Below are 57,671 nucleotides of genomic sequence, written 5' to 3'. Positions count from 1 at the left end.
TCTTGTCGAGGTAATCGTCGATCTCGCAATCGACGAGGTTCCGGAACTTGTCCGCGCGCGTCAGGTTGTCGACCGCGATGATGCGCGTCTCGCCGCGCTCGTTGAGCGCCTTGACGATGTTCGCGCCGATGAAACCGGCCGCGCCGGTGACGATGAGGGTCATGGTCGTCCTTCCTGCCAGAAATGAATACAACGCCGCGCGCGACCTGCCGCGCGCATGCGCTCAATGAAACAGTTCGTCGTAATCGACCGTGGCGGTGCCGAGCTTGCCGACCACGATCCCCGCCGCGCGGTTCGCGAGCACGACCGCGTCGACGAGCGGCACACCCGCGCCGAGCATCGTCGCGACCGTCGCGATCACCGTGTCGCCTGCGCCGGACACGTCGAACACCTCGCGCGCGAGCGCGGGCGCGTGCAGTTCGCCGGTGCCGGAGAACAGCGTCATGCCCTCCTCCGAGCGCGTGAGCAGCAGCGCGTCGATGTCAAGCGACGCGCGCAGCTTCGCGACCCGCTCGCGCAGGTCGTCTTCCGACTTCCAGTGCCCGACGACTTCGCGCAGCTCGGCACGGTTCGGCGTGATCAGCGACGCGCCGCGATAACGCTCCCAGTCGTCGCCCTTCGGGTCGACGAGCACCGGCTTGCCTGCCGCGCGTGCCTTCGCGATCATCGTCGTCACGTGCGTGAGGCCGCCCTTCGCGTAGTCCGACATCAGGATCACGTCGTGCTGCGGCAACAGCGCATCGAATCGTGCGAGGCCCGCGAGCAGCACCTCGTGCGTCGGCGTCGCCTCGAAGTCGACGCGCAGCAACTGCTGCTGGCGCGCGAGCACGCGCAGCTTGATCGTGGTCGGCAGCGCCGGGTCGCGTTCGAGATGCGGCGTCACGCCGCTGCTGCCGAGCAGCTCGACGATCCGCTCGCCCGGCTCGTCGCAGCCGACGACGCACAGCAGCCCCGCCCGGCCGCCGAGCGTCACCGCGTTGCGCGCGACGTTCGCCGCGCCGCCGAGCCGCTCTTCCTGGCGCTGCACGTGCACGACCGGCACCGGCGCTTCCGGCGAGATGCGATCGACGTTGCCGAACCAGTAGCGGTCGAGCATCACGTCGCCGACGACGAGCACGCGCGAGCGCGCGATCTGTTCGCGCGGCACCGGCCCCACTTCGCGAGGAGTGCTCATCGTACGGTCATCCACGGTTGACAGTCTGGGGATCGACGTAGGGACGTCCGATCGCGTAGTAATCGATGCCGATTTCCGCCATCGCGTCCGGCTCGTACAGGTTGCGGCCGTCGAAGATCACCGGCGCCTTCAGTTCCGCCTTCAGGCGCGTGAAATCGGGGCTCCTGAACTCCTTCCATTCGGTGACGATCACGAGCGCGTCCGCGCCCGTCACGGCCACGTCCTGCGTATCGACGAAGTTGAGGCGCGACAGCGCCTCGGAACCGGCGCCGAAATCCAGCGCGAACACGCGGCGCGCCTCGTCGATCGCGACCGGATCGTACGCGCGCACCGAGGCGCCGCGTTCCAGCAGCGCGGCGATCAGGCGGCGGCTCGGCGCCTCGCGCATGTCGTCGGTGTTCGGCTTGAACGCGAGACCCCAGACCGCGAATTCGCGGCCGGTCAGATCCGCGCCGAAGCGCTGCTCGATCTTGCCGATCAGCACGTTCTTCTGTTCGTGGTTGGCCGCCTCGACCGCCTCGAGGATGCGCAGCGGCTGGCCGTTCTCGCTCGCGGTGCGGATCAGCGCCTGCACGTCCTTCGGAAAGCACGAGCCACCGTAGCCGACGCCCGCATACAGGAAGTGATAGCCGATGCGCGGATCGGAGCCGATCCCGCGCCGCACGGCCTCGATGTCCGCACCGACCTTGTCGGCGAGATTCGACATCTCGTTCATGAACGAGATGCGAGTGGCGAGCATCGCGTTCGCCGCGTACTTCGCGAATTCCGCCGAACGCACGTCCATGTAGATCGTGCGCTCGTGATTGCGGTTGAACGGCGCGTACAGCTTCTTCATCTTCTCGCGCGCGATCGCGCCCGTCTCGTCGTCGTCGACGCCGATGATGATCCGGTCCGGACGCATGAAGTCCTCGACCGCCGCGCCTTCCTTCAGGAATTCCGGATTCGACACGACCGAGAAGCGGTGCGCGACGCTGCCCGCGAGGCCGCGTGCAGCCAGCGCCTCGTCGACGACGGCGCGCACGCGCTGCGCGGTGCCGACCGGCACGGTCGACTTGTCGACGATCACCTTGAAGCCGGTCATGTGGCGGCCGATGTTGCGCGCGGCCTCGAGCACGTACTGCAGGTCGGCCGAGCCGTCTTCGTCCGGCGGCGTACCGACCGCGATGAACTGGATCTCGCCGTGCGCGACGCTCGCCTCGATGTCGGTCGAGAAGCGCAGGCGCGCCGCCGCGCGGTTGCGCGCGATGATGTCCTGCAGGCCGGGTTCGTGAATCGGCATGCCGCCGTTGTTCAGGATGTCGATCTTGCGCTGATCGACGTCGAGGCAGAAAACGTCGTGGCCGATCTCCGCGAGGCACGCGCCCGTGACGAGACCGACGTACCCGGTGCCGATGATGGTGATTTTCATAGATGTTCCGGTGAAGGTTCCCGGTAATTGACTAACTTGGCCGCCGGGACGGGCCCGGCGGCAACCGCGTCGCGTTCGTCCCGCCTGCCGGAATCAACTCGGCATCGCGGGGTCGACGCGGCGCGGCGCATAGGTTTCCCACCCGCTGCATCCCGGGCATTGCCAGTAGAAGAGCCGTGCCCGGAAACCGCAATTCTGGCACGTATACCGTGGCAGATTTTTGGTGCGCTGCTTGATCAGCGCACGCATCATTTCAAGTTCCTTACGACGCGGTTCGTCGGCCGCCGCGATCTGCGCGTCGAGCAGGTGCAGCATGCCCGACAAGTTCGGCGACTTCTCCATCTGCGTGCGCGCGAGCGTGTGCGCCGCGTCCTGGCCGCGCAATCCGGCGATGTGCTGGTAGGCGATGTCGAGCAGGTCGTTGGACGAATAGCGGTCGACGTATTCGATCAGCAGCGCCGTGCCTTCGCTCGTCCTGTCGAGCGCAATGTACGACTTCATCAGCTTGTCGGCGACGAGCGGCAGATAGGCCGGATTCTGCGCTTCGACACGCTTCCAGTGGTCGATCGCAGCCGCGTGATCGCCCGCGGCCGCAGCGGCATCGCCGGACAGGATCGTCGCGCGCACATTCTGCGGATTGGCGACCAGCGCGAGCCGCAGTTGCTCCGCGGCAGCCGCTGCGTTCTTGCGCTGCAGCGCCTCCTGCGCGAGTTCGCAGTGGAACTGCGCGATCTCGGTGCCGAGCGGCTTCTCGCCCATCGTTTCGATGCGCTTCGCGGTGTCGATCGACTTGTTCCAGTCCTTTTCGATCTCGTAAATCGTCAGGAGTGCGCGTTGCGCGCCGAGCGCATAGTCGCCATCGGCGAGCATGTGGAACGTTTCTTCCGCGCGATCGAGCAGGCCGGCCTTCAGGAAATCCTGGCCGAGCTCATACAGCGCGTGGTCGCGTTCGCTGACAGGCAGGTCGGTGCGGCTCAGCAGGTTCTGGTGCACGCGGATCGCGCGGTCCGTCTCGCCGCGACGGCGGAACAGGTTGCCGAGCGCGAAGTGCAGTTCGACCGTTTCGGGGTCGAGCTTCGCAACCTCGATGAACGCGTCGATCGCCTTGTCGGGTTGTTCGTTCAGCAGAAAATTGAGACCGCGGAAATACGACCGCGGCAAGTTCGCGCTCTCCGACAGGAGATTCTTCAGGTCATAACGAGACGCCGCCCAGCCGAGCGCGAAAGCGACCGGAATCGCGAGCAACCACCAGAAATCCAGATCCATGCGAAATATCGAAGCGGAAACGAAAACCGCGCGGCGTGTCGCGCGGCGTCGGGTCGGTTAAATGACGGGCGGCATCGGCGGCTGGTCGATGACCGCCGGCGTTTCGCGTGCGGCGCGCAGATCGCGCTTCAGGCGTCCGTTTTCGATGCGCATGCGGAAGATCGCAGGCAGCGCGGACAGCAGACCGGCAATCAGACCGACACCGAAGAAGGCGAGACCGATCAGGATCAACGGAGCTTGCCACGTGTAGCCGGCGAGGAAATTCAGCGTCGCGGTTTGCGTATTGGCCAATGCGAGCACCAGCAACAGCACGAACACCAATACCCGGATCAGCCAGACGATAAACTTCATGAAGCCCTCTCTTTGATTGAGATTTCGCTGCAGCGTGCGACTCCCCTTCGCATCGCCGTATCGACCCGTATTGTAAAGGATGCGTTTCGGCGTCTGCGCAACCAATGCGGCACGTGCCGCCGCATGCGCGTCGCATCGCGCTCCCGAAAATAAAAAAAGCGCCCGCTAGGGGCGCTTTTCTTCAGCCGTTGCCGGATGAGTCCCGGGCGATCGAACGACGCTTACTGCTCGTCGTCCGGCTCGTCGGCCTTCAACGGTTCGCCGGCCCGGCCATCGACGCGTTCGCGCAATTCCTTGCCGGGCTTGAAGTGCGGCACGAACTTCTCGGGCACCTGCACTTTCTCCCCCGACTTCGGGTTGCGCCCGACGCGTGCCGGGCGACGATTGAGGCCGAAGCTGCCGAAACCCCGAATTTCGATGCGATGCCCTTTGGACAGTGCATCGGACATCGCATCGAGCATCGTCTTCACCGCGAAATCCGCATCCTTGAGGACAAGTTGCGGAAATCGCGATGCCAGCTGGGCGACCAACTCGGATTTGGTCATACTTCAGCAGACCTCGTAAGGCTTACTGGTTCTGGCCGTCGAGCTTGGCCTTCAGCAGTGCGCCGAGGTTGGTCGTACCGGTCGCGGCAGAGCTGGTGTCGGCTTGCAGGCCGCGGATCGCTTCCTGCTGCTCGGCCGAATCCTTCGCCTTGATCGACAGGTTGATGCCGCGCGACTTGCGATCGATGTTGATCACCATCGCGTTGACCTTGTCGCCTTCCTTCAGCACGTTGCGCGCATCTTCGACGCGATCCTGCGAGATTTCCGACGCACGCAGGTAGCCTTCGATGTCGCCCGTCAGCGTGATGACCGCGCCCTTCGCATCGACCGACTTCACGACGCCGTCGACGATCGAGCCCTTGTCGTTCATTGCAACGTAGTTGCTGAACGGGTCGCCTTCGAGCTGCTTGATGCCGAGCGAAATGCGCTCCTTCTCGACGTCGATGCCGAGCACGATTGCCTCGACTTCGTCGCCCTTCTTGTACTTGCGAACGGCTTCTTCGCCGGCTTCGCTCCACGACAGGTCCGACAGGTGGACCAGGCCGTCGATGCCGCCCGGCAGACCGATGAACACGCCGAAGTCGGTGATCGACTTGATTGCGCCCGTGATCTTGTCGCCCTTCTTGAAGTTGCGGCTGAAGTCATCCCACGGATTCGGCTTGCACTGCTTCATGCCGAGGCTGATACGACGACGGTCTTCGTCGATCTCGAGGACCATGACTTCGACTTCGTCGCCCAGCTGGACAACCTTCGACGGAGCAACGTTCTTGTTCGTCCAGTCCATTTCCGACACGTGGACCAGGCCTTCGATGCCCGATTCCACTTCGACGAATGCGCCGTAGTCGGTGATGTTCGTGACCTTGCCGAACAGGCGCGTGCCCGACGGGTAACGGCGCGAGATGCCTTCCCACGGATCGTCGCCCAGTTGCTTGATGCCCAGCGAGACGCGGTTCTTCTCTTGGTCGAACTTGAGGATCTTCGCGGTGACTTCCTGGCCAACCGACAGGACTTCGCTCGGGTGACGCACGCGGCGCCATGCGATGTCGGTGATGTGCAGCAGGCCGTCGATGCCGCCGAGGTCGACGAACGCGCCGTAGTCGGTGATGTTCTTGACCACGCCGTTGACGATCGCGCCTTCCTTCAGCGTCTCGAGCAGCTTCGCGCGCTCTTCGCCTTGCGTCGCTTCGATCACTGCACGACGCGACAGCACGACGTTGTTACGCTTGCGATCGAGCTTGATCACGCGGAACTCGAGCGTCTTGCCTTCGTACGGGGTCGTGTCCTTGACCGGACGCGTGTCGACCAGCGAACCCGGCAGGAACGCGCGGATGCCGTTGACCATCACGGTCATGCCGCCCTTCACCTTGCCGGTGATCGTGCCGGTGACGAGTTCGTTGTTGTCGAGAGCCTTTTCCAGCGACAGCCACGATGCAAGGCGCTTCGCCTTGTCGCGCGACAGGATCGTGTCGCCGTAGCCGTTTTCGAGTGCGTCGATCGCGACGGACACGAAATCGCCCGACTGCACCTCAACCTCGCCCTGATCGTTCAGGAATTCCTCGATCGGAATGTAAGCCTCGGACTTGAGGCCTGCATTGACGACCACGAAGTTGTGGTCGACGCGCACGACTTCGGCGGAGATCACTTCGCCGGCGCGCATGTCTTGGCGGGTCAGCGACTCTTCGAACAGAGCCGCAAAGGATTCGGTATTCGGGGTGGAGGTTTGCAGGTCGGACATAAAAATCTGATTGTGCATGGATCGCTGTGCCACGCCGACCGGAATGGTCGACTGAAAGAGCCAGATCGAAGTCCACACGGGGTTAAGGGTTCAAAACACGCTCCGCACTTGCGGCGCGGAGCACCTACTGCTGCCCTGCCTGTTCAGGCGGGCTGGCCGAGCGCCCGGTACCACACCAGCACCTGATCGACCGCCTGGTCGACCGAAAGCGCCGATGTATCGAGCAGCTTGGCATCTGCCGCGGGCTTCAGCGGCGCGGCCGCACGATTGCTGTCGCGCGCGTCGCGTTCACGAAGATCCCGGAGCAAGTTATCTATATTAGCAGAAAATCCTTTTTGCATCAATTGCTTATGCCGTCTGGCCGCGCGCGCCTCCACGCTGGCCGTCAGGAACACCTTGAGCCCGGCGTCCGGGAAGATCACCGTGCCCATGTCGCGGCCGTCCGCGACGAGTCCCGGCGTCTTGCGGAACGCGCGCTGGCGGGCGACGAGCGCCGTGCGCACGGGTGCGTGCACGGCAATTGCGGATGCGCGGTTGCCGACCGCCTCGGCACGGATGTCGTTCGAAACGTCCACGCCATCGAGCTGCGCACAGCCTTCGCGGAACGTGATGTGGAGGTCGTCGACCAGCTTCTCGAGCGCGTCGACGTCGTCTGCCGCGATGTCGTAGCGCATGCTCGCGAGCGCGGCGAGACGGTACAGCGCGCCGCTGTCGAGCAGGTGGAAGCCGAGGTTCGCGGCGACGAGCGCCGCAACGGTGCCCTTGCCGGAGGCGGTCGGGCCGTCGATCGTGATGACCGGCGTCTGGTGAAAGGGTCGGGTCGATTTCATCGAGTCAGTCGGGTCAGGCCTTGGCGAGCGCAGTGAAGCGGTCGAAATAGTCGGGGAACGTCTTGCCGACGCACTTCGGATCGTTGATGCGCACCGGCACGCCGCCCAGGCTCACGAGCGAGAAGCACATCGCCATCCGGTGATCGTCGTACGTGTCGATTGCCGCATTCGGCGTCAGCGCCGCGGGCGGCGTGACCACCAGATAGTCCGGCCCTTCGTCGACCGTCGCGCCGACCTTGCGCAGTTCGGTCGCCATCGCCGCGATGCGGTCGGTTTCCTTCACGCGCCAGCTCGCGATGTTGCGCAGCGTGCTCGGGCCGTCGGCAAACAGCGCCGCGACCGCGATCGTCATCGCCGCGTCGGGAATCAGGTTGAAATCCATGTCGACCGGCTCGAGCTTGCCGTGGTCGTGGCCGATCCCGCGCACTTCGATCCAGTCGTCGCCCATCGTCACGTTCGCGCCCATCTGCATCAGCGCGTTCGCGAAGCCGACGTCGCCCTGGATGCTCGCGCGCCCCACGCCCTCGACGCGCAGCGGGCCGCCGCCGAGCGCGCCGGCCGCGAGGAAATACGACGCCGACGATGCATCGCCTTCGACCATGATCTGCCCCGGCGAGCGGTAGCGGGTGCCGGCCGGCACGATGAAGCGCTGCCAGCCGTCGCGCTCGACGGTCACGCCGAAACGCGCCATCAGCTTGATCGTGATCTCGATGTAGGGCTTCGAGATCAGCTCGCCGTCGACCTCGACGACGATCCGGCCGTCGTTCGACTTCACGAGCGGCAGCGTCATCAGCAGCGCGGTCAGGAACTGGCTCGACACGTCGCCGCGCACCTTGATCGGCGCATCGACCAGGATTGACGCCGGCTTGATGCGCAGCGGCGGAAAGCCTTCGTTCAGTTCGTAATCGATCTGCGCACCGATCTGCCGCAGCCCGTCGACGAGGTCGCCGATCGGCCGTTCGTGCATGCGCGGCACGCCGTGCACGCGATAGTCGCCGCCGTTGACCGCGAGCGCCGCGGTCAGCGGCCGCACGGCCGTGCCCGCGTTGCCGAGGAACAGGTCGGCCGTCTTCGCGGTGAACGCGCCGCGCGTGCCCGTGACGACGCAGGTGTCGCCGTCGCGCGCGAGCTTCACGCCCAGCTTGCCGAGCGCATCGAGCATCACGCGCGTGTCGTCGGAATCGAGCAGGTTGGTAATCGTCGTTTCGCCTTCGGCGAGCGCCGCGAGCAGCAGCACGCGGTTCGAAATGCTCTTCGAGCCGGGCAGGCGCACGGTGCCCGACGCACTGGAGTACGGGCCGAGATCGAGATAGTCCATGGGAATCGTCCTGTTATTTCTTGACCGGTTCGGCAGCGGGCTTGCCGCCACGCTCCTGCCACGCGCTGCGCGCGGCGCGCGAGCGCGTGAATACTGCTTCGAGCGCCGCGCCGTCGCCGGCGTCGATCGCCGCGCGCAGCCGCGCGAGCACGCGCGTGTAGCCGTCGAGTTCGTCGAGCAGCGCCGCGCGGTTCGCAACGCACACGTCGCGCCACATTTCCGGGCTCGACGCCGCGATGCGCGTGAAATCGCGGAAGCCGCCCGCCGCGTACGAGAATTTCAGTTCGGCGTCGGCCTCGCCGAGGATCTGCTCGACGAGCGCGAACGACAGCACGTGCGGCAGGTGGCTCACCGATGCAAACACGCGATCGTGCTGCGCGTCGCTCATCGTGCGGACATCGGCGCCCGTCGCGCGCCACATCGCGTCGATCCGCGCAACCGATCCGGTTGCGTTCTCGGGCAGCGGACACAGCACGACGTTGCGGCCGACGTACAGATCCGGCAGCGCGGCCTCGACGCCGCTCGATTCACGACCGGCGATCGGATGTCCCGGCACGAACTGCACGATCCGCGCGCCGAGCGCTTCGCGCGCGGCCGCGACGACATCGGATTTGGTGCTGCCGGCATCGGTGACGATCGTCGCGTCGTCGAGCCACGGCGCGATGCGCGCGAGCAGCGGGCCCGTCTGCGCGACGGGCGCGGCCAGCAGCACGAGATCGGCGCCGGCCAGCGCGTCGCGCAGCTGCGCGTCGTCGTCGAGCGCCGCCGCGCGATCGATCACGCCGAGCGACAGCGCGCGCTCGACCGACGCGCGCGAACGGCCGACGCCGACGATCTCGCCCGCGCCGCCCGGCGCGCGTTCGCGCAGCGCGCGGGCCAGCGATCCGCCGATCAGGCCGACGCCGAAGATGACCAGTTTGTTGAATGCAAAGCCTGACACGACAAGAGCCAAGTTACGCGCGCGGACCGCAGCCCGGCGCACGGAATTCCAGATCCCGGGCAACGGGCCCGCATCCGGCGCGACCTGCGCCGGGTGCCGCCCGAACCCGCCTTCGGCAGCGCCGCTCGGCCTGCCCTGCCCGCTTCGCGCAATGCCCGCGCGGGCATGCGCCGCCGCGCGTCATCGCGCGCGCGGATACGAACCGAGTACCTTCAGGAACGCGGCCTTCTGGCCCAGCTCCGCGAGCGCGGCCGCGACCGGCGCGTCGTCCCGATGCCCTTCGATGTCGATGTAGAAGTAGTACTCCCACGTGCCGACACGCGCCGGGCGCGACTCGAAGCGCGTCATCGACACGCCGTGCCGCGCGAGCGGTTCGAGCAGCTTGAACACGGCGCCCGGCTCGTTCTTCACCGACACGATCAGCGACGTCTGGTCGTGGCCGCTCGGCCCCGCCGGCTGCTTGCCGACGATCACGAAGCGCGTGCGGTTGTGCGGATCGTCCTGGATCAGCGAGAACGCGATCTGCAGGCCGTAGTGCGCGGCCGCGCGGTCGCCCGCAATCGCCGCCACCGTCGGATCGGCCGCCGCGAGGCGCGCGGCCTCGGCATTGCTCGATACTGCCTGACGCTCGAGCTGCGGCGCGTTCGCCGCGAGCCACTGCTGGCATTGCGCGAGCGCCTGTGCGTGCGCGCACACGCGCTTCACGCCGGCGAGCGTGCCGTTCTGCGTGAGCAGGTTGTGGTGGATCGGCAGCGCGAGCTCGCCGCTGATCAGCAACTGCGTCTGCAGCAGCAGATCGAGCGTGCGCGACACCGCGCCTTCGGTCGAATTCTCGACCGGCGCGACGCCGAACGCCGTGGCGCCCGCCTCGACCGAGCGGAACACCTCGTCGATCGACGGGCACGGCAGCCCTTCGATCGACTGGCCGAAATACTCGAACATCGCCTGTTCGGTATACGTGCCGACCGGCCCGAGGAACGCGACGTGGATCGTCTGCTCGAGCGCGCGGCTCGCGGCCATGATCTCGCGCCAGATCGCGCTGATGTGCGCGCTCGCGAGCGGGCCCGCGCTCATGTCCTGCAGCCGGGCGATCACCTGCAGCTCGCGTTCCGGCCGGAACACCGGCGCGTTGAAATGCTTCTTGACCTCGCCCACCTCCAGCGCCACCGCGGCGCGCTGGTTCAGGAGCGCGATCAGCTGCGCGTCGATCGCATCGATGCGGTCGCGCAGCGGTTTCAGGCGGGAATTCAGTTCGTCGTCCATGCGTAATTGCCGTGCTGTTGACCAGCACCGCCGCCGTCAGGCGCGGTGCTGCTCGAAATCCTTCAGATACTCGACGAGCGCCTTCACGCCCTCGAGCGGCACCGCGTTGTAGATCGACGCCCGCATGCCGCCGACGGACTTGTGGCCCTTCAGCTGCAGCAGCCCGCGCGCCTTTGCGCCGGCAAGGAAGTCTTCATTGCGCGTTTCGTCGGCCAGGAAAAAGGGCACGTTCATCCGCGAACGCGCCGCCGGCTCGACCTTGTTCAGATAGAAGCTGCTTGCGTCGATCGTGTCGTACAGCAGCTTCGCTTTTTCGATGTTGCGGGCCTCGATCGCCTTCAGGCCACCCTGCCGCTTCAGCCACTGGAACACAAGGCCGGCGATGTAGATCGCGTACGTCGGCGGCGTGTTGAACAGCGAATTGTTCGCGGCGACCGTCTTCCAGTCGAATGCCGACGGACAGATCGACAGCGCGCGGTCGAGCAGGTCCTCGCGGACGATCACGAGCGTCACGCCCGCCATCCCGATATTCTTCTGCGCGCCGCCGAACATGACGCCGTACTTCGCGACGTCCATCGGGCGCGACAGGATGTGCGACGACACGTCCGCGACGAGCGGCACATCGCCGAGGTCGGGAATCTCGAACGTCTCGACGCCGTCGATCGTTTCGTTCGTGCACAGGTGCACGTAGGCCGGATCGTCCGACAGCTGCCATTCGGCGCGAGCCGGCGCGCGCGTGTAGCCGGCGTCGGTCTTGCCGGTTGCGGCGAGATGCGGCGTGCCGTACTTCTTCGCCTCGCTGAACGACTTCTGCGACCACGAGCCCGTCACGACGAAATCGGCCGTCTTGCGCGTTCCCAGCAGGTTCATCGGCACAATCGCGTTCTCCGCGATGCCGCCGCCCTGCAGGAACAGGATCCGGTGGCTCGCCGGCACGTCGAGCAGCTCGCGCAGGTCCGCGAGCGCCGCTTCGTGGATCGACATGAACTCCTTGCCGCGATGGCTCATCTCCATCACGCTCATGCCGCTGCCATGCCAGTCGAGCATCTCGTCGGCTGCTTGCCGCAGCACTTCTTCGGGCATTGCCGCGGGGCCGGCGGAGAAATTAAAGACGCGCATCGTGAAAACCTCTGGAGGGACGCGGCCGGCTCGCCGCCGGCAAGTCAATGGCAAATGAGTGGCAAATGAGCCGCGCCGGAAAAGGAATGGCCGCTTGCGCTCGCGCGCAAACGGCCATTATCGCACTGTCGTCAGGCTCCCGCCAAACCCGGCGCGGCCGGGGGGCGGGCTGCGACGGCTTACTTGGCGGGCTTGACTGCCGCGACTTCCTTGTCGGCCTGCGCGCGCGTCGCCTGGATCGCTTGCGGCATGTACTTCTGCATCAGGCCGTTGACCACGTCGCGGCCAACCTGATCCTGAACCTGGATGAACTTGCGGCCCGTCGGGCTCTTGTAGAACGTCGTCAGATCCTTGATTTCCGACGTGCTGTAGTACTTCGCGTACGCGTCGTACTGAGCCTGCATCGCGTCGCTGCTGAACGCCGGCGTCGTGAACACCTTGCCTGCGCCGTCGACCAGCTTCGGCACCGCGTTCTTCTGCAGCGTCGGAACGGCAGCCTGCTTCTGCTTGTCGTTCATCGTCTTGTTTTCCGACAGCGCGTCCGACAGGATCGCCGGAACCAGCTGCTTTGCCTGCATTTCGGCGCTGTTGCCGATTGCCGACACGAGCTTCGGCGCGTCGATCGCGTCGAGCAGATCCTTGATCGCCGCCTTCTTGTCGGCGTCGATCGGCGCAGCTGCCGCTGCGGGCGCCGGTGCGGAATTCGACAGCGCTTGCGCCATCGCGAACGTCGGCACCAGTGCGGCCAGCAGGACCAGTTGCTTGAATTGCTTTTGCATCATCACTCCCTTCTTGGAAATATGAATGGGTACTTCGCCGCACGCCGCGCATCTTCTCATGGCGCGCCTGCGTGCGGCCGCTCGAGAGTCACATCCTGATCAGGCTTCGCCGTCCGACGCCTCGTCGGCCTCGCCGTCGCCCTCTTCGGCTTCCGCGATCTGCTGCAGGCCGGAGAGCTTGGTACCCTCGTCGAGGCTGATGAGTGTAACACCTTGCGTAGCCCGTCCCATCTCGCGGATCTCGGACACGCGCGTGCGGATCAGCACGCCGGCGGTCGTGATCAGCATGATCTGGTCTTCGGCATCGACGAGCGTCGCGGCGACCACCTTGCCATTGCGCTCGGACGTCTGGATCGCGATCATGCCCTTCGTGCCGCGGCCGTGACGCGTGTACTCGGTGATCGGCGTGCGCTTGCCGTAGCCGTTCTCGGTCGCGGTGAGCACGGTCTGCTCCTCGCTGCCCGCGACCAGCAGCGCGATGACCTGCTGCCCGTCCTCGAGCTGCATGCCGCGCACGCCGCGCGCCTCGCGCCCCATCGGACGCACGTCGTTCTCGTCGAAGCGCACGGCCTTGCCGGCGTCGGAGAACAGCATCACGTCGTGCGCGCCGTCGGTGATCGACGCACCGATCAGGTAATCGCCTTCGTCGAGACCGACCGCGATGATGCCCTTCTTCATCGGACGGCTGAATGCCTCGAGCGGCGTCTTCTTCACGGTGCCGAGCGACGTCGCCATGAACACGAACTTGTCGGCCGAGAATTCCTTGACCGGCAGCACGACGTTGATCTTCTCGCCGTCCTGCAGCGGGAACATGTTGACGATCGGGCGGCCGCGCGAGTTGCGCGAGCCCTGCGGCACTTCGTAGACCTTGACCCAGTACACGCGGCCGCGGTTCGAGAAGCACAGCATGTAGTCGTGCGTGTTCGCGATGAAGAGCGTCTCGATCCAGTCGTCTTCCTTCATCTGCGTCGCCTGCTTGCCGCGGCCGCCGCGCTTCTGCGCGCGGTACTCGGACAGCGGCTGCGACTTCACGTAGCCGGAGTGCGACATCGTGACGACCATGTCCTGCGGCGTGATCAGGTCTTCGGTGTTCAGCTCTGTCGCGTTCAGCTCGATCTTCGAGCGGCGCGCGTCGCCGAACTCGGCCTTCACCGAGGTCAGCTCCTCGCGGATCATCGTCGTGATCCGCTCGGGGCGAGCCAGGATATCCAGCAGGTCTGCGATCTGCGCCATCACGTCGCGGTATTCGCCGATGATCTTGTCCTGCTCGAGGCCCGTCAGGCGCTGCAGGCGCATCTGCAGGATTTCCTGGGCCTGCGTGTCGGACAACTTGTACAGGCCGTCGCCCTGCATGCCGAACGCGGGGTTCAGCCCTTCCGGACGATACGCGTCACGGCCGCCCGCCGTGGCGTTCTCGGTCTCGGCGCGCGTCAGCATCTCGCGCACGAGCGACGAATCCCACGCCTTCGCCATCAGCTCCTGCTTCGCGATCGGCGGCGTCGGCGCGGCCTTGATGATCGCGATGAACTCGTCGATGTTCGCGAGCGCGACCGCGAGGCCTTCGAGCACGTGGCCGCGTTCGCGCGCCTTGCGCAGTTCGTAGATCGTCCGGCGCGTGAGCACTTCGCGGCGGTGCGCGAGGAAGCACTGAAGGATTTCCTTCAGGTTGAGCAGCTTCGGCTGGCCGTCGACGAGCGCGACCATGTTCATGCCGAACGTGTCCTGGAGCTGGGTCGCCTTGTACAGGTTGTTCAGCACCACTTCCGGCACTTCACCGCGCTTCAGCTCGATCACGACGCGCATGCCGCTCTTGTCGGACTCGTCGCGGATGTCGGAGATGCCCTCGAGCTTCTTCTCGTTGACGAGCTCGGCGATCCGCTCGAGCAGCGAGCGCTTGTTGACCTGGTACGGCAGCTCGTCGACGATGATCGCCATCCGCTGGCCGCGGTCGATCTCCTCGAAGTGCGTGGCCGCGCGCATCACGACGCGGCCGCGCCCGGTGCGGTAGCCGTCGCGAACGCCGGCGACGCCGTAGATGATGCCCGCCGTCGGGAAGTCCGGCGCCGGGATGATCTCGATCAGCTCGTCGATCGTCGCTTCCGGGTTGTGCAGCAGGTGCTGGCACGCGTCGACGACTTCGTTCAGGTTGTGCGGCGGGATGTTGGTCGCCATGCCGACCGCGATGCCCGACGAGCCGTTGATCAGCAGGTTCGGGATGCGCGACGGGAGGATCAGCGGCTGCATCTCGCTGCCGTCGTAGTTCGGGCCGAAATCGACGGTTTCCTTGTCGATGTCGGACAGCAACTCGTGACCGATCTTCGCCATGCGAATTTCGGTGTAACGCATCGCGGCGGCGTTGTCGCCGTCGATCGAGCCGAAGTTGCCTTGCCCGTCGACCAGCATGTAGCGCAGCGAGAAATCCTGCGCCATCCGCACGATCGTTTCGTAGACCGCGCTGTCGCCGTGAGGGTGGTATTTACCGATCACGTCGCCGACGATACGCGCCGACTTCTTGTAGGCCCGGTTCCAGTCGTTGTTCAGTTCGTGCATCGCGAACAGGACGCGCCGGTGCACGGGTTTCAGGCCATCGCGGACATCCGGGAGGGCACGTCCGACGATCACGCTCATCGCGTAATCGAGATACGAACGGCGCATTTCCTCCTCAAGGGAGGTGGGCAGGGTCTCTTTGGCGAATTGATCCATGTATCCGTATCTTTTCGGAGCGAAGACGGGAACGCCTTTCGCGTGAGCGCTGCATGCGCAACGCAACGCGAGATTCTAACATGCGCCCTTCTCAGGCCAATTCGCCTCCCCCTCTATATAAGAATGGCGAAAATCTGCGCAGCGGAGAAAAGGGCAGCACGCACCCCATGCACCCGTTTCGTGCCCGCATGTAAACGATCAGCACTCGACCGCGCAAATCCGCCGTCACACTCTTGACAATCTCTAAAAGTTGCGGCAGGCCGGTGTTGCGCATGCACCACAAACGCGGAGGTGATCTTGGGGTGGGGAGGATTTTTTTTCGTAGGAAGGGAACGATATGGCAAAATGCCAACGCACTGAAAGTTAGACGCTGCTCGAAGTCTACACAGAGCGGCGCCGCGTTTTTTGTGCCGCACCAATGTTATACTTCGAGCAATGTATGACTTGTCATCGTCAACAGGCTCGCAGTAAACCTGCGGTAATCTCAATTTCGAGAGGAGAAATATGAATAAACTTTCAAAGCTCGCGTTCATTGCAGCTACCGCAGTTATGGCTGCATCCGCTTCGGCACAGTCGGTGCCGGCGTCGCGACAAGCCGTGAACGACAATTGGGTGAATGGTACCGGCGAATACGTGTGGATGAACGGCACGAACGAGCTTTGCTGGCGCGATGCGTTCTGGACGCCGGCCACCGCCAACGCCAAGTGCGATGGCGCACTGGTCGCCCAGGCACCGGCACCGGCTCCGGTCGCACCGGCAGCTCCGGCAATCACGAGCCAGAAGATCACGTATCAGGCCGACGCACTGTTCGACTTTGACAAGGCAACGCTGAAGCCGCTGGGCAAGCAGAAGCTGGACGATCTGGCTTCGAAGATCGAAGGCATGAACACGGAAGTGGTCGTCGCAACGGGCTACACGGACCGCATCGGTTCGGACAAGTACAACGACCGCCTGTCGCTGCGCCGTGCGCAAGCCGTGAAGTCGTACCTGGTCAGCAAGGGTGTCCCGGCCAACAAGGTCTACACGGAAGGCAAGGGCAAGCGCAACCCGGTCACGACCGGCTGCAACCAGAAGAACCGCAAGCAACTGATCGCCTGCCTCGCACCGGATCGCCGCGTGGAAGTCGAAGTTGTCGGTACGCAAGAAGTGCAGAAGACGACCGTTCCGGCGCAGTAAGCCACGGTCTCCGACTGCTTCAAAGCCCCGCCTCGGCGGGGCTTTTTCATTGACGCCCGTCCGGGCGCTCGCTGGCCTCGCCGTCCGCCCGCTTATATACTCGGGGCTTGATGCAGCGAAGCACCGCCCTCCTTCCGTAGCCCGTTTGCCGACATGACCAACGCCGATCCGCACGAACTCCAGAAATTCAGCGACCTCGCCCATCGGTGGTGGGATCCGAATGCCGAATTCAAGCCGCTGCACGACCTGAACCCGGTCCGGCTCGGCTGGATCGACGCGCATGCGCATCTGGCCGGCAAGCGCGCGCTCGACATCGGCTGCGGCGGCGGCATCCTGTCCGAATCGATGGCGGGACTCGGCGCGCAGGTGAAGGGAATCGACCTGTCCACCGAAGCGCTCGGCGTCGCCGACCTGCACAGCCTCGAAAGCGGCGTGACGGTCGACTACGAGGCGATCGCAGCGGAAGCGCTCGCCGCCCGCGAACCCGGCACCTATGACGTGGTCACGTGCATGGAGATGCTCGAGCATGTGCCGTCGCCGGCCAAAGTCGTCGAGGCCTGCGCGACGCTCGTCAAGCCGGGCGGCTGGGTGTTCTTCTCGACGCTGAACCGCAACCTGAAGTCCTATCTGTTTGCCGTGATCGGCGCCGAGTACATCGCGCAGATGCTGCCGAAGGGGACGCACGATTACGCGCGCTTCATCCGTCCGTCGGAACTGGCGAGCTTCATTCGCGCGACCGACCTGCACATCGTCGAGATCAAGGGCATCACGTACCATCCGCTCGGCAAGCGCTTTGCGCTGTCGAACGATACCGACATCAACTATCTCGTCGCGTGCCGTCGCAGCGCGTGACCACGACCCGACCGGCATGACGACTCCCTTTTCACCCGCCCGGGCCACGCTCGACGAACCGCGCCTGCAAGGCTGCGATGCGGTGCTGTTCGATCTCGACGGCACGCTCGCCGACACGGCCCCCGATCTCGCGGCCGCCGTCAACAAGATGCAGCGCGTGCGCGGGCTGCCCGAGACGCCGCTCGACGTGCTGCGGCCGCTGGCGTCCGCCGGTGCGCGCGGCCTGCTCGGCGGCGCCTTCGGCATCGGCCCGGACGCGGCCGACTACGACGCGATGCGCGACGAGTTCCTGGTCAACTACGCTACCGACCTCTGCGTGCACACGGCGCTGTTTCCCGGCATCGACACGCTGCTCGACGAGCTCGACGCGCGCGGCGTGCGCTGGGGCATCGTCACGAACAAGGCGATGCGACTCACCGAACCGCTCGTCGGTTTGCTCGGCCTCGGCGCGCGCGCCGCGTGCGTCGTCGGGGGCGACACAACGCCGCACCCGAAGCCCCACCCCGCCCCGCTGCTGCATGCGGCCGGACGGCTGACGCTTGCGCCCGAGCGCATCGTGTATGTCGGCGACGACTTGCGCGACATTCAGGCCGGCAGCGCGGCTGGCATGGCGACGATCGCGGCCGCGTACGGCTATTGCGGCGACGGCGCCGCGCCGGCGGACTGGCAGGCACAGCATCTCGTCGCGACGACGCAGGAATTGCGCGAGCTGCTGCGCGATGTTGGGCTATAATGATTGATCTTATCCGCGGGGGCGACCTGGTTTCGACAGGGGTTGTGAAGCGGCTAGGGCATGTCGAGGACCCGTCACCTCGTTAATCAATGGGAAAAACGTAACTGCAAACGACGATACGTTCGCACTGGCAGCCTAAGGGCCGCCGTCCTCTGCCTAGTTCACTGACGGGCTAGCGTCGCAAGACCGGTAGCAATACCGCCAGAGGTCATATACGTCAGTTAAGCCTGGGCGGCGTCGCGACGCCAAGGTCGAAAATCTAGCGAATCGCCGTAGTGCAGCGTGTTCGTCCGCGTCGCTGCGGTTAAATCAAATGACAGAACTAAACATGTAGAACTGGTCGTGGAGCGCTTCTGGACGCGGGTTCGATTCCCGCCGCCTCCACCATATACGCGCTTCCTCGTCTGACGAGGAATGTGAAGAAACCCCGGTCGTCGCACGACGCCGGGGTTTTGTTTTTTCACGGTCGCTGCGGTTCGCCGATCGCTGCTGTCTGATGTAACGCCCCGCTCGACGTCGCACCACTTCCCGCCTTCATCCTGCCATCGCAGCAGGCGCTGCCGGACACGTAAATGACTGTAACAACCAACGTGTCGGAACGCGCGCTGGCCCACTATGCTTGATCTGACGGCGGACGTCTCGATCGCCGCTTTCCACTTCCACCGCACCGCTCGAATCCCGACAGGAGCCCGTCGATGCGATTGCCTGAATGGATGCTGTTCCTGCGTACCTGGCTGCGCAATCCGCGTCGCGTCGGCGCGCTCGCGCCGTCGAGTCCGGCGCTCGCCACACTGATGACCGCGCAGATCCCGCACGACAGCGCAGCCGTGATCGAACTCGGCGCAGGCACCGGCGTCTTCACCCGCGCGCTGCTGGCTCGCGGCGTGGACAGCAACCGGCTGGTGCTGGTCGAAGCCGATCCCGCTTTCGCCGGCGCGTTGCGACGCCAGTTCCCCACGTTGCGCGTGATGCAGATGGATGCAACCGAGCTGGGCATGACGGGCGGCTTCTTCGGCGCCGAGCAAGCGCACGCGATCGTAAGCGGACTGCCGCTCGTCGCAATGCCCGTCGAACAGGCGGTCGCGATCGTTCAAGGGGCGTTTGCGCACCATCTGGACGCCGGCGGCGCGTTCTATCAATTCACGTATGCGCCGCGCTGCCCGATCCCCGCGCGCCATCTCGAAGCGATCGGCATTCGTGCCGCACGAGTCGGCATCGCGTGGATGAACTTCCCGCCCGCCTTCGTGTACCGCTTCGAACGACAGGCCGAAGGGGCCGCCGATTCGTGGCCCGGCACCTGGCAGCAGGCCGCACTCTTGCAGGGTCGGCCGCTGCCCGCCGGCGCAGCGCGCGCCCGCACGGAAAGACGCGAATTGCCTGCCGCGCCAACGGCGGACGGCGCCACCGCGGCACGGGGCCGCTGACGCCTGTCCGACCGGAACGCGAACCTGGCGAGCATTCCGGTCGCGGCACCGGTCGGCCCGCGATCACTCACCCGGCGCGCGGCGCGACCGATCGTCGCACCCACCGCGCCACATACCGCCTGGCGGCTTAGCTGCCGCGATACAGCGACTTCATTTCGTCGGCACTTGCCGGGCGCACGCCCGCGGCACGCGAACCCGATGCCGATGCGCCGTGCGCTTGTGCGCCGTAGCCGCTGACGTCGACACCCTGAGCCTGTGCAACGGCATTTTGCTGCTGCTCGGCGATACGGGCGGTCGCGGCCTGGATCGCCTCCGGATAATGCGGATCTTCACCGCGTGCCGAGTTGTAGCCAGCCTGCTGGAGCTGAACCAGTTCGGCGCGCACTTGTGCACGGGTGATTTGCGAGCCCGACTGCGCGAACGACACGACCGGGGCAACGATTGCAGCAGCAACGACAACAGCTTGAATGAGCGCCTTCATGATGACCTACCTCCAGATTTGTCCGTTTTTCGCGGTGAACGCCTCGTTCATCGCTGACAACTGAAGTTTATGTAGGCAGTTGCTTAAGAATAAGGCAGGTTTCGGGAACACATACTTCCTGGATACGGGTTAACCACTATAACGGTGACGTTCCCCTCTTCCAGGCCTGATCGCCCCGACCATGCCCACCTCGTGTCGCGGACAGGCGGCGCGCCGGCGAACCGCATCAATCGCTGCCCGAAATGCACAAGCCCCGCGAAGCGGGATGCTTCGCGGGGCTTGCAGTCAATTCGGCGGATGTCCCACGGTCGGAAAGCCGCGCGACCATCGGACCGCATCCGGCCAACTCTGTCGCACCGTCCGTGCGGCGCGACCGGATGAATCGCACAAACGCGCCCGGTCAGGCTCCGTCACGCATGCCCAGCGGTGCGCACGCGCTGAAGCCCGACCCGTGTGTTACTCGCCATCCATCGGACATTTCAGGTTGCAGCCGTTCGGATCGCCCAAGTCGCCCTTGCGGCGCAGCGTGGACTTCTTGCCGGTCTGATATTTCTTCGACGCATCCGACGCCGCGAACGGCATCTGCGGATGTTCGTTCAGGCGGAACTGGTCGTTCAGGATGCCGCCGGGCACACCCGGCGAATTCTGCGCAAACGCGAACGGCGAAACGGCGACCAGCAGGCCCGCGGTCAACGCTGCCGCGGCAAGGGGAACGGAAAGTTTCATGGCGGGACGACGCCTGAACGGCGTGCTTGTTGGAACGTTGATCAAGCGGCAAGCGTAGCGCAAAACCCCGGCCCCTGCAGCGCGGTTCGATCGCGCACCCGTTACCGTGCGTTGCCGCCACCCGCGGCACCGGCGTCGTCGCCGGCGAGCCCCGCCGCGACGCTCGTCAGCGTGCCGCATGCAGCCGGATCGTAGCCGTCGAGACGCGCGACGCGCTCGACGTAGCGCGCATCGCGCAACAGCGCGAGCACGCCTGCGAGCGGCCGTTCGTCGAGCCGCGCGCGCTCGCATGCGAAGTAGTAATCCTCGTCGACGACCGGGATGAAATCGAGCCCGAAATGATGCGCGGCCGGCTCGACGCCGAAACCGAGGTCGGCCATCCCGCTCGCGACGAACGCCGCGATCGCCGAATGGGTCAGTTCCGCCGACTCATAACCGTTGATGCGCTCCGGATCGACGCCGATGCCGCGCAGTGCGAGATCCAGCAGCATGCGCGTGCCCGAGCCCGGCTGCCGGTTGACGAAGCGTATGTCGTCGCGCGCGAGATCGGACAGCCCGCGAACCTGTTTCGGATTGCCGCGCGGCAGAAATAATCCTTGCTTGCGGCGCGTCAGGTGAATAAGCACGTGACGGGCGTCGTCGAGCCATGGCTGGTAGATCTGCGCGCACTGTTCGCGGAACGCGCCGCGCGGCAGATGAAACCCCGCCAGCTCGCACTCGCCGCGCGCGAGCGCCGTCACGGCCTCGACGCTCTCGCGATACTTGATGTCGACCGCCGCGTGCGCTTCGACGAGCGCCGACACGAGGGCCGCAACCGCGTAGCCGTGCGACGCATGGATGCGCACGGCGCCGTCGCGTTGTGCGAGCCGCCGGTTCAGGTCGCTCGCGACTTCGGCCGCCAGCGCGCGCAGGTTCCCGTCGAGACGGTTGCGCGCGAGGCGCTGCGCATCGACGACCGCCTGCCCGAGTTCGGACAGCGTCGAGCCCTTGCCCCGCGCGGTCTCGATCAATGCACCGCCGACGCAGGCCTCCAGCGCGCGCAGCAGCCCCCACGCATGCCGGTACGACAACCCCTTGGCCTGCGCCGCCTGCGCGATGCTGCCTGTCCGGGCGACGAGCTCGAGCAGCGGCGCGACGTCCGACAGGCTTGCCGTGCCGCCGTGGCTGTCGCGTACGAGCAGATATGCGTCGCATTCGACTCGAATCATTTATGCACTCCGTTTTCCTATTGCGACCATCCAGCGTTCCGCTTATCGTTGGCCAAAATCCATCAAAACGAAGTCGGCATGCGCGAAATATGAAATTGCAGCGCATATGAGACTTTGGAGGAGCATAGCAGATGTCCCCGAATTCCCAAGCGCCAGACGCGCTCGTCGAGCGACACGCGCGCCCCGGCCGGTCGCTCGTCGCGATCCTGCACGCGATCCAGGACGATGCCGGCTACGTGCCGTCAGGCTGCGTCGCGCCGCTCGCGAAGGCGCTGAACCTGTCGCGCGCCGAGGTTCACGGCGTCCTCACCTATTACCACCATTTCCGCACCGCGCCGCCCGCGCGCGTGACGATCCAGATGTGCCGCGCCGAGGCGTGCCGCAGCATGGGCTGCGAAGCGCTCGCCGCCCATGCGGAAGCACGCACCGGCTGCCGGTTCGACGCCGCGCACGGCGATGCATCGCAGGCAGCCGCATCGGCACGCGTCGCGCCGGGCGACGTGGCGCTCGAATCGGTCTACTGCCTCGGGCTTTGCGCGCAGTCGCCGTCGCTGACGGTCAATGGCGTGCTGCACGCCAAGGTCACGCCGGAAAAATTCGACGCGCTGCTGGCCGACGCCGTCGCACATGCGAAGGAGGCCGTGTGAACAACCCCCACGCTCACATTCGTTCGCTGCCCCCCGAGGGGGCGGCTGCCTCCCTTGGGGCGGCCCGGCGGGAGGCAGCGACGACCCGCATCTACGTCCCGCGCGATTCGTCCGCGCTGGCGCTCGGCGCCGATGCGCTCGCCGCCGCGATCGTCGCGGAAGCCGAACGGCGCGGCGTCGCGATCGACCTCGTCCGCAACGGCTCGCGCGGCCTGCTGTGGCTCGAGCCGCTCGTCGAGGTCGGCACGGCGGCCGGCCGCGTCGGCTATGCGAATCTGTCTGCGGCCGACGTGCCCGCGCTGTTCGACGCCGGCTGGCTCGACGGCGGCGCGCACCCGAGCAGCGTCGGCCTCGTCGACGCGCTGCCGTATCTCGCGCGCCAGCAGCGGCTCACGTTCGCACGCATCGGCCTCACCGATCCGCTGTCGATCGACGACTACCTGCGGCACGACGGTCTCGCCGGCCTGAAGAACGCGCTCGCGCTCGACGGCGACGCCGCGTGCGAAACGCTGATCGAATCGGGCCTGCGCGGCCGCGGTGGCGCGGCGTTCCCGGCCGGCATCAAGTGGCGCACCGTCCGCCAGGCGAGCGCAAAGCAGAAATACATCGTATGCAACGCAGATGAAGGCGATTCGGGCACGTTCTCCGATCGCCTGATCATGGAAAGCGATCCGTACTGCCTGATCGAAGGGATGATCATCGCCGGCATCGCGACCGGCGCGACGATCGGCTACATCTATGTGCGCAGCGAATATCCGCACGCGATCGCGACGCTCGACGCGGCAATCGCACGCGCACGCGACGCCGGCTGGCTCGGCGAACACGTGCTCGGCTCCGCGCACGCGTTCGAGCTGCACGTCGCGAAAGGCGCGGGCTCGTATGTCTGCGGCGAGGAAACGGCGCTGCTCGAATCGCTCGAAGGCAAGCGCGGCGTCGTGCGCGCGAAGCCGCCGCTGCCCGCGCTTGCCGGCCTGCACGGCCAGCCGACCGTCATCAACAACGTGATCACGCTCGCGACCGCGCCGGTGATCTTCGCGCGGGGCGCCTCGTTCTACCGCGATTACGGGATGGGCCGCTCGCGCGGCACGCTGCCGTTCCAGCTCGCCGGCAACATCCGGCACGGCGGCCTCGTCGAGCTCGCGTTCGGCGTCACGCTGCGCGAGCTGCTGTTCGAATTCGGCGGCGGCACCGCGACCGGCCGGCCCGCGCGCGCCGCGCAGGTCGGCGGCCCGCTCGGCACCTACCTGCCCGAGCATCAATGGGACGTGCCGCTCGACTACGAGGCCTATGCGGCAATCGGCGCCGTCGTCGGCCACGGCGGCATCGTGCTGCACGACGACACGTCGAACCTCGCCGAGCTCGCCGAATACGCGATGAAATTCTGCGCGATCGAATCGTGCGGCAAATGCACGCCGTGCCGGATCGGCTCGACGCGCGGCGTCGAGACGATCGCCCGGATCCGCCACGGCGACACGTCGGAACGCCAGGTCACGCTGCTGCGCGACCTGTGCGACACGATGCTCGCCGGCTCGCTCTGCGCGATGGGCGGGATGACACCGTACCCGGTGCTGTCCGCGCTCGATCACTTCCCCGAAGATTTCGGTCTCGCCGCCGGCAAGGATGCCGCGCCGGGCCCGACCCAGGCCGCGGCCTGACCACGATGGAGCCTCGCATGTCCCTCGATACGATCAACGCCCGCCAGGGCGGCTGCGGCTCGGGCCAATGCGCGTGCAAGAGCGCCGCGCAGGCGCGCGCACGCGACCCGTTCGACGAAACCGACTACGGCACGCCGCAGCGCCACGCCGACACCGACGTCACGCTTGAAATCGACGGCCAGCCCGTGACGGTGCCGGCCGGCACGTCGGTGATGCGCGCGGCGATCGAAGCCGGCGTCAACGTGCCGAAGCTGTGTGCGACCGATTCGCTCGAGCCGTTCGGCTCGTGCCGCCTGTGCCTCGTCGAGATCGAAGGCCGGCGCGGCTATCCGGCATCGTGCACGACGCCGGCCGAAGCCGGCATGAAGGTCCGCACGCAGTCCGACAGGCTGCAGTCGCTGCGCCGCAACGTGATGGAGCTGTACATCTCCGATCACCCGCTCGACTGTCTCACCTGCCCCGCCAACGGCGACTGCGAGCTGCAGGACATGGCGGGCGTCGTCGGCCTGCGCGAGGTGCGCTACGGCTTCGATGGCGCGAATCATCTGCGCGATCAAAAGGACGAATCGAATCCGTACTTCACCTACGACCCGTCGAAGTGCATCGTCTGCAACCGCTGCGTGCGCGCGTGCGAGGAAACGCAAGGCACGTTTGCGCTGACGATCGCCGCGCGCGGCTTCGAATCGCGCGTCGCCGCCGGCGAGAGCGAGTCGTTCATGGCGTCCGAATGCGTGTCGTGCGGCGCGTGCGTCGCCGCCTGCCCGACCGCGACGCTGCAGGAAAAATCGGTCGTCCAGCTCGGGCAGGCCGAACACTCGGTCGTCACCACCTGTGCGTACTGCGGCGTCGGCTGCTCGTTCAAGGCCGAGATGAAGGGCACGCAGGTCGTGCGGATGACGCCGCACAAGAACGGGCTCGCGAACGAAGGCCACGCGTGCGTGAAGGGACGTTTCGCGTGGGGTTACGCGACGCACAAGGACCGCATCACGAAGCCGATGATCCGCGAGAAGATCACCGACCCGTGGCGCGAAGTGAGCTGGGACGAAGCGCTCACCTATGCGGCGACGCAGTTCCGCCGGCTGCAGGCGACGTACGGCCGCGACTCGATCGGCGGCATCACGTCGTCGCGCTGCACGAACGAGGAAACCTATCTCGTGCAGAAACTCGTGCGCGCGGCGTTCGGCAACAACAACGTCGACACCTGCGCACGCGTGTGCCATTCGCCGACGGGCTACGGCCTCAAGACGACGCTCGGCGAATCGGCCGGCACGCAGACCTTCGCGTCGGTCGGCCAGGCCGACGTGATCGTCGTGATGGGCGCGAACCCGACCGACGGCCACCCCGTGTTCGGCTCGCGGCTGAAGCGGCGCGTGCGCGAAGGCGCGAAGCTGGTCGTCATCGACCCGCGCCGCATCGACGTGGTCGACGGCCCGCACGTGAAGGCCACGCATCACCTGCAGCTGCGCCCCGGCACCAACGTCGCGATCGTCAACGCGCTCGCCCACGTGATCGTCACCGAGGGGCTCGTCGACGAAGCGTTCGTCGCCGAACGCTGCGAGACGCGCGCATTCGAGCAATGGCGCGAGTTCGTCTCACGCGCCGATAATTCGCCCGAAGCGACCGCGGACGTGACGGGCGTGCCGGCCGAGCAGGTGCGCGCCGCCGCGCGCCTCTACGCGACGGGCGGCAATGCCGCGATCTATTACGGCCTCGGCGTGACCGAGCATGCGCAAGGCTCGACGACGGTGATGGGGATCGCGAACCTCGCGATGGCGACCGGCAACATCGGCCGCGAAGGTGTCGGCGTCAATCCGCTGCGCGGCCAGAACAACGTGCAGGGCTCGTGCGACATGGGCTCGTTCCCGCACGAGCTGCCCGGCTACCGGCATATCGGCGACGCGAGCGTGCGCGCGCTGTTCGAGGACGCATGGTCGGCAAAGCTGCAGCCGGAACCGGGCCTGCGCATTCCGAACATGTTCGACGCGGCGCTCGACGGCAGCTTCAAGGGGCTGTACTGCCAGGGCGAGGACATCGTGCAGTCGGACCCGAACACGCAGCATGTGTCGGCCGCGCTGTCGTCGATGGAATGCATCGTCGTGCAGGACATCTTCCTGAACGAGACGGCGAAGTACGCGCACGTGTTCCTGCCCGGCTCGTCATTCCTCGAGAAGGACGGCACGTTCACGAACGCGGAGCGCCGCATCTCGCGCGTGCGCAAGGTGATGCCGCCGCTCGCCGGCTACGCGGACTGGGAAGTGACGCTGATGCTTTCCCGCGCGCTCGGCTACGAGATGGATTACGCGCATCCGTCGGAGATCATGGACGAGATCGCGCGACTCACGCCGACGTTCACGGGCGTGTCCTACGCGAAGCTCGACGCGCTCGGCAGCATCCAGTGGCCGTGTAACGAGCACGCGCCGGAAGGCACGCCGACGATGCACATCGACACGTTCGTACGCGGCAAGGGCAGGTTCGTGATCACGCAGTTCATTCCGACGCCGGAAAAGGTCACGCAACGCTATCCGCTGATCCTGACGACGGGCCGCATCCTGTCGCAGTACAACGTCGGCGCGCAGACGCGCCGCACCGACAACGTGCGGTGGCACGAAGAGGACCGTCTCGAGATCCATCCGCACGATGCGGAAGACCGCGGGATCCGGACCGGCGACTGGGTCGGCATCGAATCGCGCGCCGGGCAGACCGTACAGCGCGCGCTCGTGACCGAACGGATGCAGCCGGGCGTCGTTTACACGACGTTCCACTTCCCCGAATCAGGCGCGAACGTGATCACGACCGACAGCTCGGACTGGGCGACGAACTGCCCCGAGTACAAGGTGACGGCCGTGCAGGTGATGCCGGTCGCGCAGCCTTCCGACTGGCAGCGTGCGTATGCGCGCTTCAACGCCGAACAGCTCGACCTGCTCGAGCGCCGTGCGGGCGCCACCACCGGCAAGTGAGGACGCGATGGATACCGGACACCTGATCGACATGGCCAACCAGATCGGCGAATTCTTCGCGTCGATGCCCGATCGCGACGAAGCGCTGGCCGGCATCGCCGACCACATCCGGCGCTTCTGGGAACCACGGATGCGCCGCGCGCTGCTGGCGGCGCTCGACGACCCGGCCGGCGCTGCAGCGCAGCGCGCCGCGCCGATCGTGCGCGACGCGATCGCCGCCTATCGCGACACGCTGACGCCCGCCGCCGCGCCGGCCTGACCGAGCACGGGGCCCGTTCACGCCAATGACAGGCTTGTGCGGGCCCTACGCAGACAGCGACACACCGGCGAACCAGCTTTCGCAGTGCCGCAGCAACGCGTTCGCGTCGGACGCCGGGCGCCCGCGCGCGGCGATATAGCCGTCGGGCCGCAGCAGGTAGAACGACGGCCGCGACCGGCCGTAGGCTTCCGCGAGCCCCGCCGCGCCGTCGCCTGCGGTATCGGAGACGCGCCAGACGCGCACCGCGCCCGGCATGATCCGCTCGAGCGATTGCACGAGCGCCTGCGCTTCTGCCGCGGCGGGCGGCGTCTCGCCCGCCCCGCCCTGCGGCGGATCCTCGAGCAGCAACAGCGTGAAGCCGGTTGGCTCGTGCAGGTCGAAGAGCCGCGCGATGCCCGGTGCCTGCCCGAGCGGCCCGTCGACCACGTGCACGAGCGCATCGGGCGCTCGCTCACCCGCGCGCGGGCCGCCATCGAGCACGCGCTCGAGCGTCAGCGGACTCTTCCGGTATTGCACCCCCAATTCGCTGACCGTTAGCCGCACCGCGTCGCGCATCGGACCGAACGACGACAGCAGCGGCACGACGTGGTCGCGCAGCAGCTTCATCGGCCCGCGGTCGGCCTCGACGATCTGCGTGAGGAAACTCGTCTGCCGCAGCACGTCGCGCTCGATCGGATGACGCTCCGCGTGATACGTATCGAGCAGCCGCTCCGACGCGCCCGCGCCCAGCACCCGCGCGAGCTTCCAGCCGAGATTGAACGCTTCCTGGATGCCGGTGTTCATCCCCTGCGCGCCGGCCGGACTGTGCACGTGTGCGGCGTCGCCCGCGAAGAACACGCGGTCGTGCCGCAACTGCTCGACCATGCGGCTGTGCAGGCGGAAATAGGCCGACCACGTGAGGTCGCTCAGCACGATCGACGTTCCGACGCGCGAGCGCACGATCTGCTGGCACTGCGCAAGCGACGGACCGCGCTCATCGGGCGGCGCGCCGCCCTCGGGCGGGCGATCCGCGACCAGGCGGTAGCGCCCGTCGCCCATCGGAAACAGGCCCGCGATGCCGTCCGGCGCCGTGAACAGGTGAATCTCGTCGTCCGGCCAATCGGGAATCGCGGCGAGATCGGCGAGCAGGAACGTCTGCTCGAACGGCCGGCCGATGAAGCCGACGCCGAGCAGATGGCGCACCGTGCTGTGCGCGCCGTCCGCGGCGATCAGGTACGACGGCGCGAACCGCTCGTCGCCGCCGCGTGCGTCGCAGATCGTCACGTCGAGCGACGTGCCACCCGAGCCGCCCGTGTTGCACGCGGTCAGCGTCCGGCCCCGCTCGACGGTCACGCCGAGGCCGGCGAGATGCTCGGCGAGCAGCCGCTCGGTGACGCTCTGGTCGAGGAACAGCAGATACGGGTAGCGCGTCTGCAGCGGATCGAAATCGAGCCGCGCGATCACGCGGCCTTCTGCGTGCAGCGCCGCCGCGTGCGCGCGATGCCCGCTCGCGAGAAACGGTTCGACCGCGCGATGCTGCTCCAGCAATTCGAGCGTGCGCGCCTGGATGCCGATCGCGCGCGAATACGGCGCAGGCGCGGCAGCCTTGTCGATGATGCGCACCGGCACGCGCGCCCGCGCAAGGCTCATCGCGGCGGCCAGGCCGGTCGGCCCCGCGCCGACGACCAGCACGGGCGGGATATCGAGCAGTTCGTCGACCATGAGAACCTCGATGACTTGCGACCCTGCAAGTCTACGCCGCTCCGCCTGACGGAACCATATGCCGGACAGCCAACTGGGGCCGTGCCGGCGGGTATGGGAAAATGCGCGTTTCCCGCTAGTTTTCGCGTCATGGATTCCGCCTTCGACCGAGCATATGCCGCCCACCGCTCAGGCCGGCTCGCCGACGCCGAGCACGGCTATCGCGCCGCGCTTGCCGCCAATCCCGCCGACGCCGACGCGCTCCATCTGTTCGGCGTGCTGCGGCATCAGCAGGGCCAGCACGCCGAAGCGGCCGAGCTCGTCGGCCGTGCGGTCGCGCTGCGCCCGGACGATGCCGCGCTGCAACTGAATCTCGGCAATGCACTGAAGGCGCTCGGCCGCCTGGACGAGGCGATCGACCGCTTCCGCAACGCGCTGACGCTCGCGCCCGAATTTCCGCTTGCGCACTACAACCTCGGCAACGCGTATGCGGCACTGCAGCGTCACGACGATGCGATCGACGCGTTCCAGCGGGCGCTGCTCCTCACGCCCGACGACGCGTCGATCCACAACAACCTCGGCAACGCGCTGAACGCGCTCGGCCGCCACGACGACGCGCTCGCCGCGTTCCATCGCGCGCTCGAACTGCGTCCCGGCCACGCGGGCGCGCACAACAACCTCGCGATGGCGCTTTCCGCGATGAGCCGCGCCGATGACGCGATCATCCATTTCCGTGCAGCGATCGCCGCGCAGCCGCGCTTCGTCGCCGCGCACTTCAACCTCGGCAACACGCTCGACGCGGTCGGCCGCCACGCGGAAGCCGCCACCGCATTCGAGGCCGCGCTCGCGCTGCATCCGCCGTTCCCGCTCGCGCTGTTCGGCCTGGCAAACGCACTGAGCGCGCAGGCGCGCCATCGCGATGCGCTGCCCTATTACGAGCGCACGGTCGGCCTCGATCCGTCGTTCAGCCTCGCGTGGCTGAACCTCGGCAACGCGCATCACGCGCTCGGTGCGCACGAGATGGCGTTGCGCGCGTTCGACCAGGCGCTGCGCGTCACGCCCGACCTCACGCTCGCGCAACTGCATCGTGCGGTCACGCTGCTGACGCTCGGCGATTTCACGCGCGGCCTGCCCGCCTACGAAGCGCGCCACGACACGCCCGGCGCGACGCCGCTCGGCGCGCTGCCGCGCTGGCAGGGCGAGCCGATCGCGTCACGCACGCTGCTGATCCGCGCGGAACAGGGGTTCGGCGACACGCTGCAGTTCGTCCGTTTCGTGCCGCTTGCGCGCGCGCGCTGTGCGCACGTCGTGCTCGAAGTGCAGCCGGAACTCGTCACGCTGCTCGCGCCGGCGGCCGCGGACTGGCGCGTGACGCTCGTTGCGCAAGGCGCCGCGAAAGCGGGCGCCGCGGCCGCCGCCGACGTCGCGTGCACGCTGCTGAGCCTGCCGTTCGCGCTCGGGCTGCAGCCTGCCGACCTTCTGTGCGGTACGCGCTATCTCGGCGCACCGGATCTCGCCCGCCGACGCTTCCGCGGTTCCCTTGGCGGGCAGTCGAAACGCAAGTTCGGGATCGCGTGGTCGGGACGCCGGCAGGCGCAGGACAACCGCTCGATCCCGCTCGCCGCGCTCGAACCGCTGTTCGCACTGCCCGACATCGACTGGATCGTGCTGCAGCCGGCGATCGACGACGCCGACCGCGCATGCGTCGACATGCATCCGCGCGTCCATCACTTCGGCGGCCGGCTGACCGACTTCGCCGAAACGGCAGCGGCGATCGAACGGCTCGATGGCGTCGTTTCGATCGACACCGCGGTCGCGCACCTCGCCGGTGTGCTCGGCAAGCCGCTGTGGCTGATGCTGCCGTTCGCGGCAGACTGGCGGTGGTTCACCGGAGCCGACTGTCCGTGGTACCCGCAGGCCCGGCTCGTGCGGCAACCCACCCCCGGACAATGGGACGACGTCGTGCACACGGTGGCCGACGCATTGCGCAACGCCTGACCCCCATGCAGGCGGATCACGGCCCTCGGGCACATGGCCTTTCGCTGTCCGACTGCGTGGGGCGCGTTTCAGGTGCCATTTCTTTTGCAATCCACGCGGCCGCCGGCCGTGCGTCGTGCTGGCGTCAGACGGCTTTGTACTGGTTGCGCGCCTCCGGACTGCGATACAGCACGAGCGTCGCGATCAGGCCGCATATCGCCGCCACACCGAGCCACAGCCCCGGCGCGGCCTTGTTGCCGGTCTCGTGGATCAGCAGCGTCGAGATCGCGGGCGTGAAGCCGCCGATCGTCGCGTAGCCTGCCACCGCCGCGCCCGCGCGCCCCGTTGATCCGCCGGTTCCCGACACGCAGCGCCCGGCGAGCGGCGCTGACGGAAACCGCTGATGCCGGCCGCGCATCGTCCGGCACTGATGCCACGCGATGCCGACAGTTGCCTTAGTGGCGATCCGATCCGTGCGGCACGTTGCAGTGGCCTGGCTGGCCGTAGAAGTATCTTCCGTGCAAATACATTGAAAAATCGGATTCGTCTGATCGACGGTCTGCCCCCGCGTGACCACAATACCGGGATTTGTGTCGACGTCCGCTCAGCATCCGTCTTTCCGCTCATGCCGCGCGGCGCACCTCTTCCATGAATCGATCGCCATTTGTCCCCGTCGAAGGCGAACTCGCATGCCCTCGATTCGCGCCGCTCGACGGCGTGCCACCATTCGGCCGCGAGTGGGCGATTCGCCGCGCGTCCGACATGCAGGCCGACAACACCGGACGCGCGGTCATCACGACATCGTGCATCGACGTCGAGACGCCTCATCGCGACTGCCACTGGCAGCCGTCGAGTCCCGTCGCGCCGGAACCCATCGCCGTCGCGCAGCCCGTCGCCGCCCAGCCCGACGCCGCGCAACCCGTCGCCGACGCGGGCGGCGCACGCATCGGGCGCACAACGCTCGCGGCATGCTGGACCGTCGGCGCGCTCGGCATCATCGGCTGGCTGATCGTCGCGCACGAACCGCCGTTCGACATCGCCCCGTCGTTGCAAGCTGCACATACGAATGCCCGCGCAATCCAACATGACAGCCGGCCGCCGGATTCATCGCTCGTCCGCACCGGCCCGCTGACCAGCTCGGTAACCAGTCCAGCAGCCAACCCGGCCGCTACGCCGACCCGGCAGGCGGAAATGCGCGACGCAGCCACCGCCGGCCCGTCGCTCGCGACACGCGCCGCATCGCGCACCATCGAGGCTAAGCGCCCCGGCACGACGCCCGAAGCAAAACGGCTCGCGGCCGCGCCCCTGCCGCTGCGCTCGACCGGAACGCCCCCGACGACAACCGCCGCGCGGCCGGATACCGCGCCCGTCCTGAGACGCGTCGCCACGCGCACCCCGCTTGCGCCGCAGCAGATACGCGCCGATCATCGAAGCGCCAACGTGCGACCTCAGCCGCCCCGGTCGCCGCTCGACAACCTCGACGATCCACGCACGCTGATCGCGATGGCGAACGCGTTGCGCGGCGAACAGCCTTCGCCCACGCCGGCAGTACGCACGCCCGCATCCGGCTTCGACTGGACAGCGCGGCTGTCCCATCGGCGCCTGACCGACGCATCGGACGCATTCACGCACTGACCTGCACCGGCACCGGCAATCCGCAGTGAACAAAAAAAACCGGCGAAGGGTCGCTTCGCCGGGCTTCGTACTTCGTCGATCCGAACGTCGTGCGCGCGCTATTTATGCGCCGGCAATCCCGACTCCGTCTGGCGCTCGAGCTGCTGCACCTGCTGCTGCAATTCGCGCAACTGCACCTGCGCCGCGCGCTTTTCGACCTGCAGTGCGCGTGCCTGCTCTTCGGCCGTCTTCTGCCGCTGCGCGACCTCGGCCTGCTGGCTGCGCGCGACGCTCAGGTCGGCCTGAAGCTTCTGCGCGCGATTCGTCGACATTGCGATCACGCGCTCGAGGAACGCCTTCTGCGCCTGCAGTTCGGTGCGGCGGATCTCGATGTCGGACAGCTGCACGGTCTGCTGGACGAAGTTCGCATACACCATCTCCGCGCGGCTCTTGTCCTGCGACGTGATCACGCGCCACAGATGCTTGTCCTGGAACAGCGCGATGTAGTACGTCATTTCCTGCGGATCGAACATCAGGCTGGCGCCATAGCTGCCGTTGTACGTCGTGCGCATCTCGACGACCTTGCCGTCACGCAGCATCTGCGTCAGTTCGGCGACATTGCCTTGCGCAGCGCCGTTCGCCGCCGGCGCGGCGTCGCCGCTCAGGGCCGTCACGGCCGGCCGGGTGCCGGCGACAGGCGCTGTCGTATCGTCTGACCACGCTGCGCCGGCGTACGCGCACGCGGCAATCGCAACGGCCCACGTTGCGGATCGTGCAGAGGAAATGTATCGGAAGGCCAACATCAGACTCCGGCGGACGAATCGGGAATTCGCGATTATCGTTCAAAACGCCGGAGCCGCATCTCGAATTAAATCGGGATGCGGCGCGTCATCACAAGGCGCGACAGTCTTACAGACGTGTCTCGCGCGCAGCACGCAGGAACGCATCGAGCAGCGGCGTGCAATCGAGCAGCTCGGCCCCGCCCGCACGGTGGAATTCCGGGTGCCACTGCACACCGACGACGAACGGCGCGCGCCGGTAGCGGATGCCCTCGATGATCCCGTCGCCGGCCGACACGGCCTCGATGTTCAGGTCACGGCCGAGATCGCGGATCGCCTGGTGGTGGATCGAGTTGACGATCGCCTCGCGGCGCCCCGGGAACATGCTCGCGAGCGTCGAGCTGTCGGGGAACCGGACAGCGTGGCGGTGCTGGTCGTAATGTTCGCTCACGTGCACGTTGGCGGTCGGCACGTCGGTCGCGATGTCCTGATAGAGCGAGCCGCCGAACGCGACGTTGATCAGCTGGCAGCCGCGGCACACGCCGAGCACCGGCTTGCCGGACTCGACGAACTCGTGCAGCAGTTCGAGTTCGTACATGTCGCGCACGCGATCGCCCGGCCATTCGGGGTGCGCATCGGATGCCGCGTACGTCTGCGGCGATACGTCGGCGCCGCCCTGCAGCAGCAGGCCGTCCAGATGCTTCGCATAATCGCGCAGGCGGATGTTGCTCGGGTGCAGCATCCCCTGATGACCAACGGTAGGAATCATGAACACCAGCACGTCGCGCGACATCACCCAGTGCGCGATCGACTCCTCCAGGTATTGCAGCGTCTTGCCGCGCAACCCCTTCGCACCCGGCTCCGGGTGGAAGATCCGTGCGGACACGCCGATGCGCAGCGTGCGCTGCGTGATGCGCTGCCCGGCGCGGTCGAAGAGCCGCCTCGCGCGCGCCGCGATGATCCGGCCGAACACCGACCACGGCGTATCGCTCTGCTTCAGATACGCGGGCGGCGCAGTCGGCGCGTTCGCGGGCGGCGGCCGCGGCGTATCGAAGTCGGGCTGCGCGCCGAATCCCGGCGGCGGCGTGCCCGCCTTGCGCTCGCGCGCGGCAGTGTCTGCCGATGTGCCCGCACGGCCGGGCGCAGCACCCGACGTGCCGGGCGCGCCCGACTCCGACGCGTCAGTGACGGGCGACGCGCCCGCCCCGACGACATCATCGGCAACGCCATGCGCCGCGGACGTCGTTGCGGCCTGGCCGGCCGACGCGACAGGCGCGGCGCCGGACGCGACGCCCCCCGGATGCGGACCGGTGGAGCCAGGGGAAGGAGAAGACTTGCCGGCCGAGCCGGCAACGGTAGGCGTGTTTTCGCTCATGACGGTGTCTGGTACGTCGCTCGCGCGGGTGGATTGACGAGGATTCATTATGCTTCAGTGCCCGATCGCGCGGTAAGCCGACAACATCTTGTCATCAATGTTGCAAGGGCCGGGGCGTTTTGCGCACCGGAATCGCCTCTCCGTCTACCCACGCTGCCGCCCGTCGTGCTGGACAACTGTGATATATCACAATAATATCGGCGCATTGCCCACACCCCGGAACCGTCCGATCATGCCTTTGACTCGTCCGGCCGCCGCGCCGCCGCACGCATGAACACCCTTACCGACGCTCCGCCCGCCCGCCGGCCCGACATCTCGACGGCCAGCCTCGCCGAGCGCGCGTACGCGCTGATCCAGCGCGACATCATCACGATGCGCCTGAAGCCCGGCGCCGCGCTCAACGAGGCCGACCTCGTCGCGCGTACCGGGATCGGCCGCACGCCCGTCCACCAGGCCGTGCATCGCCTCGTGCTCGAGGGGCTGCTGTCCGTGATGCCGCGCAAGGGGTTGATGGTGCAGCCGCTGTCGCTCGACGACATCGTCGCCGTGATCGACGTGCGGCGCCTCAACGAGGCGTATTGCGCGGCGCTCGCCGCCCGCCACGCGTCGCCCGACGATCTCGCGCGGATGGCCGCGCTGCTCGACGACGGGCAGGCCTGCGTCGACCGGCACGACGTCGAAAGCATGATGGACCTCGACCGCGCGTTCCACCAGGCGATCGGCGCGGCCGCGCGCAACCCGGTGCTCGCCGACATCCTGCGCGGGCTGCACGAGCGCTCGTTGCGCTTCTGGTTCGTCACACTGTCCGAGCCGCACCATCTCGCCGACGTCCAGCGCGAACACCGCGAGCTGTTCGAACGGCTCGCCGCGCGCGATGTCGACGGCGCGCGCGCGGCTATCGAGCGCCATATCGATTCGTTCCGCGTCACCCTTCTCCAACATCTTCGACCCTGAGCCGTCCATGACCACTTTCACGCCCTTCCCCCCGCTCGCCCAACTCGCCGCGGATCTCGCCGCCGGCCGGACGACGAGCCGCGCGCTCGTCGACATCGCGCTCGAACGGATTGCCGATCCGGCCGGCCAGGGCGCCGTCGTCTTCACCGAAGTGGACGCGGACAACGCGCGCGCGGCCGCCGACGCGCACGATCGCCTGCGCGCCGCCGGCACCGTGCTGTCGCCGCTCGCGGGCATCCCGGTGTCGGTCAAGGACCTGTTCGACGTCGCCGGCCAGGTGACGCGCGCCGGCTCGCGCGTGCTCGACGGCGCACCGCCCGCAACGGCCGATGCGGTCGCCGTCGCGCGTCTGAAGCGCGCGGGCGCGGTGCTGGTCGGCCGCACCAACATGAGCGAGTTCGCGTTCTCGGGGCTCGGCCTGAATCCGCATTTCGGCACCCCGCGCTCGCCGTACCGGCGCGACGTGCCGGGCGACGCACGAATCGCCGGCGGCTCGTCGTCGGGCGCGGCCGCGTCGGTCGCCGACGGGATGGCGGCCGTCGCGCTCGGCACCGACACCGGCGGCTCGATCCGCATCCCGGCTGCGCTGTGCGGATTGACGGGCTTCAAGCCGACCGCGAGCCGGATTCCGAAGCAAGGCGGCGTGCCGCTGTCGTCGACGCTCGACGCGTTCGGCCCGATCGGCCTGACGGTCGCGTGCTGTGCGCTCGTCGACCGGATGCTCGCGGGCCTCGAGCCGCACGTGCCCGCCGCGCGGCCGCTCGAAGGCGTGCGGCTCGGCGTGCTGACGAACTACGTGACGGACGGCGTCGACGCCGACGTTGCCGCGGCGCTCGACACCGCGCTCAAGCACCTCGAAGCGGCCGGTGCGATCGTCAGCGAGGTGCGCTTCGCCGCGCTCGACCGGCTGCCGGACGTCAACCGCTTCGGCTTCTCGCCGATCGAGGCCTATGCATGGCACCGGCCGCTGCTCGCGCGGCATCGCGACCGGTACGACCCGCGCGTGCTGTCGCGGATCCTGAAGGGCGAGCCGGCGAGCGCGGCCGATTACCTCGACCTGCTCGCCGCGCGCGACGCGATGCTCGATGAAGCCGCGCACACGGTCTGGGCGCGCTTCGACGCGCTCGTCGCGCCGACCGTGCCGGTCGTGCCGCCGCGGATCGCGGAACTGGAAGCGAACGACGACGCGTTCACGCGCACCAACGCGCTGATCCTGCGCAATCCGAGCGCGTTCAACTTCCTCGACGCGTGCGCGCTGTCGCTGCCGTGCCATCCGCGCGACGCGGCGCCGGTCGGCCTGATGCTCGCCGCCGCGCCGCATCGCGACGATGCGCTGCTCGCGATCGGCCAGGCGGTGGAGGCGGTGCTGAAGCCGATCCGCTGAACGCGTCGGCGGGGTGAGCCGACAGGGTGCGGCGGGTTGCCGCACGCGCGCCGTCAGTTTCGTGCCAGACCGTTCGCGCTAAAATCGCGCGATTATTGACCGGACCGACCGACGAGGAACCCCGCCCGACCATGAACGATTACCTGCTTGCGCTACGCCGTGAACGCCGCCTGCTGATGCTGCTCGGCTGGGTCTGCATCGCCCTGCTGGCCGGTGCGCTTTATCTGCAGTACGTGAAGAACGAGGATCCGTGCCCGCTGTGCATCATCCAGCGCTACTTCTTCGCGGCGATCGGCATCTTCGCGTTCCTCGCCGCGGGAATGCGGCACTGGCGCGGCATCTGGGTGCTCGAGCTGCTGATCGCGATCGCTGCGGCGGGCGGTGTCGGCACCGCCGCACGGCACCTGTCGATCCAGATGAACCCCGGCTTCAGCTGCGGCTTCGATACGCTGCAGCCGATCGTCGACAGCCTGCCGCCCGCGCAATGGTTCCCCGGCATGTTCAAGGTCGCGGGGCTGTGCGAGACCGTCTATCCGCCGATCCTCGGCATCCTGCTGCCCGGCTGGGCGCTGATCGGCTTCGCCGCGATCCTGATCCTGGTCGTCACGAGCCTCTGGCGCAACCGCCGCAAGCTCGCGGCCTGACTGCCGGCGCGCGGCCGGCCGCGCCCGGCGGCCCGCACCGCCCCTGCGTAAACACCTACGCCGTCGCGGCCCGCCGTTCCACGCGGGCCGCGCCCCGCCCCGCGTCATCTCCCTGCCCCGCCGAGCCCCGCCGGGACTGCGTTTCGGCCCGATGCGCCGTCATCCGGCCCTCAACGCCCCGCGGCCGGCCTATGATCGACATGATCGCCATCTGATAGCCCGGATCAACGCCGGCCGATATTGCGGCCGTCCAGCAGTGCTATCGTGACGTCTGGATGGCGATCTACGTGCGCGAGGCCGGGCGGTCTCGGCCCCCTGCCGGGCGGTCTCGCCCCCCTGCGTAACGCGCGCCTGATCCGCAATGTCGACTGGATTCATCATGACAACGCACACCATCCGCATCCGTCACCCTCATGGCGTTCAAGCGTCCCGCTCCGGGACCGCTGCCGCACCTGCGCCGCGCGCCTGCGCCCGGCGCATCCTGCTTCCGCTCCCGTCCACCGTTGCCGCCGCGCCCGCCAGCCCGCGCCGCGCGTCGCACGCCGATTTTCCGGGAGCGCGCTGATGGAACCCTGGCTTGGCGATCTGCAGCAACTGCTCGCGCACGGCGAAGCGGCCGTGCTCGTGACGGTCGCGCACACCGACGGCTCCGCGCCGCGCGAGGCGGGCACCAAGATGCTCGTGACGCGCGACACCGCGCGCTACACGATCGGCGGCGGTCATCTGGAATGGCGTGCGATCGAGATCGCGCGGCACCTGCTGAAGGACGGCGCGCACGTGCCCCATGCGCGCAAGCTCGAGCGGCTCGCGCTCGGCCCGAGCCTCGGCCAGTGCTGCGGCGGCGCCGTCGTGCTCGCGTTCGAGCGGCTCGACGTCGGCGATCTCGGCTGGATCATGTCGGTCGCAAAACGCGTCGCGGCAGGCGCCGCGACCGTGCGTAGCGTATCATTCGGCCCCTCGCCGGGCGCGCCGCTGCTGAGCGAGCCGGAACCGGCCGCCGCCCGTGCGGATTGCCTGCTGTGGGAAACCGGCGGCGTCGCGCTGATGACCGAGACGATCGCGCCGTATGCGTTCCCGGTCGTGCTGTTCGGCGCCGGGCACGTGAGCACCGCGCTCGTGAAGGTGCTCGCGACACTGCCTTGCCACGTGCACTGGGTCGACCGGCGCGACGCGGCATTCCCGCCGTCGGAGACGCTCGCCGGCATCGGCAACCTGACGATCGACGCAAGCGACACGCCGGACGACGCAGTCGACACCGCGCCGCCGCAAACCTACTTCATCGTGATGACGCACGACCACGCACGCGACCTCATGCTGGCCGAGCGCATCCTGCGGCGCGGCGACTACGCGTATTTCGGGATGATCGGCTCGCACGCGAAGCGCGCGCAGTTCGACCAGCGTCTCGCGGCGTTCGGCATCGATCCGGCGCAGCTCGCGCGGATGCGCTGCCCGATCGGCGTCGAAGGCATCGTCGACAAGGCCCCCGAAGTGATCGCGATCTCGGTGGCCGCGCAGTTGCTGCAGGCTGTCGAGGCGAACGCGCCGGCGCACGCCTCCCCTACTTTCTGACCGACCAAGAAGAACGCCATGACCCCGACCTTCAAAGACAAGATCGCCCGTGCGCCGAAAGCGGAACTGCACATCCACATCGAGGGCTCGCTCGAGCCCGAGCTGATCTTCGCGCTCGCGAAGCGCAACGGCGTGAAGCTCTCATACGACTCGATCGACGCGCTGCGCGCCGCCTATGCGTTCACCGACCTGCAGTCGTTTCTCGACATCTATTACGCGGGCGCGAGCGTGCTGCTCACCGAGCAGGATTTCTACGACATGACGGCCGCGTATTGCGAACGTGCGCTCGCGGACAACGTCGTCCACACCGAGCTGTTCTTCGATCCGCAGACGCACACCGAGCGCGGCGTGCCGATCGCGACGGCCGTCGCCGGCATCGAGCGCGCACTCGCCGATTACGAACGGCGCGGCCTGTCGAGCAAGCTGATCCTGTGCTTCCTGCGCCATCTTCCGGAAGAAGACGCGCTCGCGACGTTCGACGCCGCGCTGCCGCTCTTCGAGCAGTACAAGCACCGTCTGATCGGCGTCGGGCTCGACTCGTCCGAGCGCGGCAACCCGCCGTCCAAGTTCGCTCGCGTGTTCGAGAAAGCGCGTGCGCTCGGCCTGAAGCTCGTCGCGCATGCGGGCGAGGAAGGCCCGCCCGCGTACGTGACCGAAGCGCTCGACGTGCTGAAGGTCGACCGCATCGACCACGGCGTGCGCAGCATCGAGGATGACGCGCTCGTCGAGCGCCTCGCCGCGTCGCGCATGCCGCTGACGGTCTGCCCGCTGTCGAACCTGAAGCTGTGCGTGTTCGACGACATGGCCAAGCACACGCTGAAGTCGCTGCTCGAGCGCGGCGTCGCGGTGACGATCAACTCCGACGATCCGGCCTACTTCGGCGGCTACGTCAACGACAACTATTTCGCGACGGTGGAAGGGCTGCGCCTGACGGACGCGGAAGTCCATCAAGTGATCCGCAACGGCTTCGAGGCATCGTTCGTCGACGCCGCGCAACGCGACGCGCTGACCGCGCGTCTCGATGCGTACTGGCACGCCGCGTAAGGATGCGGCCATGACGTTCGGCCACGTTGCAACGATCGATCGCAGACCCGCTCTGCGCTGACCACCGACATCGAGGAGCGCATTCCGATGAACAGCCATGACGGCGCAGCCGCGCCGGCGACGCGTCCGTCGCTCGGACGCCGCTGCCGGGCTCGCGAAACCGGCACGCGCGTTCGAGCCGCCGCCGCGGCATCCCGGCGTGCCGTCACGCCGGCCGCATCGCGGGGCTGTCCATCCTCCTCCGGTTATAGCCGGCACCGCAGCGCATGCGGCGCCGACCGATTCCTTTCCAACGCAGGACGAACGTTATGACGCAAACCGCTTACCGTGCCCAGTTGCTGACCTTCACCGGCGACCCCGCACAATCCGGCCAGGCCGCCCGCCACGAGACCGACGGCCTGATGATCGTCGACGACGGCAAGGTCGTCGCGGCCGGCGCGTACGCGCAGCTCGCGGCGACGCTCGCGCGCGACGCGATCGTGCACGATCTGCGCGACAAGCTGATCGTGCCCGGCTTCATCGACACGCACATCCACTACCCGCAGACGGACATGATCGCATCGCCGGCGCCCGGTCTGCTGCCATGGCTCGACAAGTACACGTTCCCGACCGAGCGCCAGTTCGGCGACCCCGAGCATGCGCGCGAAGTCGCGGAGTTCTTCGTCGATGAACTGCTTGCGTGCGGGACCACGAGCGCGCTCGTCTATTGCACGGTGCACAAGCAGTCGGCGGACGCGCTGTTCGCCGCGAGCGACGCGCGCGACCTGCGGATGATCGCGGGCAAGGTGCTGATGGACCGCAACTGCCCCGAGTTCCTGCGCGACACCGCGCAATCGGGCTACGACGACAGCGCGGAGCTGATCGGCCGCTGGCACGGCCGCGGCCGCCAGATGTACGCGCTCACGCCGCGCTTCGCGCCGACATCGACCGAGGCGCAGCTCGAGGCCTGCAGCGAACTCGCGCGCCGTCATCCGGATGTGTTCGTGCAGAGCCACGTCGCCGAGAACGTCGACGAGGTGAAATGGGCGGCCGAGCTGTTCCCCGGCCATCGCAGCTATCTCGACATCTACGATCACTACGGGCTGCTGCGCCGCCGCGCGGTGTACGGCCACTGCATCCATCTCGACGACGAGGACCGCCGCCGGATGGCCGAAACGGGCACCGTGGTCGCGCACTGCCCGACGTCGAACTTCTTCCTCGGCAGCGGCCTGTTCGATTTCGACAAGGCGGGCGAATACGGCGTGCCGGTCGCGCTCGCGACCGACGTCGGCGGCGGCACGTCGTTCTCGATGCTGCAGACAATGAACGAGGCGCACAAGGTCGCGCGACTGTCGGGACACCACCTGACTGCGACCCGGATGTTCTGGCTCGCGACCGCGGGCGCCGCGCAGGCGCTCGACCTCGCGGACACGGTCGGCACGCTCGCGCCGCGCACCGAAGCGGACTTCGTCGTACTCGATCCGCAAGCGACGCCGCTGCTCGCGCGCCGCACGAAGCGCGCGGAATCGCTCGAGGAGCTGTTGTTCGCGTTCGCGCTGCTCGGCGACGACCGCGCCGTGTACCGGACCTACGCGGCCGGCCGCTGCGTGCACGAGCGTGGCGCGGCACGCCGCCCGGCCTGACGGCACACCGGCCCGCGCGCGTCACGCGTTGCGTGCGTGCGTGCGTGCGGTGCCGTGCGTTGCGTTGCGTTGCGGTGCGGTGCGGTGCGGTACGGTGCGGTGCGGTGCGGTGCGGTGCGGTAGGGTGCGGTACGGTACGGTGCGGTGCGGTGCGGGCCAGGAATTTCGCATGCGGGCACGCTGCGCCCGTCAGTTTTCCGCTGCCCCCGCCGCACGGCTTTCCGGCGCTGCGCGCACCGTGCTAGAATCCGCTCCTCATTGGGGAGTAGCCGCTCCGCTCGATGCCCCGCGCCTCCGGCGCGCATCGTGACGGAGGCGTCCGTCAACAGACTTGGCCGTTCGGCCATGGCGGACGCAGCCACCGAAGGCCTGGCGAGACCGATGGTTCACCGCGCGCCGCTTCAGGGCCCGGCGCGCGGTGGATCGTCGCTCGCACGCACAACAACAGGCCCGTGGAACCCCGTACGTGTCCCAAGCCTTCCTGATCTCCACTGGCGCCGTCGCCCTCGCAGAAATCGGCGACAAGACCCAGCTGCTTTCCCTCGTTCTTGCTGCGCGTTACCGCAAGCCGATGCCGATCATTCTCGGTGTGCTCGCCGCGACGCTGCTCAACCACGGATGCGCGGGCGCGCTCGGCGAATGGCTCGGCGCGCTGCTGACGCCGTCGATCATGCGCTGGGCGCTCGCGTTCTCGTTCATCGGGATGGGGCTGTGGATCCTCGTACCGGACAAGCTCGACGCCGACGAAGCGAATGCGAACCACTCGCGGCTCGGCGTGTTCGGCGCGACCTTCGTCGCGTTCTTCCTCGCCGAGATGGGCGACAAGACGCAGATCGCGACGGTCGCGCTCGCCGCGCGCTTCCAGGATTACATCGGTGTCGTGGCCGGCACGACGTTCGGGATGATGCTCGCGAACGTGCCGGCGATCCTGCTCGGCGACCGCTTCGCGCACCGCCTGCCGACGAAGGTCGTGCACGGCATCGCGGCCGTGCTGTTCGTCGTGCTCGGTGCGCTGGCGCTGTTCGGCGTCGGGGTGTGACCGGCACCCGCGGCCATGCCATTCGTCATGCTCGGCGCGCTGGCGCTGTTCGGCGTCGGGGTGTGACCGGCACCCGTGGCCGTGCCATTCGTCATGCTCGGCGCGCTGGCGCTGTTCGGCGTCGGGACGTGCCTGGCACCGCGGGAATCGCTCACGGATTCGCGTCCGTATGCAACGCCGGTCGCAGAAGGGCCCGCCTGCGGGCCGGCCCGTTCGTTGCAGTGTGCGGCGCTTGACGTGCTACTTGGCCGCCGCCGCACCGGACACGGGCGCGGCCGGCACCGCACGTTCGTTGGCGGCCGGCGCGGCCGGCCCGCCGCGCTTGTCGACCGGCAGCCGTACCGTGCGCACCGCGCCGTTGCCGAGCGGGAAATCGGCAAGCGCGCTGCGGGCGAGGAACGGCATCGCATACAGCAGTGCGCCGTTGTCACCGGTCGTGCGCGCGGTCACGTTGTAGACCTCCTTGCCCGTCGCCCGCTCGGTGATCCGGATGCCGAGCATGTAGTCGAACACCTGGTACGTCTGGTTCACGTAGCCGGCCGGCATCGGACCCCAGGGCCCCCACGGGCCCCACGGCCCGCGCCGCCAGTACGGCCCCGGAAACCACGGGTCGTAATAGACGGGCTGCGGCACAGTCACGAGATCGCTGCCGACGCCGTAGGTGAGACCGACCAGGTAGCGGGCCTGCGCCGGCGGCACCTGGCGGAACGCATAAGCGGACAGCTCGTTCGCGACGATCGGCTCGTAGGTCGATTGCTCGATGCTGTTCTTCTGCGCGTCGGCGCGGGCAAAGGCGTAAGTGCGTGTCGCATCGCTGCCGCTCCAGTCGGAGAAGGCCGTGACCTGCGTCGTCACGTAGCTGGTGCAGCCCGCGAGCAGCGCCACGCACAGCGCCGCCGCCCATATTGCACCGCGATAAATCCGTTCGCGTTTCATGATCGTCCTCGTCAATCCGTCACCTGCCCGCTTCATTCCCGCGCCATCGCGCGAAACGGACGGGATGCCGATAATACGCGGACTGTCCGACCCGGTAAAAAGTTCGCGCGGCACGCGGCGTCAAGCCTTTGTACAATGGGCCGTTTCGCCGGGCCCGCGCCGCGCGCCCGACCCCGAATCCACCGACCTCGACGACCATGTCCGACAACGCCTCCTCCTCCGTGATCCGCCGCGCCGACTACACGCCGCCGGCCTTCCTCATCGATACCGTCGCGCTCGAATTCGACCTCGCGCCGTCCCGCACGATCGTCAGGAATACGATGCGCGTGCGCCGCAACCCCGACGCCGCCCCGGTCCCGCACCTGGAGCTGATGGGCGAAGCGCTCGAGTTCGTCGGCGCGCAGCTCGACGGCGCGCCGTGCACCGCACGCGCGCACGAGCACGGGCTGATCGTCGAGAACGTGCCCGATGCATTCGAGCTGACGCTCGACAGCGCGTGCGCGCCGGACCAGAACACGACGCTGTCCGGCCTGTACGTGTCGAGCGGCAACTTTTTCACGCAGTGCGAAGCCGAGGGCTTCCGCCGCATCACCTATTTTCTCGACCGCCCCGACGTGATGGCGTCGTACACGGTGACGCTGCGTGCCGACAAGGCCGCGTACCCGGTGCTGCTGTCGAACGGCAACCTCGTCGATGAAGGCGACCTGCCCGACGGCCGCCACTTCGCGAAATGGGAAGACCCGTTCAGGAAGCCGAGCTACCTGTTCGCGCTCGTCGCGGGCAAGCTCGTCGCGATCGAGGAAAAGCTCACGACCGGCTCCGGGAAGGAAAAACTGCTGCAGGTGTGGGTCGAACCGGCCGATCTCGACAAGACCCGCCACGCGATGGATTCGCTGATCCATTCGATCCGCTGGGACGAAAAGCGCTTCGGCCTCGAACTCGATCTCGACCGCTTCATGATCGTCGCGGTCGGCGATTTCAACATGGGCGCGATGGAGAACAAGGGGCTCAACATCTTCAACACGAAGTACGTGCTGGCGAACCCCGAAACGGCGACGGACACCGATTTCGCGAACATCGAATCGGTGGTCGGCCACGAGTATTTCCACAATTGGACCGGCAATCGCGTGACCTGCCGCGACTGGTTCCAGCTGAGCCTGAAGGAAGGCCTGACGGTGTTCCGCGACCAGGAGTTCTCGGCCGACATGGCCGCGGGCGACGACGCGAACGCGGCGGCCCGCGCGGTCAAGCGGATCGAGGACGTGCGCGTGCTGCGCCAGCTCCAGTTCGCCGAGGACGCGGGCCCGATGGCGCATCCGGTGCGCCCCGAGAGCTATGTCGAGATCAACAACTTCTACACGATGACCGTCTACGAGAAGGGCTCGGAAGTCGTGCGGATGTACCAGACGCTGTTCGGCCGCGACGGCTTCCGCAGCGGGATGGACCTGTACTTCAAGCGCCACGACGGCCAGGCAGTCACCTGCGACGATTTCCGTCACGCGATGGCCGACGCGAACGGCCGCGACCTCGCGCAGTTCGAGCGCTGGTACAGCCAGGCCGGCACGCCGCGCGTGACGGTGAAGACCGCATACGATGCGGCCGCGCGCCGCTATACGGTCACGCTCGCGCAAGGCTACGGCGACGCGTCGCCCGCCGCGCGCGAAACCCAGCAGGGGCCGCTGCTGATTCCGTTCGCGATCGGCCTGATCGGCCGCGACGGCCGCGACCTGCCGCTGCGCGTCGACGGCGAGGCCGCCGCTGCCGGCACGACGCGCGTGCTCGACTTCACCGACGCCGAGCAGACCTTCACGTTCGTCGACGTGCCGGAAGCGCCGTTGCCGTCGCTGCTGCGCAACTTCTCGGCGCCGGTAATCGTCGAGTACGACTACAGCGACGCCGATCTCGCATTCCTGCTCGCGCACGACAGCGATCCGTTCAACCGCTGGGAAGCGGGCCAGCGCCTCGCGACGCGCACGCTGCTGACGCTCGCCGCGCGTGCCGCCGCGAACGAGCCGCTGACGCTCGACAAGAACTTCATCGCCGCATTCCGCCGCGTGCTGACCGACGACACGCTGTCGCCGGCGTTCCGCGAGCTCGCGCTGACGCTGCCTTCCGAAACCTATCTGGCCGACCAGATGGCCGAATCCGATCCGGCCGCCGTGCATCGCGCGCGCCAGTTCGTGCGCCGCCAGCTTGCGACCGCGCTCCACGCCGACTGGCTCGCCGCGCACGACGGCCAGCGCACGCCGGGCGCCTATGAAGCGACGCCGGAAGCGTCCGGCCGCCGCGCGCTGAAGAACCTCGCGCTCGCCTACCTCGCCGAGCGTGAAGATCCGGCCGACGCGGTGCGTGTCGCGAACGCGCAATACGACGCGGCGAACAACATGACCGATCGCGCGGCCGCGCTCGGCGCGCTGCTGTCGGCGGCCGTTGCGGGCGCGAACGAGCCGGCCGAGCGTGCACTCGCCGATTTCTACCAGCGCTTCGAAAAGGAAGCGCTCGTGATCGACAAGTGGTTCGCGATGCAGGCCGCGCAACGCGGCACGCCCGCGCATCCGACGCTCGACAAGGTCCGCAAGCTGCTCGCGCATCCGGCGTTCAACCTGAAGAACCCGAACCGCGCGCGCTCGCTGATCTTCAGCTTCTGCGCGGCGAACCCCGCGCAGTTCCATGCGGCAGACGGCTCGGGCTACGCGTTCTGGGCCGAACAGGTGCTGGCGCTCGACGCGATCAATCCGCAGGTGGCTGCGCGCCTCGCGCGCTCGCTCGAACTGTGGCGCCGTTTCACACCGGCGTTGCGCGACCGGATGAAGGCCGCGCTCGAGCAGGTCGCCGCCGGCGCGAAGTCGCGCGATGTGCGCGAAATCGTCGAGAAGGCGCTCGCGTAACGCGCGCGGTTTCCACGTCCGCTGAACGCGACAAAGCCGGCGCCGCTCGATGCGGCGCCGGTTTTTTTACGTCTGTCGACAGCACGGATGTCGTACGAGACCGGGCCGATCGCGCCTGAATGCACGAACGATTCGCGGCGGCGCAGTCCGTCCATTCCGCCGCGGATTTCCGCGCCGAAACGCGGCTCACCTGCCCGGTCCCTGCCGACAGGCTCGACGTCTTCCGGCGGGTGCGCGTGCCGGTGCGGGGTCGCACCGCTCCCCGAAATTGGCCCGCCCTGAGCGCGCGGCGGTGTAACCGGACGAAAAAAGCCCGTGGTGCCGCAGGCGCGGCGGGTAAAATTGCGGCAATTAAAGGATTCTTTGGCCTTTCGGAGTCTGTCATGTCCATCGCCCGCCGCACCACGCTGTCCAAGTTCCTGATCGAACAGCAGCGTGAGACCAACAACCTCCCCGCCGACCTGCGCCTGCTGATCGAAGTCGTCGCCCGCGCCTGCAAGGCGATCAGCTACAACGTGCAGAAGGGCGCGCTCGGCGAAGCGCTCGGCACTGCCGGCAGCGAAAACGTCCAGGGCGAGGTGCAGAAGAAGCTCGACATCCTGTCGAACGAAATCCTGCTCGACGCCAACGAATGGGGCGGCAACCTCGCCGCGATGGCGTCGGAGGAAATGGAAACGTTCTTCCCGATCCCGGCGAACTATCCGCGCGGCGAATACCTGCTGGTGTTCGATCCGCTCGACGGCTCGTCGAACATCGACGTCAACGTATCGATCGGCACGATCTTCTCGGTGCTGCGTTGCCCGGACGGCAAGCAGGCAACCGAGGAGTCGTTCCTGCAGCCCGGCACGCAGCAGGTCGCGGCCGGCTACGCGGTGTACGGCCCGCAGACGGTGTTCGTGCTGACGACGGGCAACGGCGTGAACTGCTTCACGCTCGACCGCGAAGTCGGCTCGTGGGTGCTCACGCAGAGCAACCTGCAGATCCCGGCCGACACGCGCGAATACGCGATCAACGCATCGAACGCACGTCACTGGTACGACCCGGTCAAGCGCTATGTCGACGAGCTGAACGCCGGCAAGGACGGCCCGCGCGGTGACAACTTCAACATGCGCTGGGTCGCGTCGATGGTTGCCGACGTGCACCGCATCCTGAACCGCGGCGGCATCTTCATGTACCCGGCCGACAAGCGCACGCCCGATCGTCCGGGCAAGCTGCGCCTGATGTACGAGGCGAACCCGATGTCGTTCATCGTCGAACAGGCCGGCGGCGCCGCGACGAACGGCACGCAGCGCATCATGGAAGTGCAGCCGACCGGCCTGCATCAGCGCGTGCCGGTGTTCCTCGGCTCGAAGAACGAAGTCGAGCGCGTGACGAGCTATCACACCGAAAACAACTGATTGCACTGCAGCACTAGACAGCGTCGCGAGACGCCCGTACAATCGCGCCTCGCGATGCGGCTCCAAGGGGTCGCATCGCAGCGAAGTGAAAGCGGGAAATCCGCCGGATCGGGGGTTTCGCGAAACAGCAGCAGCAAGCTGAAAAAAATTTCGCAAAACCTCTTGCCAAGACCTCAGATTTCACCATATAATTTCATTTCTCTGCTGCCGGTGTAGCTCAGTTGGTAGAGCAGCGCATTCGTAATGCGAAGGTCGTAGGTTCGACTCCTATCTCCGGCACCAAGACTCAAAGGCCTGACAAGCAATCGCTTGTCAGGCCTTTCTCTTTTTCGGGCCCGAAAAGCCGCTAAGCGCGCGAAACCGCGCATCCTCTCGCGCCGCTTGCGGGCATCTCCCGACTCCCGCGCCGCGTGTCGCCGATTACAATCGGCGCATCCTCCCCACTTCCGGCATCATGCGCACCTGGCGTCTCGAGCGACCGAACCTCAGCGGACAACTGGACGTATCCCGCGCGACCGGGCTCGTCGCCGCGATCGGCGCCGGCGATCCGAACGCGTTTGCCGGCGAAGTCCTGAAGCTGTTCGACGATGCGCTGTCGGTCACGCAGTGCACGGTCTTCGCGTACGAGTTCGGCAATCGCCCGCGCACGATGTCGGTTGCCGATCATCGCGGTGGCCGCTACCTGCGCGATGTCGCCGACACCTACGCGCGGCATTTCTACGCACTCGACGGCAATCAGAAGATCGTGTCGACTGCGACCCGCGGCCCGCACCGCCACGACCTGATGCTGCATCAGCAGGCCGGCGACGAGATCGGCCACGAAGCGTATCGCGCCGCGTGCTATCGCGGCCCGGACGTGTCGGACCGCCTGTCGCTGCTGATGCAGCCGAACGACGCGATCTGGCTGTCGATCAACCTGTACCGTGCGCACCGCAGCGGCCATTTCCAGCCGCGCGAGATCGCCGCCATCGAGGCGCTCGCGCCGCTGATCGCGCAGGCGGCCAAGCATCATTACGCGCTCGCCGGCGCGACGCAGATCGGCATCCCGCAACTGATGCTCGCGCGGCTGCGCAGCGCATGCCCGACGCTGTCGAAACGCGAGCTCGACGTATTGCGCGGCGTGCTCGAAGGCCAGACTGCGCACGAGATCGGCGAAACAATTGGCGTGAAGGCGTCGAGCGTCATCACCTACCAGAAACGCGCATACCGCCGCCTCGGCATTTCGAGCCAGCGCCAGCTGTTTGCGCTCTGCCTGCAGCCGTAGATCGCCCCCTCTTCGCCCATCCTCTCCGGGTTTCTCCCGGTCCGTCCGCATGTGCGCGCTGTACCCAGGATGGGGACAGCGGCCCGCGCGCCCGCCGCCATACTGCCGTCGACACGTCAGGCCGCGCACCGTCGTTCCGACCCGCGACGCGACTCACAAGACGTGCGCGCACCGGGCCGCCCGCCCGGCCGCCCCGACCGGAGACACCCGTATGGACCCCGCCACGCTCGCCGACGCGGCCTCGCCGCGCGCCACGCCCACGCCTGACGACACGCCCCGCCGGCTGATCGCGAAGATCTCGCGCCGCCTGCTCGGCTTCCTGTTCGTGCTGTTCTTCTTTTCGTTTCTCGACCGGATCAACATCGGCTTCGCCGGCCTGACGATGACGAAGGATCTCGGCCTCTCCGCCACGCAGTTCGGTCTTGCGACGACGCTGTTCTACATCGCGTACATCGCGTGCGGGGTGCCGGGCAATGTCGTGCTGACGCGCATCGGCGCGCGCCGGTGGATCGGCGCGATGATGATCGCGTGGGGCATCGCGTCGTCCGCGACGATGTTCGCGACGAGCGCCGGCACGCTGTACGCGCTGCGCGTGCTGGTCGGCATCACCGAAGCCGGCTTCCTGCCCGGCATCCTGCTGTACCTGACCCACTGGTTCCCGGCCGCGTATCGCGCGCGCGCGAATGCGTTGTTCATGATCGCGATGCCGGTCACGGCCGCGCTCGGCTCGGCGGTGTCCGGCTACCTGCTCGCGCTCGACGGCACGCTCGGCCTGCGCGGCTGGCAGTGGCTGTTCGTGCTCGAAGGGCTGCCCGCCGCGCTGCTCGGTTTCGTCACGCTCGCGCGGCTCGACGACCGGCCCGCCGACGCCCGCTGGCTGACCGACGACGAGAAGCGCACGCTCGCGCAATTGCTCGCGGCCGATCACGCGCCGTCGGCCGGCCAACCGGTTGCGCACACAACGACACTCTGGCGCGAACTCACGTCTGCGCCCGTGCTGCTGATGTCGTTGATGTACTTCTGCCTCGTCAATTCGCTCGCGATGGTTGCCGTGTGGACGCCGCTGATCGTCAAGAGCTTCGACGCGCACGCGAGCAATCGCACGGTCGGCCTGCTCGCCGCGATTCCCCAGGTCTGCACGATCGTCGCGATGATCGTCTGGGGCCGGCGCTCGGATCGTCGCCAGGAGCGTCAATGGCATTTCGTGATCCCGATGCTGTTCGCCGCGCTCGGCTGGCTCGCGACCGCGTGGGCGCCGTTCCCTGCGTGGCGGCTGCTCGGCGTGTGCGCGGCGTCTGCCGGCGCGTACACCGCGATGTCGATCTTCTGGACGACGCCCGACCTCGTACTGAGCGCATCGGCGCGCGCGATCGGCATCGCGGCGATCAACGCGATCGGCAACATCGGCTCCGCGCTCAACCCGCTCGCGGTCGGCTGGCTGAAGGACGTCACGCACAGCTTCGCGGCCGGCCTGCTGTATGCCGCCGCGCTGCTCGCGTTCGGCGCGCTCGTCGCGACGACATGGCCCGCCGCGCGCCGCGCCGCACCGCACTCGCATCCGCATCCGCATCCGCTTTCGTCACAGGAGTAAACGATGGGCATCGCCTTCAAGCCGTATCCGTTCGTCGCCGAGCGCCACGCCGCACGCCTGCCGGCATGCGACAACGGCATCGACATCCGCCGGCACCGCGTCGCGATCGTCGGCGGCGGCCCGGTCGGACTTGCCGTCGCGCTCGGGCTCGCGAACCACGGCATTCCGTGCGTGCTGCTCGAATCGGACGATTCCGTCTGCCACGGCAGCCGCGCGATCTGCATTTCGCGGCGCAGCCTGGAGATCATCGAGCGGCTCGGCGCGCTCGACGGCTTCCTGCGTATCGGCCTGCCGTGGACCGGCGGACGCAGCTACTACCGCCACGACGAAGTGCTGCACTTCACGATGCCGCAGGACGAGAACCAGAAGCTGCCGCCGATGGTGAACCTCGCGCAGTATCACATCGAGCAGTTCCTGCTCGACGCGGCCGAGCGGCATGCCGACCTGATCGATATCCGCTGGCAGACGAAGGTCGCCGGCGTCACGCGGCAACCGGACGGCGTGCGCCTGAACGTCGGCACGCCGCTCGGCGACTATGCGCTCGACGCCGACTGGGTCGTCGCCTGCGACGGCGGGCGCAGCACGATGCGCGAAGCGCTCGGCCTGTCGCTCACGGGCACGAGCTACGAGGGGCGCTACGTGATCGTCGACATCGCGCTCGACAGCGACCGGCCGACCGAACGCCTCGCGTACTTCGACCCGTCGTCGAACCCGGGTTCGACGGTGCTCGTCCACAAGCAGCCCGACAACGTATGGCGCATCGATTACCAGTTGCGCGACGACGAGGATGCCGAAGCGGCCGTGAAGCCGGAGAACGTGATGCCACGCGTGCAGAGCCTGCTCGACATGATGGGCGAGCGCGGCGACTGGGCGCCGATCTGGATCACCGTCTACAAGGCGAATGCACTGACGCTCGAACGCTATCGGCACGACCGTGTGCTGTTTTGCGGCGACGCCGCGCATCTCGTGCCGATCTTCGGCGTGCGCGGCGCCAACTCGGGCATCGACGATGCCGACAACCTCGCGTGGAAGCTCGCGCTCGTGATTCACGGCATCGCCGCCGACACGCTGCTCGACAGTTACTCCGACGAGCGCGTGTATGCAACGCACGAGAACCTGCGCTACGGCACGAAGAGCACCGAGTTCATGGCGCCGCCGTCGTTCGCGTTCGAACTGATGCGCAAGGCCGTGCTGACGCTCGCGGTAGCGCATCCGGCGCTGCGCTCGCTGATCAATCCGCGCCAGACCTCCGCGATCGCCTATGCCGAATCGCCGCTGAATGCGGCCGACGCCGACGCGTTCGCCGCCGGCCCGGCACCCGGCACGGTGCTCGCGGAATGCCCGCTGATGCTGTACGGCCCGCGTGGCGATGCACGCCCCGGCCATCTGACCGACCTCGTCGCGCCGCGCTTCACCGCCTTCTGCTTCGCGGCCGACGGCGTGCCCGATCCGTCGCTCGGCGAACTCGAACGTCGGCTGCAAGCCGCGGGCGTTCCGTTCGACCTCGTCGTGCTCGCGCCCCACGCCACCGCGCCGCATCCGGCGTGCCGCGGCTACGATGCCGACGGACGCCTGTTCGGGATGTACGGCGCCCGCGACGGCACCGTCTATCTGGTGCGTCCGGACGGTCATGTGCTCGGCCGCTGGCAGGCCGCCCGCGCCGCCGATCTGGACGCAGCGCTCGCGCAAGCGTTGCATCCGCTCACCCCGTCCACACTTCAGGAGCACGCATGATCACCGACAGCGAACGCGATGCCGTCTATACCGAGCTTTGCCATACGATGACCCGCATCGGCGAAACCGATACGCCGCTGTTCCTCGCCCGCTTCGCATTGCTGGCGATCGACGCGCTCGGCGATGCGTCGGTTGCGGCGCGCCTGATCGCCGACGCGGGTGCGGGCCTGCCGCCTGCGATGCCATCGTCCGATCGATAGCAGTCCGACTCATCATGCATGCGGCGACCGACGGCTCGCCGCATGCATCGGCTCGCTGCCACGCCTTACATATTCATTTCATCGCACATCGTGCCAGCGGACACCCCGGCCTTGGCAGACAAAATCCTTGGAAATTCCCGTTTCGGGTGCATAACATTACTTAACGATTCTGACCCGTCTATCGCGCTACATTGCGTGGGCGACGAACCGGGATCGGCGCACCGCCCTGCGTCCGGTCGATTCGACTCATCAACAGGAGAGAACCAACATGACTCATGGCTTGATAATGTGGCTCATCATCGGCGCGATCGCCGGCTGGCTTGCAGGCGTGCTCGTCAAGGGCGGCGGCTTTGGGCTCATCGTCGACATCATCGTCGGGATCGTCGGCGCGATCATCGGCGGCTGGCTCGCAGGGCTGCTGGGCATCAGCGTCGGCAGCGGCTTCATCGGCTCGGTGATCGTTGCCGTCATCGGCGCGGTGATCCTGCTGTTCGTGATCCGTCTCTTCAAGCGAGCGACCTGACGCTCCTGTTACTCCCGCACGCACGCCTTCGGGCGGGCAGCGGCATTCGCCGGCGCGCGGCACGACTGCCGCGCGCCGGTACTTCAACGACGCCGGGTGCCGCGCAGCCACGCGTCGAGCACATCCGTCGACAACACTCCGCTGCGCGCTTCGCGCACGCCGTCGCGGCCGATCCACACGGTGCGCGGCAGCTCCCCGTGCCATCCCGCATCGAGCGCCGTGCGCAGGCGTTCCGGCATCGCGTCGGCATTCGCATACTGCGCGACGAGCGGCGGCAGGTTCATCTGTGCGAGCGCCTGCTCGATCGCCGCACCGTTCTCGTCATACGCATCCATCGCGATCATCGCGACCTGCACGTCCGGATGGCGGCGCTGCCACGCGACGAGATGCGCGGCGTTCTCGCGGCAGTAGCCGCAGTCGAGCGACCAGATCTCGATCGCGAGCGGCCGCTCGCGCGCGGTCTCGAACAGCCGCACGACGTCGGCCGCGCGCAGCGGCTGCAACGCGCCGGCCGACGCTGACACGCACCCGAGCGCGAGGCTCGCCAGCAGAATCAGCCGCTTCATTGCCCGCCCTCCACCGCGATCAGACGATAGCCGTCGTTGCGGGTGCGCCACGACAGATAGATCCTTCCCGCATCGTCGAGCAGTTGCGGGTTGTCGCTCGCACCCGAGGTCGACGCGATCTCGCGCGGCGCGGACCAGTGCTCGCCGCGATCGTCAGAACGGCGCAGCTTGATCCGCATCGTGTCGCCGTCGAACGCCTTCCACGCCAGCCACACGGTGTCGCCGCGCGCGACGAGCGCCGCATGCGACGCCTGCTCGGCCGGCGCGGCCGACGACACGGTTCGATCCGCGCCGAATGCCCACGCGGTGCCGAGCGGCTCGCCGCGCGCGCCGATCCGCGAATAGAACACGTCGGCGCGGCCGTCGACGACGCCGAACCACGCGAGGTGACGCGTGCCGTCGGATGTGATCGCCAACGCCGGACCGTGATCGGGGCACGCCTCGACATGCCAGTCCGAGAACGTCGCGCGCAGCGGCACGACCGGCGTGTCGGCCGCTGCAGGCAGCACGGCGAGCGCGTGATCGCGGATCTGGCCCGGGAACACGTTGCGCCATGCCGCCTCGACGCGCCCGGCCGGGTCGACCGTCATCGCGATCCGGCAACACTCGCACGTGTGATCGGTCACCTTGCGCTCGGGCTCGAACGACGCGCCGCCGTCGCGCGACACCGCGTGGTAGATCGCCGCGCCGTCGTAGGCCTGCCCGGCCGCCTTCGCCGCGCTCAGGTCGCGCTTGTCGATCCACGCGATATGGATTCGGCCGGCCGGATCGACCGCCATCATGTCGAAGCGGTGCGTGATCATCTGCCGGTCGCGATGCACGGTGATCGGCACGCTCCACGTCGCGCCGCCGTCCAGCGAGCGGGAAAAGCGCACCATCCCCGTGTAAGGCGCATCGAGCGGCATCGACCACGATACGTAGATCGCGCGGCTGTCCGGACTCGTCGCCACTTTCGGACGGTTCTCAGCACTGGTGTAGATCGGCTCGGGCATCGCGTTGACGGTGACGGCCGCCGACAGCGTGCGGCCCGCGTCGTCGGAATGCGCGACGACGACATGCTCCCCTTCGACCCACGCGACCCACAGCCGATGCCGCGCGTCGAACGCGGCCCCCGTCGCGAGCGGCTGCTTCTGCGGCGCGCTCGTCGCCTGCATGCTCATGTGCGCGGCATGCGGATCGGCAGGCGGCGCCGTCTCGTGCGCGCCGGCGGCCGACAGCGTCGCGAGCCACAGCGCGCAGCCTGCCGCGAACGATCTCACAGCGACCATTTCAGTTCTCCAAAGAAAGTGCGGCCCGGATACGGGTGGAACACGTAGTAGCGGCGGTCCGTCAGGTTGTCGATGCCGACCGACGCGACCCAGTGCCGGTCGAAGCGGTAGCGCGCCTTCAGGTCGACGACCGTGAACGTGCTGGTGCCGCCGTAGACGTCCGGATTCACGTCGCTGTTGTCGAGCGTGTTGAACTGGCGCCCCGAATAGCGGACGCCGACGCTGGCAAGCCAGTGCTCGTCGAAGCGGTACGACGCGAGCAGGTTCGCGCGCATCCGCGGGCTGCGCGGAAAGCGCGAGCCCACGTACGCGGGATTCGCCGCGTCGGCCAGGATCTGCGCGTTGCTCGCGGACACGTTCGCATCGACGTCGAGCCCCCTCAGCCCGACGTTCTGCCCGCTGAACGCAAGCTCGACGCCGCGCACGCGAACGCGGTCGACGTTCGAGATGTTCGTGATCGTCGATGCGCCCGACACCGTCGTCTGGCTGTAGATCGAATCGCGCAGGTCGCTCTGGAACACGCTCGCGCGCACGACGCCGACACCGACGTCGCGCTCGGCCGTCAAGTCCCAGTCGATCGCCTTTTCGGGCCGCAGGCCCGGGTTGTTGTTGACGATCGCGTTGTTCGAGATCGTGCCCTGGAACAGCTCGCCGACCGTCGGGAAGCGCGTGCCCGTCGCGAACGACAGGCGGAAGCGCCACACGTCCGTCGCATCCCATTGCAGCGCGACCTTCGGCGACAGCGCATTCGCACCGCGATCCGCATAGCCGAGCGTTCCGTTCGCGTTGCCGAGCGCGCCGCCGTACGCGTCCCAGCGCTCGTAGCGCAGGCCGAGCGTCGCGAGCCAGCCCGGCGCGAAGCGCCATGCGTCCTGCGCGAACAGCGCCTGCGTGCGCGTGTCGCCGCGGTAGACGCTCGCGAGCGACGTCGTCGGCCCCGCCAGCCAGTCGGCCGTGTTGTACGTGACGTTGCGCAGGAAGTAATTGTCGTAGTGGTAGCCGAACGTGAACGCGTGGCCCTTCACTTCCGGCGCTTCCGCCTTCAGGTCGAGCGTGCGCCAGCCGGTGCCGTCGCCCTGGAACAGCGTGCCCGCGCCGCCCTGCGCGGTCGACGCAGCGCGCTGCACGTCGCGCGACACGTCGTATGCAGACACGACGCCCGACAGCCGCCAGCCGGAATCGAGACGCGCGTTCAGCCCGAACGCATACAGCCAGTTCTCCTGGTCGCCGCGCTGCGGCGCGAACGCGCTCGGTGCAACGCTCATGTTCTGCCCGCCGATCGACACGTTGCCGCCATACACGGGATTGCCCGCCGCGTCGCGCAGGAACGTCTCGCCGTGCTGCCGGTAATGGTTCTCCCAGTGGCCGAGCGTAAGCGTCGCGTCGACATGATCGGTGAACGCGTACCCCATCCGCACCGTCTCGTTGATCTGCTCGGTGCGCTCGAGCGACTGCGCGCCGACGATCGTGCGCGGCTTGCCGTTCGGCCCGATGTCGGTCGCAGCGCCCGTCACCGGCACGGCAGGCCCGAGCTTCGGGTTGTACGCGGCAATCGGGCTCGCGTACTGCATCGGCTGGCCATTGTTCTCGAGCCGGTCGAGCGACAGCGCGAACCAGAAGCGGCCGACGCGGTTCGCGACACGCGCGGTCTGGTGGTTGCCGCCGAAGCTGTCGGCAAACCCGTAGCCGTCGTGGTAACGCTGCGTGAAGAATTGCGTCGACAGCGATGCCTCGAGGTGGTCCGGACGACGCGTCGTGACCAGCACGGTCGACCCGATCGCGTTGCCGGGATACAGCGTGGAAAAGGGGCCGTACAGCACGTCGACCCGCGCGATGTCGTCGGGCGGGATCAGCGACCAGCGCGGCGGATACGCGTAGCTCGAGCCGAGCAGGTTCGACAGCAGCAGCCCGTCGGCATAGACGAGCCCGCGCGCGCTCTGCAGCTCGTTGAAGTCGCGGCCGGCGAACACCGCATTGCGGTCGCCGATGAAGCGCTTGCGCACCATCAGGTTCGGCGCGTATTTCAGCGCGTCCTCGGTGTTGACGTTGGTGTGCGCGTCGATCCGATCGCGCG

The 57,671-nt window shown here is 67.6% G+C and carries 48 protein-coding genes, 1 tRNA gene, 1 other RNA gene, 1 pseudogene and 1 riboswitch (2 of these 52 running past the window's edge); of the genes and pseudogenes, 26 read left to right on the top strand and 25 right to left on the bottom strand.

Annotated elements, in window-relative coordinates:
* From rfaD to gyrA, 14 genes are all read right to left on the bottom strand, one after another.
* A protein-coding gene (gene rfaD / locus ACV22Z_RS21165; RefSeq protein WP_448078235.1) for an ADP-glyceromanno-heptose 6-epimerase crosses the window boundary here: on the bottom strand, positions 1–163 show its beginning. 830 nt of this gene lie to the left of the window's left edge; the window shows 163 of its 993 coding nt (coding positions 1–163); it begins with the start codon at positions 161–163; the stop codon falls past the left edge of the window.
* Positions 164–223: 60 nt separating this feature from the next.
* Positions 224–1,174, bottom strand: a complete 951-nt coding sequence (rfaE1, locus tag ACV22Z_RS21160; RefSeq protein WP_448078234.1) for a D-glycero-beta-D-manno-heptose-7-phosphate kinase — start codon at positions 1,172–1,174, stop codon at positions 224–226.
* 7 nt (positions 1,175–1,181) lie between these two features.
* Complete coding sequence (locus ACV22Z_RS21155) at positions 1,182–2,582, bottom strand: UDP-glucose dehydrogenase family protein (RefSeq protein WP_448078233.1); 1,401 nt, start codon at positions 2,580–2,582, stop codon at positions 1,182–1,184.
* A gap of 93 nt (positions 2,583–2,675) precedes the next feature.
* Complete coding sequence (gene lapB, locus ACV22Z_RS21150) at positions 2,676–3,848, bottom strand: lipopolysaccharide assembly protein LapB (protein WP_448078232.1); 1,173 nt, start codon at positions 3,846–3,848, stop codon at positions 2,676–2,678.
* A 57-nt stretch (positions 3,849–3,905) separates the two neighbouring features.
* Complete coding sequence (locus ACV22Z_RS21145) at positions 3,906–4,199, bottom strand: LapA family protein (protein WP_448078254.1); 294 nt, start codon at positions 4,197–4,199, stop codon at positions 3,906–3,908.
* Positions 4,200–4,420: 221 nt separating this feature from the next.
* A complete protein-coding gene (locus ACV22Z_RS21140) occupies positions 4,421–4,744 on the bottom strand; it encodes an integration host factor subunit beta (protein WP_448078231.1) in 324 nt (107 codons plus the stop codon).
* 22 nt (positions 4,745–4,766) lie between these two features.
* Positions 4,767–6,479 carry a 30S ribosomal protein S1 gene (gene rpsA, locus ACV22Z_RS21135; protein WP_448078230.1) on the bottom strand — a complete coding sequence of 571 codons (1,713 nt, stop codon included), beginning with the start codon at positions 6,477–6,479 and terminating at the stop codon, positions 4,767–4,769.
* A 143-nt stretch (positions 6,480–6,622) separates the two neighbouring features.
* Complete coding sequence (cmk, locus tag ACV22Z_RS21130) at positions 6,623–7,309, bottom strand: (d)CMP kinase (protein ID WP_448078229.1); 687 nt, start codon at positions 7,307–7,309, stop codon at positions 6,623–6,625.
* Positions 7,310–7,322: 13 nt separating this feature from the next.
* Positions 7,323–8,627: a 3-phosphoshikimate 1-carboxyvinyltransferase gene (gene aroA / locus ACV22Z_RS21125; protein WP_448078228.1), complete on the bottom strand. Its 1,305-nt coding sequence runs from the start codon at positions 8,625–8,627 to the stop codon at positions 7,323–7,325.
* Between the two features lie 13 nt (positions 8,628–8,640).
* The gene (locus tag ACV22Z_RS21120) at positions 8,641–9,567 is read right to left on the bottom strand and encodes a prephenate dehydrogenase (RefSeq protein WP_448078227.1); all 927 of its coding nucleotides are present in this window, start codon (positions 9,565–9,567) and stop codon (positions 8,641–8,643) included.
* A 180-nt stretch (positions 9,568–9,747) separates the two neighbouring features.
* Positions 9,748–10,830: a prephenate dehydratase gene (gene pheA / locus ACV22Z_RS21115; RefSeq protein WP_448078226.1), complete on the bottom strand. Its 1,083-nt coding sequence runs from the start codon at positions 10,828–10,830 to the stop codon at positions 9,748–9,750.
* Positions 10,831–10,866: 36 nt separating this feature from the next.
* Positions 10,867–11,949 carry a 3-phosphoserine/phosphohydroxythreonine transaminase gene (serC, locus tag ACV22Z_RS21110; protein WP_448078225.1) on the bottom strand — a complete coding sequence of 361 codons (1,083 nt, stop codon included), beginning with the start codon at positions 11,947–11,949 and terminating at the stop codon, positions 10,867–10,869.
* 179 nt (positions 11,950–12,128) lie between these two features.
* The gene (locus ACV22Z_RS21105) at positions 12,129–12,728 is read right to left on the bottom strand and encodes a DUF2059 domain-containing protein (RefSeq protein WP_448078253.1); all 600 of its coding nucleotides are present in this window, start codon (positions 12,726–12,728) and stop codon (positions 12,129–12,131) included.
* A 99-nt stretch (positions 12,729–12,827) separates the two neighbouring features.
* Positions 12,828–15,431: a DNA gyrase subunit A gene (gyrA, locus tag ACV22Z_RS21100; protein ID WP_448078224.1), complete on the bottom strand. Its 2,604-nt coding sequence runs from the start codon at positions 15,429–15,431 to the stop codon at positions 12,828–12,830.
* Between the two features lie 504 nt (positions 15,432–15,935).
* On the opposite strand from gyrA, the gene ompA reads away from it, so the two are divergent.
* From ompA to ACV22Z_RS21075, 5 genes are all read left to right on the top strand, one after another.
* A complete protein-coding gene (gene ompA / locus ACV22Z_RS21095) occupies positions 15,936–16,607 on the top strand; it encodes an outer membrane protein OmpA (protein WP_448078223.1) in 672 nt (223 codons plus the stop codon).
* A 153-nt stretch (positions 16,608–16,760) separates the two neighbouring features.
* Positions 16,761–17,459, top strand: a complete 699-nt coding sequence (gene ubiG, locus ACV22Z_RS21090) for a bifunctional 2-polyprenyl-6-hydroxyphenol methylase/3-demethylubiquinol 3-O-methyltransferase UbiG (RefSeq protein ID WP_448078222.1) — start codon at positions 16,761–16,763, stop codon at positions 17,457–17,459.
* A 16-nt stretch (positions 17,460–17,475) separates the two neighbouring features.
* Positions 17,476–18,192 (top strand): HAD-IA family hydrolase, encoded by a 717-nt coding sequence (locus ACV22Z_RS21085; protein WP_448078221.1) that lies wholly within the window; start codon positions 17,476–17,478, stop codon positions 18,190–18,192.
* Between the two features lie 17 nt (positions 18,193–18,209).
* Positions 18,210–18,579: a transfer-messenger RNA gene (ssrA, locus tag ACV22Z_RS21080) on the top strand.
* A 308-nt stretch (positions 18,580–18,887) separates the two neighbouring features.
* The gene (locus tag ACV22Z_RS21075; RefSeq protein WP_448078220.1) at positions 18,888–19,616 is read left to right on the top strand and encodes a class I SAM-dependent methyltransferase; all 729 of its coding nucleotides are present in this window, start codon (positions 18,888–18,890) and stop codon (positions 19,614–19,616) included.
* Positions 19,617–19,743: 127 nt separating this feature from the next.
* Here ACV22Z_RS21075 and ACV22Z_RS21070 read toward each other — a convergent pair whose 3' ends face one another.
* The 3 genes from ACV22Z_RS21070 to ACV22Z_RS21060 form a co-directional block, all read right to left on the bottom strand.
* Positions 19,744–20,097, bottom strand: coding sequence for a DUF4148 domain-containing protein (locus tag ACV22Z_RS21070; RefSeq protein WP_448078219.1), 354 nt, complete (start codon positions 20,095–20,097; stop codon positions 19,744–19,746).
* A gap of 456 nt (positions 20,098–20,553) precedes the next feature.
* Positions 20,554–20,823 (bottom strand): hypothetical protein, encoded by a 270-nt coding sequence (locus ACV22Z_RS21065; RefSeq protein WP_448078218.1) that lies wholly within the window; start codon positions 20,821–20,823, stop codon positions 20,554–20,556.
* Positions 20,824–20,924: 101 nt separating this feature from the next.
* Positions 20,925–22,031, bottom strand: a complete 1,107-nt coding sequence (locus tag ACV22Z_RS21060) for a substrate-binding domain-containing protein (RefSeq protein ID WP_448078217.1) — start codon at positions 22,029–22,031, stop codon at positions 20,925–20,927.
* Positions 22,032–22,162: 131 nt separating this feature from the next.
* Here ACV22Z_RS21060 and ACV22Z_RS21055 point away from each other — a divergent pair, with 131 nt between their 5' ends.
* The 4 genes from ACV22Z_RS21055 to ACV22Z_RS21040 are packed head-to-tail and all read left to right on the top strand — an operon-like array spanning position 22,163 to position 27,549.
* On the top strand, positions 22,163–22,678 hold the full coding sequence (locus ACV22Z_RS21055; RefSeq protein ID WP_448078216.1) for an NAD(P)H-dependent oxidoreductase subunit E: 516 nt from the start codon (positions 22,163–22,165) through the stop codon (positions 22,676–22,678).
* Between the two features lie 26 nt (positions 22,679–22,704).
* On the top strand, positions 22,705–24,333 hold the full coding sequence (locus ACV22Z_RS21050; RefSeq protein WP_448078252.1) for a formate dehydrogenase beta subunit: 1,629 nt from the start codon (positions 22,705–22,707) through the stop codon (positions 24,331–24,333).
* 17 nt (positions 24,334–24,350) lie between these two features.
* Positions 24,351–27,290 (top strand): formate dehydrogenase subunit alpha, encoded by a 2,940-nt coding sequence (gene fdhF, locus ACV22Z_RS21045; protein WP_448078215.1) that lies wholly within the window; start codon positions 24,351–24,353, stop codon positions 27,288–27,290.
* A gap of 7 nt (positions 27,291–27,297) precedes the next feature.
* Positions 27,298–27,549: a formate dehydrogenase subunit delta gene (locus tag ACV22Z_RS21040; protein WP_448078214.1), complete on the top strand. Its 252-nt coding sequence runs from the start codon at positions 27,298–27,300 to the stop codon at positions 27,547–27,549.
* A gap of 45 nt (positions 27,550–27,594) precedes the next feature.
* Here the strand turns inward: ACV22Z_RS21040 and ACV22Z_RS21035 are convergent, their stop codons facing one another.
* A complete protein-coding gene (locus ACV22Z_RS21035) occupies positions 27,595–29,250 on the bottom strand; it encodes an FAD-dependent monooxygenase (protein WP_448078213.1) in 1,656 nt (551 codons plus the stop codon).
* A 129-nt stretch (positions 29,251–29,379) separates the two neighbouring features.
* Between ACV22Z_RS21035 and ACV22Z_RS21030 the strand changes: the two genes are divergently transcribed.
* Positions 29,380–31,227, top strand: coding sequence for a tetratricopeptide repeat protein (locus ACV22Z_RS21030; RefSeq protein WP_448078212.1), 1,848 nt, complete (start codon positions 29,380–29,382; stop codon positions 31,225–31,227).
* Positions 31,228–31,351: 124 nt separating this feature from the next.
* Here ACV22Z_RS21030 and ACV22Z_RS21025 read toward each other — a convergent pair.
* Positions 31,352–31,516: pseudogene (locus ACV22Z_RS21025) on the bottom strand (MFS transporter); the annotation flags it as partial.
* Positions 31,517–31,854: 338 nt separating this feature from the next.
* Between ACV22Z_RS21025 and ACV22Z_RS21020 the strand changes: the two are divergent.
* On the top strand, positions 31,855–32,841 hold the full coding sequence (locus ACV22Z_RS21020) for a hypothetical protein (RefSeq protein WP_448078211.1): 987 nt from the start codon (positions 31,855–31,857) through the stop codon (positions 32,839–32,841).
* Between the two features lie 98 nt (positions 32,842–32,939).
* On the opposite strand, the gene ACV22Z_RS21015 is transcribed toward ACV22Z_RS21020, so the two are convergent.
* Positions 32,940–33,620: a DUF2968 domain-containing protein gene (locus ACV22Z_RS21015; protein WP_448078251.1), complete on the bottom strand. Its 681-nt coding sequence runs from the start codon at positions 33,618–33,620 to the stop codon at positions 32,940–32,942.
* Positions 33,621–33,729: 109 nt separating this feature from the next.
* Complete coding sequence (locus ACV22Z_RS21010) at positions 33,730–34,974, bottom strand: gamma-glutamyl-gamma-aminobutyrate hydrolase family protein (RefSeq protein ID WP_448078210.1); 1,245 nt, start codon at positions 34,972–34,974, stop codon at positions 33,730–33,732.
* Between the two features lie 270 nt (positions 34,975–35,244).
* Here ACV22Z_RS21010 and ACV22Z_RS21005 point away from each other — a divergent pair, with 270 nt between their 5' ends.
* The 7 genes from ACV22Z_RS21005 (at position 35,245) to ACV22Z_RS20975 (ending at position 43,230) form a co-directional block, all read left to right on the top strand.
* The gene (locus tag ACV22Z_RS21005) at positions 35,245–35,928 is read left to right on the top strand and encodes a GntR family transcriptional regulator (RefSeq protein ID WP_448078209.1); all 684 of its coding nucleotides are present in this window, start codon (positions 35,245–35,247) and stop codon (positions 35,926–35,928) included.
* A gap of 7 nt (positions 35,929–35,935) precedes the next feature.
* Positions 35,936–37,312: an amidase gene (locus ACV22Z_RS21000; protein WP_448078208.1), complete on the top strand. Its 1,377-nt coding sequence runs from the start codon at positions 35,936–35,938 to the stop codon at positions 37,310–37,312.
* 131 nt (positions 37,313–37,443) lie between these two features.
* On the top strand, positions 37,444–37,956 hold the full coding sequence (locus ACV22Z_RS20995) for a disulfide bond formation protein B (protein WP_448078207.1): 513 nt from the start codon (positions 37,444–37,446) through the stop codon (positions 37,954–37,956).
* Between the two features lie 564 nt (positions 37,957–38,520).
* Entirely contained in the window at positions 38,521–39,525 is a 1,005-nt protein-coding gene (gene xdhC / locus ACV22Z_RS20990) for a xanthine dehydrogenase accessory protein XdhC (RefSeq protein ID WP_448078206.1), read from the top strand.
* Between the two features lie 18 nt (positions 39,526–39,543).
* The gene (locus ACV22Z_RS20985; protein WP_448078205.1) at positions 39,544–40,569 is read left to right on the top strand and encodes an adenosine deaminase; all 1,026 of its coding nucleotides are present in this window, start codon (positions 39,544–39,546) and stop codon (positions 40,567–40,569) included.
* A 308-nt stretch (positions 40,570–40,877) separates the two neighbouring features.
* Positions 40,878–42,191: a guanine deaminase gene (gene guaD / locus ACV22Z_RS20980; RefSeq protein WP_448078204.1), complete on the top strand. Its 1,314-nt coding sequence runs from the start codon at positions 40,878–40,880 to the stop codon at positions 42,189–42,191.
* A gap of 248 nt (positions 42,192–42,439) precedes the next feature.
* Positions 42,440–42,578: riboswitch (yybP-ykoY riboswitch) on the top strand.
* 79 nt (positions 42,579–42,657) lie between these two features.
* On the top strand, positions 42,658–43,230 hold the full coding sequence (locus ACV22Z_RS20975) for a TMEM165/GDT1 family protein (protein WP_448078203.1): 573 nt from the start codon (positions 42,658–42,660) through the stop codon (positions 43,228–43,230).
* A gap of 240 nt (positions 43,231–43,470) precedes the next feature.
* Here the strand turns inward: ACV22Z_RS20975 and ACV22Z_RS20970 are convergent, their stop codons facing one another.
* Positions 43,471–44,166, bottom strand: coding sequence for a DUF4136 domain-containing protein (locus ACV22Z_RS20970; RefSeq protein ID WP_448078202.1), 696 nt, complete (start codon positions 44,164–44,166; stop codon positions 43,471–43,473).
* Between the two features lie 197 nt (positions 44,167–44,363).
* On the opposite strand from ACV22Z_RS20970, the gene pepN reads away from it, so the two are divergent.
* The 8 genes from pepN to ACV22Z_RS20930 all read left to right on the top strand — a co-directional run bounded on the left by pepN (position 44,364) and on the right by ACV22Z_RS20930 (position 53,763).
* A complete protein-coding gene (gene pepN / locus ACV22Z_RS20965; protein ID WP_448078201.1) occupies positions 44,364–47,054 on the top strand; it encodes an aminopeptidase N in 2,691 nt (896 codons plus the stop codon).
* Between the two features lie 383 nt (positions 47,055–47,437).
* On the top strand, positions 47,438–48,451 hold the full coding sequence (locus tag ACV22Z_RS20960) for a class 1 fructose-bisphosphatase (protein WP_448078200.1): 1,014 nt from the start codon (positions 47,438–47,440) through the stop codon (positions 48,449–48,451).
* 206 nt (positions 48,452–48,657) lie between these two features.
* Positions 48,658–48,733, top strand: a tRNA-Thr gene (locus tag ACV22Z_RS20955).
* Positions 48,734–48,905: 172 nt separating this feature from the next.
* Complete coding sequence (locus ACV22Z_RS20950; RefSeq protein ID WP_448078199.1) at positions 48,906–49,715, top strand: helix-turn-helix transcriptional regulator; 810 nt, start codon at positions 48,906–48,908, stop codon at positions 49,713–49,715.
* 211 nt (positions 49,716–49,926) lie between these two features.
* On the top strand, positions 49,927–51,306 hold the full coding sequence (locus ACV22Z_RS20945; RefSeq protein ID WP_448078198.1) for an MFS transporter: 1,380 nt from the start codon (positions 49,927–49,929) through the stop codon (positions 51,304–51,306).
* A 3-nt stretch (positions 51,307–51,309) separates the two neighbouring features.
* The gene (locus tag ACV22Z_RS20940; RefSeq protein ID WP_448078197.1) at positions 51,310–53,040 is read left to right on the top strand and encodes an FAD-dependent oxidoreductase; all 1,731 of its coding nucleotides are present in this window, start codon (positions 51,310–51,312) and stop codon (positions 53,038–53,040) included.
* Complete coding sequence (locus ACV22Z_RS20935; protein WP_448078196.1) at positions 53,037–53,240, top strand: hypothetical protein; 204 nt, start codon at positions 53,037–53,039, stop codon at positions 53,238–53,240. Before ACV22Z_RS20940 ends, ACV22Z_RS20935 begins: the two co-directional genes overlap by 4 nt.
* Before the next feature lie 268 nt (positions 53,241–53,508).
* A complete protein-coding gene (locus ACV22Z_RS20930; protein WP_448078195.1) occupies positions 53,509–53,763 on the top strand; it encodes a GlsB/YeaQ/YmgE family stress response membrane protein in 255 nt (84 codons plus the stop codon).
* An 83-nt stretch (positions 53,764–53,846) separates the two neighbouring features.
* Here ACV22Z_RS20930 and ACV22Z_RS20925 read toward each other — a convergent pair whose 3' ends face one another.
* The 3 genes in view from ACV22Z_RS20925 to ACV22Z_RS20915 are tightly spaced (each overlapping or abutting the next) and all read right to left on the bottom strand, a layout consistent with a single transcriptional unit that may run on beyond the window.
* The gene (locus ACV22Z_RS20925) at positions 53,847–54,329 is read right to left on the bottom strand and encodes a TlpA family protein disulfide reductase (protein ID WP_448078194.1); all 483 of its coding nucleotides are present in this window, start codon (positions 54,327–54,329) and stop codon (positions 53,847–53,849) included.
* Positions 54,326–55,597, bottom strand: coding sequence for an exo-alpha-sialidase (locus tag ACV22Z_RS20920; protein WP_448078193.1), 1,272 nt, complete (start codon positions 55,595–55,597; stop codon positions 54,326–54,328). Before ACV22Z_RS20920 ends, ACV22Z_RS20925 begins: the two co-directional genes overlap by 4 nt.
* Positions 55,585–57,671, bottom strand: partial view of a TonB-dependent receptor gene (locus ACV22Z_RS20915; protein ID WP_448078192.1) — the 3' portion only. Its footprint extends 277 nt past the window's final position; 2,087 of the gene's 2,364 nt are visible here — the last part of the coding sequence; its start codon lies off the right edge, out of view; the stop codon is at positions 55,585–55,587. The genes ACV22Z_RS20920 and ACV22Z_RS20915 overlap by 13 nt, the downstream gene beginning before the upstream one ends.

It is taken from the genome of Burkholderia sp. PU8-34, assembly GCF_053427725.1.
Note: the sequence above shows the minus strand (reverse complement) of the source record. Positions and strands in the feature narration are given on the sequence as shown.

Excerpts from the sequence above, each read along its gene's own strand:
- rfaE1 (WP_448078234.1), bottom strand. The coding sequence starts at position 1,174 with ATGAGCACTCCTCGCGAAGTGGGGCCGGTGCCGCGCGAACAGATCGCG.
- ACV22Z_RS21155 (WP_448078233.1), bottom strand. The coding sequence starts at position 2,582 with ATGAAAATCACCATCATCGGCACCGGGTACGTCGGTCTCGTCACGGGC.
- lapB (WP_448078232.1), bottom strand. The coding sequence starts at position 3,848 with ATGGATCTGGATTTCTGGTGGTTGCTCGCGATTCCGGTCGCTTTCGCG.
- ACV22Z_RS21145 (WP_448078254.1), bottom strand. The coding sequence starts at position 4,199 with ATGAAGTTTATCGTCTGGCTGATCCGGGTATTGGTGTTCGTGCTGTTG.
- ACV22Z_RS21140 (WP_448078231.1), bottom strand. The coding sequence starts at position 4,744 with ATGACCAAATCCGAGTTGGTCGCCCAGCTGGCATCGCGATTTCCGCAA.
- rpsA (WP_448078230.1), bottom strand. The coding sequence starts at position 6,479 with ATGTCCGACCTGCAAACCTCCACCCCGAATACCGAATCCTTTGCGGCT.
- cmk (WP_448078229.1), bottom strand. The coding sequence starts at position 7,309 with ATGAAATCGACCCGACCCTTTCACCAGACGCCGGTCATCACGATCGAC.
- aroA (WP_448078228.1), bottom strand. The coding sequence starts at position 8,627 with ATGGACTATCTCGATCTCGGCCCGTACTCCAGTGCGTCGGGCACCGTG.
- pheA (WP_448078226.1), bottom strand. The coding sequence starts at position 10,830 with ATGGACGACGAACTGAATTCCCGCCTGAAACCGCTGCGCGACCGCATC.
- serC (WP_448078225.1), bottom strand. The coding sequence starts at position 11,949 with ATGCGCGTCTTTAATTTCTCCGCCGGCCCCGCGGCAATGCCCGAAGAA.
- ACV22Z_RS21105 (WP_448078253.1), bottom strand. The coding sequence starts at position 12,728 with ATGCAAAAGCAATTCAAGCAACTGGTCCTGCTGGCCGCACTGGTGCCG.
- gyrA (WP_448078224.1), bottom strand. The coding sequence starts at position 15,431 with ATGGATCAATTCGCCAAAGAGACCCTGCCCACCTCCCTTGAGGAGGAA.
- ompA (WP_448078223.1), top strand. The coding sequence starts at position 15,936 with ATGAATAAACTTTCAAAGCTCGCGTTCATTGCAGCTACCGCAGTTATG.
- ubiG (WP_448078222.1), top strand. The coding sequence starts at position 16,761 with ATGACCAACGCCGATCCGCACGAACTCCAGAAATTCAGCGACCTCGCC.
- ACV22Z_RS21085 (WP_448078221.1), top strand. The coding sequence starts at position 17,476 with ATGACGACTCCCTTTTCACCCGCCCGGGCCACGCTCGACGAACCGCGC.
- ACV22Z_RS21075 (WP_448078220.1), top strand. The coding sequence starts at position 18,888 with ATGCGATTGCCTGAATGGATGCTGTTCCTGCGTACCTGGCTGCGCAAT.
- ACV22Z_RS21070 (WP_448078219.1), bottom strand. The coding sequence starts at position 20,097 with ATGAAGGCGCTCATTCAAGCTGTTGTCGTTGCTGCTGCAATCGTTGCC.
- ACV22Z_RS21065 (WP_448078218.1), bottom strand. The coding sequence starts at position 20,823 with ATGAAACTTTCCGTTCCCCTTGCCGCGGCAGCGTTGACCGCGGGCCTG.
- ACV22Z_RS21060 (WP_448078217.1), bottom strand. The coding sequence starts at position 22,031 with ATGATTCGAGTCGAATGCGACGCATATCTGCTCGTACGCGACAGCCAC.
- ACV22Z_RS21055 (WP_448078216.1), top strand. The coding sequence starts at position 22,163 with ATGTCCCCGAATTCCCAAGCGCCAGACGCGCTCGTCGAGCGACACGCG.
- fdhF (WP_448078215.1), top strand. The coding sequence starts at position 24,351 with ATGTCCCTCGATACGATCAACGCCCGCCAGGGCGGCTGCGGCTCGGGC.
- ACV22Z_RS21040 (WP_448078214.1), top strand. The coding sequence starts at position 27,298 with ATGGATACCGGACACCTGATCGACATGGCCAACCAGATCGGCGAATTC.
- ACV22Z_RS21035 (WP_448078213.1), bottom strand. The coding sequence starts at position 29,250 with ATGGTCGACGAACTGCTCGATATCCCGCCCGTGCTGGTCGTCGGCGCG.
- ACV22Z_RS21030 (WP_448078212.1), top strand. The coding sequence starts at position 29,380 with ATGGATTCCGCCTTCGACCGAGCATATGCCGCCCACCGCTCAGGCCGG.
- ACV22Z_RS21020 (WP_448078211.1), top strand. The coding sequence starts at position 31,855 with ATGAATCGATCGCCATTTGTCCCCGTCGAAGGCGAACTCGCATGCCCT.
- ACV22Z_RS21010 (WP_448078210.1), bottom strand. The coding sequence starts at position 34,974 with ATGAGCGAAAACACGCCTACCGTTGCCGGCTCGGCCGGCAAGTCTTCT.
- ACV22Z_RS21005 (WP_448078209.1), top strand. The coding sequence starts at position 35,245 with ATGAACACCCTTACCGACGCTCCGCCCGCCCGCCGGCCCGACATCTCG.
- ACV22Z_RS21000 (WP_448078208.1), top strand. The coding sequence starts at position 35,936 with ATGACCACTTTCACGCCCTTCCCCCCGCTCGCCCAACTCGCCGCGGAT.
- ACV22Z_RS20995 (WP_448078207.1), top strand. The coding sequence starts at position 37,444 with ATGAACGATTACCTGCTTGCGCTACGCCGTGAACGCCGCCTGCTGATG.
- xdhC (WP_448078206.1), top strand. The coding sequence starts at position 38,521 with ATGGAACCCTGGCTTGGCGATCTGCAGCAACTGCTCGCGCACGGCGAA.
- ACV22Z_RS20985 (WP_448078205.1), top strand. The coding sequence starts at position 39,544 with ATGACCCCGACCTTCAAAGACAAGATCGCCCGTGCGCCGAAAGCGGAA.
- guaD (WP_448078204.1), top strand. The coding sequence starts at position 40,878 with ATGACGCAAACCGCTTACCGTGCCCAGTTGCTGACCTTCACCGGCGAC.
- ACV22Z_RS20970 (WP_448078202.1), bottom strand. The coding sequence starts at position 44,166 with ATGAAACGCGAACGGATTTATCGCGGTGCAATATGGGCGGCGGCGCTG.
- pepN (WP_448078201.1), top strand. The coding sequence starts at position 44,364 with ATGTCCGACAACGCCTCCTCCTCCGTGATCCGCCGCGCCGACTACACG.
- ACV22Z_RS20960 (WP_448078200.1), top strand. The coding sequence starts at position 47,438 with ATGTCCATCGCCCGCCGCACCACGCTGTCCAAGTTCCTGATCGAACAG.
- ACV22Z_RS20950 (WP_448078199.1), top strand. The coding sequence starts at position 48,906 with ATGCGCACCTGGCGTCTCGAGCGACCGAACCTCAGCGGACAACTGGAC.
- ACV22Z_RS20945 (WP_448078198.1), top strand. The coding sequence starts at position 49,927 with ATGGACCCCGCCACGCTCGCCGACGCGGCCTCGCCGCGCGCCACGCCC.
- ACV22Z_RS20940 (WP_448078197.1), top strand. The coding sequence starts at position 51,310 with ATGGGCATCGCCTTCAAGCCGTATCCGTTCGTCGCCGAGCGCCACGCC.
- ACV22Z_RS20935 (WP_448078196.1), top strand. The coding sequence starts at position 53,037 with ATGATCACCGACAGCGAACGCGATGCCGTCTATACCGAGCTTTGCCAT.
- ACV22Z_RS20930 (WP_448078195.1), top strand. The coding sequence starts at position 53,509 with ATGACTCATGGCTTGATAATGTGGCTCATCATCGGCGCGATCGCCGGC.
- ACV22Z_RS20925 (WP_448078194.1), bottom strand. The coding sequence starts at position 54,329 with ATGAAGCGGCTGATTCTGCTGGCGAGCCTCGCGCTCGGGTGCGTGTCA.
- ACV22Z_RS20920 (WP_448078193.1), bottom strand. The coding sequence starts at position 55,597 with ATGGTCGCTGTGAGATCGTTCGCGGCAGGCTGCGCGCTGTGGCTCGCG.